Origin of the sequence: Methanobrevibacter ruminantium M1 (assembly GCF_000024185.1) — an archaeon.
Classification (GTDB): domain Archaea; phylum Methanobacteriota; class Methanobacteria; order Methanobacteriales; family Methanobacteriaceae; genus Methanobrevibacter; species Methanobrevibacter ruminantium.
Genome location: NC_013790.1, coordinates 1,228,872 through 1,286,542 on the forward strand (window position 1 = coordinate 1,228,872; position 57,671 = coordinate 1,286,542).

Below are 57,671 nucleotides of genomic sequence, written 5' to 3' on the forward strand. Positions count from 1 at the left end.
TTTATCACATTTTATTATTTTGTTGAATTAAAATTTTATTAATTAAATTTTTATTAAAGGAGGGTAAGTAAATGAATAATAAGACATTATTTATCATTGGTTTATTCATATGTCTTTTATTTACCATACCTATGGTATCAGCTGCAGATGCTGATTCCAATTTAATTGATAATTCAGTAATTGGAACAAATATCAATTCACAAGCAATTACAACATCTGATGCAAGTATTGATCACAGTTCAAATGCAAATGCAATCAATACTAATATTAATTCTGATGATATTGTTTCTAATAACAATAACAATAATTCCATAATTGATATTAATGATTCCGATATTGAATCTCAAAAGGATGGTTCAAGTAAGAATATTATCAAGTCTACCAATAAAAATACAAATGATTCCAATAATGAAACTGAAGATAATATTCTAGTAACTGATATCAATTTAGGTAAAAATAATAAAAATTCAAATGATAAAAATATTTTAAGTGCAAATGCACTAACTGCTGATGGAACTGGTACAACTTTCGGTGACTTGCAATATATCATTGACCAAGATACAACCGGTACCATTACTTTAGATAAAAATTATAAATTCGAATCTGGCACTGATGATGCTTATCTCGATGGTATAACTATAAATAAGGCCATTACTATAAATGGTGGAAATCATACTATCGATGGAGACCACTTGGCTAGAATATTTAATATTAATACTGGATCTGCTTCCGATATTGTTGTTTTAAATAGCATCCATTTCATTAATGGTATGGCAGATGGCAGTGGCGATAATGCCAATGGTGGTGCTATTTATATTGGTTCTCCAACTACCTTAAATTATATTACTGCAATCAATTGTACAGCTACTGGTAATGGTGGTGCCATATATGCACATGCAGATGGTACCAATATTGCAGCTAATTACCTATACCTATATAACAACACTGCAGTGAATGGTGGTGCATTATATGTTTATGGTAATGATTATACAGTCACAGTAGTGGATGCCCGATACAATTCTGCAAGTGGAAATGGTGGTGCAATGTATGCATACGGAAACAGTTTCCACCTTAACAAGGTTAACTTCATTAACAATACGGCATACGGTGAAGATTCAGAAGGTGGTGCAATATTCTTTGCCCATAATTCTGATGATAGTATTGTTAACAATTCCTACTTTGCAAACAACTCTGCAAATAGAGATGGTGGTGCAATAGTTTGGGATCAAGGTGCACACTTCGGTGAACTTTATAATTCCAAGTTCTACAACAATACTGCTAACCATAGTTCAGGTGCTGTTCGTTGGAGTGGTGAAAATGGTACCATTGACAATTGTAGTTTTATTGACAACAAGGCTTATGGAACCAATTTAGAACCTGGTGATTTTGATCAAGGCGGTGACCAGATTCTTGGTGGTAATGGTGGTGCTATTACTTGGTTAGGTTCTGTGGGTATTATTAGGAATTCAAACTTCACTGATAACTATGCAGAGGCAAATGGTGGAGGTATGTTCCTTATAGCTTTCGATATTAATGACCCTAATTCCATATGTAACGATACCCATATTATCAACTGTAACTTCATTAGTAATGATGCTGGACTTAATGGTGGTGCATTAGATTGGGACGGTAAGGCTTACAATGGTTCTGTATCTGGTTCCAAATTTTATAACAATACCGCTGCACGTAGTGGAGGTGCTATCTTCTGGAAAGGTAATGGAGGTATCATAACACAATCTGACTTTAAGTATAACTCTGCAAATGGTACTCATTTAGTTCAGCCTGAAGGATTCCTTACCCCTGGTGGTAATGGTGGTGCGGTAATCATCACAGGTAGTGATGTTAATATTACATATTCCAATTTCACTAACAATAGTGCTAGAGCTCGTGGTGGAGCGGTTTACTTGCAGCTCAATAACAATACCATGGTTTTGAATTCCTCATTTGAAAATAATAGTGCAGGTACTAATGGTGGAGCACTTGACTTTTATACTGGTGCTGAAAATGGTAAGGTAATTAACTCCACATTTTTGAATAATACTGCTAATCGTAGTGGTGGTGGTATATACTGGAATGGTGAAAAAGGTGTAATTAATGGTAGTATTTTCTATGATAATAAGGCTTTAAATCAAGGTACATACGTAAATGGAAGCCAAATTACCGATGGTGGTGACGGTGGTGCTATCATTTGGACAGGTTCACATGGTACTTTAGAAAATTCAACCTTTAAAAACAACAATGCTACTAACCGTGGTGGAGCTATTTTCCTTGAGAAACATAATCTGGAGGACCCTAATGATTATTGTAAAAATATTACAGTTTTGAATTGTACATTTGAAAAGAATTCTGCAGGTACCAATGGTGGTGCTATTGATTGGTTTGAAGGTGCAGAAAATGGAAGAATTATTAATTCAACATTCACTGAAAACTATGCACGTAGATCTGGTGGTGCTGTATTCTGGAATGGTGTTAATGGTACTATATCCAATTCAACATTTACATTAAACGAAGTAGGTCTTGAAGGTGCAGATACTGGAACTGGTGAGACAATTCCAACTGGAGATGATGATGGTGGAGCTATCAAATGGACAGGTGCAAATGGTTTAATTGAAAATTCCATATTTAGAGAAAATAAGGCTTTAGAAGGTCGTGGTGGAGCAATTTATCTTGAAAACAATGAGAATGGTACTGTTAACAATTGTACTTTCGAATTGAATAGTGCATTTACAAATGGTGGTGCTATAGACTGGCACGAAGGTGCAAAGAATGGTCAGCTTATCAATTCCACCTTAACAAACAACACTGCTGGACGTAGTGGTGGTGCAGTATATTGGAATGGACACAATGGTACAATCAATGGAACTAATTTTACAGATAACAAGGCATTAGGAACTCATCACACTGAAGGTCAGACTGAAGGTGGAGATGGTGGTGCAATCATTTGGACAGGTTCCTATGGTACTATTGAGCTTTCTAACTTCCATAATAACAGTGCACGTTGGAGAGGTGGAGCAATCTTCCTTCAGAAAAACGTGCATGAAGGGGAAGAGCATTGTTATAATACAACCGTTAAGAATTCCTACTTTGAAGAGAACTTTGCAGGCAGTAACGGTGGTGCTATCGATTGGTCTGCAGGTGCTATGTATGGTAAATTGATTAATTCAACATTCATAAACAACACTGCGGAACGTAGTGCAGGTGCTGTTTACTGGAATGGTCTATATGGTGAAATATTAAATTCCACATTTGAAAACAATACTGCTATAGGTAACTTCACTCATGACGTTCGTCCTGAAGTGGATGAAACCTATACTGTTATTGGAGGTAACGGTGGTGCTGTTGTAATTACTGGAAGCCATGCAAAAATCGATGGATCCAACTTTACATTCAACACTGCAACAAGACTTGGTGGTGCAATCTTCTTCCACGACAATACAAACGGTACTATAAACAATTCCATCTTTACTAATAACACTGCAGGTCTCAATGGTGGAGCCCTTGACTTCTATGAAGGTGCGAGAGATGGTCAGGTACTTAATTCCACCTTTATCAATAACACTGCAAAGGATGGAAAAGGTGGTGCAATCAACTGGATAGGTACAAATGGTACTGTAGATGGCTGTGACTTTATAAACAACACTGCAAATGGATCTGATGATGAGTCTGGTGCAGGTGGTGCAATAAATGTAGATGGTATTAACACCTATATTGCAAATTCAACATTTACAAACAACAGCTGTTGGGACGATGGTGGTGCTATCTGTTGGAATGGTGACTTAGGTAAAATCTATAATATTACCTGTTTTAACAATAGCGCTATAGGAAAAGACCACAAATCTTCAGGCGGTACCATAAGTATTTATGGTTCAAACCTCACAATGGACAAGGTTAACATAACATTAGGTACAGTGTCCTCAGTAAATGATGACAAGGTATCCAAAGGTGGAGGTATATTTGTTACAGGTAATTATGTAAACATTACCAATGCCGAATTTACAAACTGTTCTGCATTGGCTCCTATTGACGATTCCTCTGCAGGAGCATTGTACATTATCGGTAACAATACCAATGTAGTGAATGCAACATTCAAAAACAACACTGCTTATGAAGACGGTGGTGCAGTATATATTTTAGGTGAAAATTGTACCTTGAACAATACATTATTCCTCAATAACGTTGCCCACAACGATGGTGGAGCAATCCAATGGGATGGTAACAATGGTAGAATCTACAATCTCACTGCTGATGGAAACTATGCAGACAGTGCAAGTGGTTCCTCTAAAGGAGGTACCCTCACTATTGAAGGTAATAATACAGTTATACAAAAAATCAATATTTCCAATTCCTATGTTGATAGCGACCATGATTTAGGAGCAGGTAAGTCTACCCAAGGTGGAGCTATATTCCTAACTGGTAATGACTGTAACATTACAGATGCTGTATTTGACAATTGTTCTGTAAAATATGTTGCAGATGAATCATCTGGTGGAGCAATGTACATTATCGGTAACAATACCAATGTAGTCAATGCTAACTTCACAAATAACTCTGCTGTTGAAGACGGTGGTGCAATATATATTGATGGTGACTATTGTACCTTGAACAATACTGTTTTCATCAATAACACTGCTCATAATGACGGTGGTGCTGTTGACTGGGAAGGTAATTATGGTCATGTTTACAATTTAACTGCTATTGATAACCATGCAGATAGTGCACATGGTAGTTCTAAAGGTGGTACTATCCTGCTTGAAGGTGGTCATTGTACATTTGACCAGCTTAACATTTCAAACAGTTATGTAAGCGGTGAAACCTACACAGGTACAAAACCTGTTCAAGGTGGAGGTATAGCTATCTCCGGTAATGACTGTAACATTTCCAATTCCGTATTTGACAATTGTTCTGTAAGATATGAAGGAACCAATTCCTCTGGTGGTGCATTATACATTTGGGGTAACGATACTCATATAGCGAACTGTAATTTCACAAACAACTCTGTTCCTTCCGATGGTGGTGCAATCTATGTTGGAGGTTCTGACGTAACTGTAGTCGATTCAAATTTCATCGATAACAATGCTTCCCAATCTGGTGGTGCAATCTTCTTGACTGACAATAAGAATTCACAAATTAATGGTTCAACCTTCAAGAACAATTCTGCGAAAGTGAATGGTGGAGCTATTGACTTCTATGCAGGTGCAGAAGACGGTCTAGTATCTGCTTGTGAATTTGTTAACAACACTGCTGGTGCTTCCGGTGGTTCCATTTACTGGGAAGGTACCAGAGGTGTAATCGAATACTCTAGCTTTGATGGAAGCAGAGCTTTAGGTAATCAAACAAGTGATGCAAACAATGGTAGAGGAGGATCTATCATTTGGCTCGGAGACCACGGTACAATTCGTGGTTGTGACTTTAATGACAGTCAATCCGCTAAAGAAGGTGCTACATTATATGTTGTAGGTGACCTTATTAAGGTTCAACAATCTAACTTTACCAATTCTCAAACCAATACTAGTGGTGGTATTTACATCCAAGGTTCAGAAGGTACTATAAGTAATTGTCATATGGAAAACACTACTGCTAAGGAAAGTGGTGGAGCACTTTATGTAAAAGGTAATTATATCTATTTATTAGATTCTGATATAAATAATGCTACTTCCGTTAATAATGGTTCTGCAATTTATATTACTGGTAACACTACCCATATAGAGAATTCAAATGTAACCAATTGTAGTTCAAGTTCTGGAAATGGAACCATAATGATTGCAGGTTATAAGACAGTAATGGATGGTGTAAATGTAGATAACAACAAAGCTGTTTCTGCTGGTGCAGTTCTAATTAGTGGAAGTCAAACCAAAATATCTAACTCTAACTTCACCCATAACAATGCATCCAAGGATGCAGGGGGTATAATGATTAATGGTACTGACAATACCATTACAACTTCAAATATCTCTGATAACTATGCTAAAGAAAATGGTGGAGGTATTTACTATACAGGTGATAGAAATACAGTAAGTTATTCTAATATTGACCATAACAGTGCTAATAATGGTGCAAATGTATATATGGCTATAAAAGCTAAAGATTGTAAGCTTATAGGTTCCAATATTACAAATGCCAAGGCTAGAAACTTTGGTGGTGGAGTAGAATGGTGTGAAAATTCTGAAAATGGATTGATTCAAGATTGTTACTTCTATAACTGTACTTCAACTGCCCACGGAGGTGCTATTCACTGGTACCCAGGTAAATATGGTGTTATAGATAATTGTACTTTTGTTGAATGTCATGTAGCTGGTACCAAAAACGGTGGTGCAATATATGCAGGTGCAAACACTAATGTTAAACCAGTTGGAACAGTTTTATCAAACAGTACATTCATTAACTGTACAACAGGTACCAGAGGTGCTGTAAACTGGAATTCACAAGGTGGTTTGATTTATAATAACACCTTTATTAATTGTGGTGTAGCTAACACATCTGTTACTACATCTTGGGGTGGTGCCCAAGCTTTACAAATTGAAAAAGGTAACAACACTCAAATTATTGCTTGTGAATTTTATAACTGTTCCGGTATCGGTGGAGGAGGAGCATTAAGAGTACAAGGTGATGGCCATAGTGGTTATAATATTACAATTGCGAACTGTACATTTGACAATTGTAATAATACCGGTTTAGCTGGTGGTGTATATTTAAGTGATATGGCTAGAAATATAACTTTTGAAAACAATACCTTTACCAATAACAGTGCTCCTAATGTAGGTGCATTCTTTATGGACCCTAAAACTGTCATTGTTTCATTTGTAAATAACACATTTATTAATAACTCTGCTACTGGCAGTTCTGGTTATGCGGGTGCCGCTCAATTAACTGGAAATCTTGAAGTAATCAATTCTACATTCATAGAAAATTCAGCTGTTAGTAAAGCAGGTGCTATTAATGCTGTTGAAGATTATGATGGAAATAACAATTTAGCTATTATTGGATCCACTTTCCAATACAATAAAGCTAAAGAAGGTTCTGCCATCAATGCTATTAATTTGGATATGACTGACACAGTTTTACTTGAAAACCAAGCAGCATTTGATAAATGGACAAACCAAAGAAATTCAAGAGCTAATGGTCATGTATCTATAAATGGTACTTTTGTAGGTAAAGATAACTACTTGAATGGTATTAAGGCTAATGGAGCTACTTTCGATAATGTAACATATTGTGGTGTAAATGGTGGAGGTTTATATGAAGATACTGTCACCAATACCGATGATGTAACTTCAGCTAAATCCACAAATGAGGTTCATCAGTTAATAGTCTTAGAGATTTATGATTATAATAATAATTTAGTGGATACTAAAACCACATTTACTGATGAAAATGGTAAATTCAATTTCGAATTTGACATGGAAAATCCTCAAGATTACTCATACAAGGTTATTCACCCTGAAGATAATTATTACACTGGTGCAGAATATTCTATTGGAAAAGCTATATCTAATATAACAATCAAATCTCAGAATATTACTCACCCAGAAGATGAGAATATAACATTTAAGGTAACTGGAGGAAGTGGAACACCTACTGGTAATATTACTGTATTTATCAATGATACTGAAGGTAATGTGATATTTAATGATACAATTATTCTTAACAGTACCGGTGAAGCAAAATTATTCTTCCCAAGATTAAATGCAAGCGAATATTACATAGAAGCCAAGTATAATGGTGATAACAACTACTTGCCTGACAATGACACTTCCATATTCCATGTAAATATGGCAGAATCATTCATCAAAATTGGAATTGAAAACTACACTTATAATGAAACTAGAAATATCACAATCACAGTGCCATATATAGAATCAGGTAGGATATCCGTTATCGTAACTAATGAAAACTTCACTCAATTATACACAGTCTATGTTAATGAAGGAACTGAAGAAGTGCAAATTCAACTTCCTATATTGGATGCAGGTGTTTATGATATTGAAGCAATATTCCATGGAAACAACAATTACTATCCAAGCCAAAATACAACTAATTTCACTGTATTTAAAGCTGCTTCAATAATTAACATTACAGCAGACAATGTAAGTGGTGGAGTGAGAGAAACTGTTGATATTCATATCGATCCTGAAGTTGCAACTCAAAATATAAATCTTACAGTTTATGATGCTCAAGGTAATATTGTTGATCAATATTATGACCTTGGTTTACACGATTCCAGAATTACTCAAATTCTTACATTGTTACCTAAAGGTAAATACAATGTTACTGTAACTTATCCTGGAGATAAGAATCATAATGCATCTTCAAATTCAACAATCTTCTATGTAACTAATGATTTATTCCCAATTGAAATCAATGCAACTAATATGACCTATGGTGATGATCAAATCATCAACATTACAGTTCCTGCCAATGCAGACCCAGATAAATTATACATTAACATAAATTGTAGTGATTGGCCTGGAAATAAAACTGTAACTGAATTAGGATTGACTATTGATGAAAATGGTTTAATACAAATAGATACTACTAACACTAATTTATTTGCAAATAAAATAGATGCAGGTAATTACACTATTAATGTTTATTATCCTGGTGATGATGACTTCTTATCCAACAGTAGTAGTGTTGACTTTGAAGTAGCAAAAGCTATTCCTGAAATGAATGTTACTCCAACTAACATTACATATGGAAATCTTGAGGATATTTTAGTCGAAATTGCCCAAAATGGTAACGTTACCCTATATGTAACTAGTGAAAATGACCCAACTTTAAACATTACTAAGATTGAAGTTGAAATTATTGAAGGTAAAGTCTACTGGAATGTAAATGATACATACTTGCCAGCAGGCGAATATATGGTTGAGGCAATATTCAATGGAAACAGAAATTATGAATCTGTAAACAAAACAGAAAAATTCAATGTTACCAAAGCCATTCCTAACATTGTCATTGATGTCGATGATATACATGTTGGTGACAGTGAATACATTAATGTTACTGTCGAAGGTGTCGAACATGGTACCACCCCACAAGGTAACATTAAGATCATTGTCAGAACAATCGATCAAATTGTTGAACTTAATGCCACTGGCCAATACAACTTAACATTAGATGATGAAGTTCAAGGCAATGGCATAAGTGTAACCGTAATTTATTATGGTGATGATAATTATAATTACACAGAAAAATCTGTATACTATGATGTAACTAAAAAAGAAACTTCCATTAATGTAACAGGAGCTACTCCTATTTCATATGGAACTATAGAAAATCTTCTAGCTGAAGTAAATGAAACTGGCGTTACAGGAACCATTACCATTTATGTAAACAGTACTGTAGATGGATTTATCAATCAAACTCATGTAGCTACAATCACTGTTGATGATGCAGGTAAAGCTACTTGGGATATAGATCAAATCATATTACCTGTCGGTTCATATGATGTTACTGCAGTTTACTCTGGTGATGACAAATTTGAAGGTAGTGTATCTACTGTCAAAGTAATCGTTGTAGAAAAGGCTACTGATTATGACATCAGTGTAGAAGCCAATAACACTGTTTATGGAACTGATCAAGTCATCATTGTAACTGTTCCTGATAATGCAAATGGTACTGTAACCATAACCATAGAAGGTACTGAAATCAGCTTAACCTCACAAGTGGAAAACGGTAAAGCAGTATTTACTATTCCAAATGACCTAGTTGACTTCTTAGAAGTACATGATAATTATAATGTAACTGCAACCTATAATGGAGATGATAAATACGCAGCAGGAGTCAAAGCAAGTGACTTATTCAATGTAACCAAAGCTGAATCTCACATTAAAGTTGTTGCAGAAGATATTGATTACACTCAAATTGAAAACATTACTGTAATCCTTCCAGATTTCAATGCTACCGGTAAAATAGTGATTACAATTGTTAATAAATCTGACACCACTCAAATAGTCAGAACTTTAGAAGTTGACCCCTTCACTAATACTACTGGTGTTATCTATCCATTTGAAGGATTATTAGTAGGTAATTACACAGTTAAAGTCGAATACAGTGGAGACCATAACTATAATAACAGTGAAAACACTACTGACTTTGAAGTACGTAAGGTAGATCCTACCCTAACTGAAAACTCACCGGATATCATTTACGGTGCAGATGAAAACATAACTGTTACCATCACCGGTGCTACAGGAGGTGTGGATCCTACCGGAACCATACAAGTTATTGTTGATGGTGTAACCATTGATACCATTACTATTGGTGATAAAGACTTAGAATTCATTGTAACCAAACCTGGAGTTGATCCACAACACAATATAACTGTTATTTACAGTGGAGACAGCAACTATAACCCAGTAACCATTACCGGTGAATTTGCTGTAACTCAAAATAACACTATTGAAATGGAAGAAGTCAGTCCTAACATTGTTTATGGTAATAATGAAATAATTACAATCACTCTTCCTAATGATGCAACAGGTACTGTCTATCTTGTAGTCAATGGAACTTATTACACTCCTATTGGTATTGATGAAAACCATCAAGCTGTATTTACCATTGTAGCTCCAATCGTAGGAGAATACAACTTCACAGCTTACTACAGTGGAGATGAAAACTACACAGCTAATAATATAAGTGGTGCATTCAATGTAACCAAAGCGGATGTAAGTTTATCAGAATCTCACACTGCCACAATTACTTATGGTGCTAATGATACAATTACTGTAACAATTACTGGTGTTGAAGGTCCTGAAGGAGTATTAGCTCCAACTGGAACCATTAAGGTATTGGTTGATGGAGAAGAAATTGGCAATGTCACCATTGGTGATGATTTAGTATTTAACTCCATTAGGCCATTTGTAGACCCACAACACAACATAACAATTATTTACAGTGGAGATAATAACTATAATTCCAAAGTCATAGACAATACCGTATTGGATACCCTTGTATTCGAAGTTATTAAAAACAATACTCTTGAAATCAGTGAAGATTCTCCAGATATTTTCTATACTGAAAATGAAACCATAACTGTAACCATTGCTGGTGATGCAACAGGTACCATTACTGTAACAGTTGGTGGAGAACAAGTAGGAGAAGTAGTCACTATTACTGAAATAACAGAAGATGACAAAGTATTCACCTTCAACATTACAAAACCTGAAGGTGGAGTATATGATGACTTAACCGTTGTATACAGTGGAGATTCCAATTATGATTCCGCTACCATCAATGGTGAATTCACTGTAAGTCCTATTGATCCTAATATCACTGAAGACAGTCCTGATATTGTTTACACAAATAATGAAGTTATTACAATAACTGTTCCTGAAGGTGCTACCGGTAATCTAACTGTTACTGTCAAAAACAGCAAAGGTGATACAGTAGAGACCAAAAAATTGGTTATAGGTACTGATGATTTGGTTGTAACTATTGAAAAACCTGCTGTAGATAACTACACTTTCACTGTTGATTACACTGGCTGTACTAATTATACTGAAAAAACCATTACAGGTGAATTTAAAGTAACAAAAGCATCAAATGAGATTACAGTCGTATCTACCAATATAACCTATGGACAAACTGAAACAATAACCGTAACAGTTCCAGAAGGTGCAACAGGTAATGTAACAATTACCGTTGGTACATACACTGATATGTTAGAAATTCCAGAAGGCAGCACTGAAGTAGTATTCACTATTCCAAAAACAGCTGCAGATGAATTGTTAAGTGTAAGTGATAACTATATTGTATTCGCTAACTACTCCGGTGACAGCAATTATGAATCCGTGGTTGCAAATGCTCCTTTCCATGTAGATCCTGCTAACACTACACTCACTATAGAAGTTGCTGATATTACTTATGGTGAAGATGAAATAATCAATGTAACCGTTAATGGAGTAACTGGTGGAGATATTCCAACTGGATTTGTAACAATCAAACTCAATGGTACAGACATTGAATTAACCAAACCTGTAGATAGTGAAGGAAAAGTACAATTCAACGTATCAGGATTAGTTGTAGGAGAATACACTGTAAATGCTACATTTGTATCAAGTTCAATCAATTATAATGATAGCAATAACACTGCTAAGTTCAATGTAACTAAAGCAGATGTTAAAGAAGCTAATATGAACATTACAGCTATTAACATCACTTACGGTGATGATGAAACCATAACTGTAATCCTTAATGAAACTAACATAACCGGAAACGTTACCATTACAATCAATGGTACTGAAATCGAAACCAAAGAATTAGTGGATGGTAAGGTTGTATTCACCGTTCCTGATTTAGAGGTAAACGGATACAATGTAGTGGCTAACTACTCCGGTGATCATAATTATAATGCAATACCTATTGGAGCTAATTTCAACACAGACTTTAAAGTTGATAAGGCTAATGTAACTGTTGTTGTTACTCCAGTAGATATAATTTACAAAGAAACAGAAGAAATTAACGTTACTGTTACTGGTGTTTTCATTAACGATAATGTTAACGACAATTTAACCGGTAAAGTAACCATATACATAGATGGTGTTGAAAATCAAACTAAGGATATTAGTGCTGTTGATGAATACGGTATCTTACACTTCAGTGTAGAAGGATTGGCTGTAGGTACTCATAATGTTACTGCAGTTTATCATGATGATAGAAACTACAATGATAACAATGCAACTGAAGACTTTGAAGTAATCAATGCTCTTCCAGAAGATATGAAAGTAATTCCACAAAACATCACTTACCATATCCAAACAGAAACCATTACTGTTGATTTAGGAGAAGTATTAAACGGAACTGTCCAATTGTACATAAACGACACATTAGTCGCTACATTTGAGGTAATAGACCAAAGAACAGTAAGCTACACCAATAATAGTTTAGCTGTAGGAAACTACACCGCTAAGGCAGTTTTCACTGCAAATGGTGATTTCGTTAACGCTAGTGCAAACTTCACTGTATCTAAAGCCCCTGTAACTGTTGATGTAGTGGCAGAGGACAGTGTTTATGGTGAAACTCAAACCATTACCGTAAATGTTGATAATACTGTTCCAGATAAATACAACCTAACAGGTAATGTAAGCATTACAATTAATGGTGTGGATTATGGCAATAAGACTGTTGATGCTAACGGACAAGCAGTATTTGAAATAACTGGATTGGAAGCTAATGATAACTATCAAGTAATCGCTACATATTACAACGATCCTAACTATCTAGACAATACTGGTCAAGATACCTTTAAAGTAAGCAAAGCTGATGTAAAAGATGTAAATAAAAACATTACAGCTATTAACATTACTTATGGTGAAGATGAGACCATTACAGTAACCTTAAATGAAGATAACATTACTGGAAAGATTACCATTACAATCAATGGCACTGAAATTGAAACTAAGGAATTAGAAGATGGTAAAGTTGTCTTTACAGTAAAAGACTTAGAAGTGAATGGATACAATGTTGTAGCTAATTACTCTGGTGATACTAACTATAATGCTTTCACAATAGCTGATAACCTAAATACTGACTTTACTGTAGGAAAAGCTAATTCAACTGTTGAAGTTGAAGCTATTCCAAGCATTGTTTATGGCAACAATGAAACCATTACTGTAAGTGTTCCAATTAGAAACCACACAGGTACAATTACCCTTACAATAAATGGCAGTGACTATGTATTTGTAAAACATCTAACTGCTGAAGATGGAGATACAATTGTACTAACTAATGTAAGCGGTCTTGCTGTTGGAAATTACAATGTAACTGTAAAATATAGTGATGATAGAAACTACAACGATAGTGAAGCTTCTGCATTATTCGAAGTAACTAAAGCAACTCCAAGTCAAATTACTGTTGAAGCTCAAAATATCACTTACACTGAAGATGAAATAATTCTAGTTACCGTTGCTGATGAAAACGCTACAGGCAGTGTGACCATTACAATTGATTTAGGAGATTCCACTTACACAAACACTACCAATCTGGATGAAAATGGACAAGCTAAATTCAATGTAACTGGTCTTGTAGTAAACCACTACACAGTTGTAGCCAATTACTCTGGAGATGCAAATTACACTGGTCAAACTGCATCTGCTCCATTTAGAGTGGATAAGGCTGCTTCAAATGTAACCATAGATGTGGCTAACATTACTTATGGTGAAATAGAATATGCAAATATAACTATACCTAACTATAACGCTTCAGGTAGAGTAATTATCAAAGTGGATGATAAAGCTTATGATATTTTACCAATCAACAACAATACTCCTGTAAAACTTGAATTAGATGGTTTAGCTGTTGGAACTCACACTATTGATGTAGAATACTTCGATGATGATAATTACAATAAATCTGTAGCACATGTAGAATTTAATGTAACTAAAGCCATTATCCCAGTTGATCCTGCTAATGCCTCTTCATTAATAGTTCTACCAACTAATATTACTTATCTTAACAATGAAACCATTGTTGTAAGCGTTGGAGCAAACAATGCTACAGGTAAGGTAACTATAACTATCAAAGATAAGGATGGCAATCCTGTTGATATCGATCCATCTGTTGTAACAAGCAAAAACATCACAGAAGAAGGTTCACAATCTGTAACTTTCACTGTTCCAGGTCTTGCAGTAGGAAATTACACTGTAGAAGTTGATTATACAGATGATGCAAACTATGAAAACGCTCAAACCAGCGCTAAATTTATTGTTGACCCAGCTAATTCAACTGTAACTGTTGAAGCGGTTAATATCACTTATCTTGATAATGAGACTATCACTGTCACTGTTCCTATCACTAATGCTAGCGGTACAGTTGTAATTAAGATAAATGGCACTCAAAAAGACGAAAGAACTGTAAGCTGAGATAATCCTACCTATAACATTACAGTGGAAGGATTAGCTGTTGGCGAATATAATGTGACTGTAGAATACAGCAATGACCCTAACTACAACAACAGCAATGCATCTACCTTATTCCATGTGGATAAGGCTAATATTCCTGATGTTCCAAATACTGAAGGTCTTGTTGTAATTCCAACAAATATCACATATCTTGAAGATGAATCCATTACAGTTACTTTAGATGTTCCTAATGCAACTGGCAAAGTCACTATCAACATTAATGGAACCGACATTGAAACTAAGGAGATTGGCGGTGGCACTGTAACATTCACTGTTTCAGGCCTTGCAGTTGGCGAGTATAATGTAACTGCCAAATACACTGATGATCCAAATTACAATGATGTCAATGCTTCTGCATTGTTTAATGTTAGTCCAGCTGCTTCCAATGTGACTGTAGTTCCTACAAATATCACATATCTTGAAAATGAGACCATTACAATTAGCGTTAACGTAACTAATGCTACAGGTACTCTTGTAGTCAAGATAAACGGCACAGAAGTGAACACAACTACATTTACAGGTGAAGATAAGCCAACTATTGTAGTAACTGTTCCAGACCTTGCAGTAGGCGAATACAATGTAACTGTGGAATACATAGATGATCCAAATTACAACAATAGCGATGCATCTGCCTTATTCCATGTAGATAAGGCTAATATTCCTGATGTCAACCCAGATACAGGCATCGTTGTTGTTCCTACAAATATAACATACAATGATGATGAAACTATTACCGTAACTGTTAATGTAAGCAATGCTACCGGTAAGGTTACCATTAAGATTAACGACACTGATATCGTATTAAGCAAGAACATTACTGAAGACGGCTCACAGACTGTAACATTCAATGTTCCAGGCCTTGTTGTAGGCGACTATAACGTAACTGCAGAATACACAGATGACGCTAACTATAATGATGTCAATGCTTCTGCATTGTTCAAGGTTGAACCAGCTGCTTCCAATGTGACTGTTGTGCCAGTAAACATTACTTATGGTGAAAATGAGACTATCACAGTCAGCGTTGATATCAATAACGCTACAGGTAATGTAACCATTAAGATTAACGGCACTGCTGTTGAATTGACTAAGAACATTACTGAAGAAGGTTCACAGACTGTTACTTTCAATGTTCCAGGTCTTGCAGTGGGCGAATATAATGTAACTGCTGTTTACCATGATGATGTTAACTATAATGAAAGCAATGCTAGTGCATTGTTCAATGTAAAGAAATCAGCTCCAGTCAATCTGACTGTAACTGCTACTAATGTGACTTATGGCGAAAACGTAACCGTTACCGTCACTGTTCCAGATGACGCTACTGGCAATGTAACCATTACTATCGGAGATTACACAGACAAGAAGGAAATCACTCCTGGATCAAACACTGTCGAATTCACAGTACCAAATCTTGAAGTGAATAACTATGTTGTCTATGCTAACTACTCTGGTGACAGCAACTATGAAAGCGGCATCGTAAATGCTCCATTCCATGTTGATAAAGCTAATTCAACCGTAATAGTTGAAGCAACTAACATAACCTATGGAGAAGATGAGACAATCACTGTAACTGTCCCTAACAATAATGCTACTGGATGGGTAACTGTCAGCGTAAACGGTAGTGAAATCGGCTCTAAAAAGATTGGCACAGATGGAAAAGCAACATTCACAGTCAAAGACTTAGAAGCAGGCGAATATGAAGTAACCGTAACATATGATGGAGATAGAAACTACAATGGAAACAACAACCTTACAAGATTCACAGTAGATAAGGCTAACATTACTGAAGATAATATAACTGTAGTTCCAACAAATATCACATATCTTGATAATGAAACAATCGCTGTAACTATCGGCGTAAACAACGCTACAGGCATAGTAACCATCAAGATAAACGGAACTAATATCGAATTAAGCAAGAATATTACTGAAGATGGTTCACAGACTGTAACATTCAATGTTCCAGGCCTTGTTGTAGGCGACTATAATGTAACTGCAGAATACACAGCTGATCATAACTATAATGACGTCAACGCTTCTGCATTGTTCAAGGTTGAACCAGCCTCATCAAATGTGACTGTCGAAGCGGTAAATATCACTTATCTTGATAATGAGACTATCACTGTCACTGTTCCAATCACTAATGCAAGCGGTACAGTTGTAATTAAGATAAATGGAACTCAAAAAGACGAAAGAACCGTAAGCGGAGACAATCCAACCTACAATATTACAGTAGGGGGATTAGCTGTTGGCGAATATAATGTGACTGTAGAATACAGCAACGACCCTAACTACAACAGCAGCAATGCAAGTACCTTATTCCATGTAGATAAGGCTAATATTCCTGATGTCAACCCAGATACAGGCATAGTTGTTGTTCCAACAAATATCACATATAATGATGATGAAACTATCACTGTAACCGTTGATGTTCCTAATGCTACTGGAAATGTAACTATCAGAATCAACGGAACTGATGTTGAATTGACTAAGAACATTACTGAAGATGGCTCACAATCTGTAACATTCAATGTTCCTGGCCTTGTTGTAGGTGACTATAATGTTACTGTAGAGTACACAGATGATGCTAACTATAATGACGTCAATGCTTCTGCATTGTTCAAGGTTGAACCAGCTGCTTCCAATGTGACTGTAGTTCCTACAAATATCACATATCTTGATAATGAGACCATTACAATTAGCGTTAACGTAACTAATGCTACAGGTACTGTTGTAGTCAAGATAAATGGCACAGAAGTGAACACAACTACATTTACAGGTGAAGACAAGCCAACTATTGTAGTAACTGTTCCAGACCTTGCAGTAGGCGAATATAATGTAACTGTGGAATACACTGATGATCCTAATTACAACAATAGCGATGCATCTGCCTTATTCCATGTGGATAAGGCTAATATTCCTGATGTCAACCCAGATACAGGCATCGTTGTTGTTCCAACAAATATCACATACAATGAAGATGAAACTATCACTGTAACCGTTGATGTTCCTAATGCTACAGGTAATGTAACCATTAAGATTAACGGAACTGATGTTGAATTGACTAAGAACATTACTGAAGATGGCTCACAATCTGTAACATTCAATGTTCCAGGCCTTGTTGTAGGTGACTATAATGTTACTGTAGAGTACACAGATGACGCTAACTATAATGACGTCAACGCTTCTGCATTGTTCAAGGTTGAACCAGCTGCTTCCAATGTGGCTGTAGTTCCTACAAATATCACATATCTTGATAATGAAACTATCACTGTAACCGTTGATGTTCCTAATGCTACTGGTATGGTTACCATTAAGATTAACGGCACTGGCGTTGAATTGACTAAGAACATTACTGAAGATGGCTCACAGACTGTCACTTTCAATGTTCCAGGCCTTACAGCCGGCGAATATAATGTAACTGCGGTTTACCATGATGATGTTAACTATAATGAAAGCAATGCCAGCGCATTGTTCAATGTAAAGAAATCAGCTCCAGTCAATCTGACTGTAACTGCTACTAATGTGACTTATGGAGATAACGTAACCGTTACCGCCACTGTTCCAAATGACGCTACAGGCAATGTAACAATTACAATCGGAGATTACACAGAGAAGAAGGAAATCACTCCTGGATCAAACACTGTCGAATTCACAGTACCTGACCTTGAAGTGAATAACTATGTTGTCTATGCTAACTATTCTAGTGACAGCAACTATGAAAGCGGCATTGTAAATGCTCCATTCCATGTAGATAAAGCACCTTCACATGTTGAGGTAGATGGAATAGACATTAATTACACTGATTTGGAAACCATTACAGTTACTGTAAGCGATAATAATGCCACTGGATTTGTAACCATTACAATCAACGGCACTGATATTGAATTAACTAAAGAAGTTTCTGCAGGTCAAGCTGTATTTGATGTAAAAGACTTGGTTGTTGGAGAATACAATGTAACTGCTGTATATCACAGCGATAGAAACTACTTGAACAGCACTGCTTCCGATACATTCAAAGTAGATAAGTCAGATGTCAAGAACATGACCATAAGTCCTGTAAACATTACTTATGGTGAAAACGAAACAATTACTGTAAGAATCACTGATAATAATATCACAGGCAATATAACCATTTCTGTAAATGGCACTGAATATGGTCCTGTTGAACTTGACAATGGTGTTGCAGTCTTTAATGTTCCTGGATTGATTGTAGGTGATTATGAAGTAACTGCTAGCTATAGCGGCGATTCCAACTATAATCCTGCAAGCTCAACCGAGACATTTACTGTGGATAAGGAGAAACCAAATGTTCATGTGGTCTCTGAAAACATTGACTATGGAAAGAATGAGACAATTACTGTTATTGTAGATGGATTTAATGTAACCGGCAATGTTACCATTAAGATTAATGGCACAGAGATAGCAACTAAAGAAATTAATGATAAAGGCCGTGCAGTATTTGTTGTACCTGGCCTTCAAGCCGGTGAATATGAAGTAGTTGCCATATATAACGGTGATGATAATCATGAATCTTCCGAAGGCAGTGATACATTTACAGTAGCTACCGTCACTCCAAACATGGATGTGGAAACTGAGGACATCGATTATGGCGACAATGAGACTATAACAGTAACCCTTCCTAAAGATGCGAAAGGTAGTGTAAACATAACCATTACCGATGAGAATGGCACTGTTGTTTATGAAGGTGAAGCTCAGCTTGAAGATGGCAAGGCTACTGTTGACGTTCCAGGCATCACACCGGGTCCATACAATGTAACTGTCAAGTATCCTGGAGACAGAAACTATAATCCAACCAATAAGACAGTCAGATTCAATGTAGATAAGGTAGTTCCTGATGTCGATGTCGATACTGTTAATATTGATTATGGCGACAATGAGACTGTAACTGTTACAGTTAACCCTGTTGATGGTGGCGTCACTCCTACAGGTAGTGTAAATGTCACTGTCAGAGATTCTGATGGTAAAGTTGTTTATGAAGGCAATGTAGATCTTGTTGCAGGCAAGGCTACCCTTGATGTTCCTGATTTAGGTGCAGGAGATTACACTGTTGATGTACGCTATGGCGGTGATTCCAACTACGATGATTCAACTGGAGGCTCAAGCTTCAATGTAGCTAAAGTCTCTCCTGATATGGATGTGCAAACTGAAGACATTGATTATGGCGACAATGAGACTGTTACTGTAACCCTTCCTAAAGATGCGACAGGCACTGTAAATGTAACCATTAAGGATAATGACGGCAATGTCTTTTATGAAGGTGAAGCTGAGCTTAAAGAGGGCAAGGTTACTGTTGATGTTCCTGGTTTGCCTGCTGGCGATTACACTGTTGATGTAGCCTATGGCGGTGATGATAATTACAACCCAGTCAATAGTTCCGATAGCTTCAGCATAGATAAGGTAAGTCCTGAAGTCGATGTTGGTACTGAAAACATTGATTATGGTGACAATGAGACTGTAACTGTCACAGTTAACCCTGTTGAAGGAGGATCTGCTCCTACAGGCACTGTAAATCTAACCGTTAAGGATAGTGACGGCAAAGTTGTTTATGAATGCCAAGCAGACCTTGTTGAAGGCAAGGCTACTGTTGATGTTCCTGGTTTGCCTGCTGGCGATTACACTGTTGAAGTTGCTTATGGCGGTGATGAGAATTACACTGCTACAAACTCCAACGGAAACTTTGCTGTAGGTAAAGTTAACCCTGATATGGAAGTTGATGGTGAAGACATTGACTATGGTGACAATGAGACTGTTACTGTAACCCTTCCTAAAGATGCGACAGGCACTGTAAATGTAACCGTTAAGGATAGTGACGGCAATGTTGTTTATGAAGGTGAAGCTAAGCTTGATGATGGCAAGGCTACTGTTGATGTTCCTGGTTTGCCTGCTGGCGATTACACTGTTGAAGTTGCTTATGGCGGTGATGATAATTACAACCCAGTCAATAGTTCCGATAGCTTCAGCATAGATAAGGTAGCTCCTGAAGTCGATGCTGACACTGAAGACATTGATTATGGTGAGGATGAGCCTATAACCGTAACCATTGACCCTGTTGAAGGAGGTTCCACTCCTACTGGCACTGTAAACGTAACCGTTAAGGATAAGGATGGCAATGTCGTTTATGAAGACCAAGTAGATCTTGTTGATGGCAAAGTCACCCTAGACATTCCAGATTTAGATGCCGGCGACTACACTGTTGATGTGGCATACAGCGGTGATGAGAATTACACTGCTAGAAACTCCAGCGGAAGCTTTACTGTAAACAAGGCAAAACCAGAATTGAATGTAGATTCAGAAGACATTGATTATGGTGATGATGAAACCATTACTGTAAGCCTTCCAGAGGATGCAACAGGCACTGTAAACATAACCATTACAGATAAGGACGGTAAAACCAAGGTATTCAATGATGTTCCTATTGAAAACGGCAAGGCTACAATTAGCGTTCCTGATTTGGATGCTGGAGACTATAATGTAACAGTAGACTATCCGGGAGATGATAATTACCTTGGCTCTAAAGCTACTTCAAGCTTTAAAGTTGTCAGATCAAACAGCAATATCACTCTTGAGACTGAGAACATCACATATGGTGACGAAGAGCCTATAACTGTTGATGTAAATCCAGTGGAAGGAGGAGTCACTCCTACCGGTACTGTAAACATAACTATTACAGATAAGGATGGAAATACTAAAGTATTCAATGATGTTCCTCTTGAAAACGGCAAGGCTACTGTAGATGTTCCTGACTTGGCCGCTGGAAACTACATAGTTGATGTAAAATACTCCGGTGATGGCAATTACGATCCAGATAGCACTGAAGGAGCATTTGAAGTTGCAAAAGCAGTTCCTCACATTGAAATTCATGTATATGACATTTACTATGGCGATGTAGAAGTGCTCACTGTCACATGCGATGCTCCAGGCACTGTGGACATCACTGTAAATGGAGTCACTGTAACAGTACCTCTTGATGACGGATATGATAAGCGTGTATTCAGTTCAATTGTTAGAGCATACAGCGGCAAGGCAACTCTTGACCTTGTAAACTTGGCTGTTGGCACATACCCTGCTAAGGCAGTCTATAACGGAAATGAAAACTACACTTCCGTCAGCGACAATGACACTTTCCATGTATACAAGGAGAATACCACTACCAAGATATCTGTAGATGATATCAAGCTAGGTGAAGATGCAGTGATTGATATTGAAGTTACCCATGAAGACGGCTCTGAAAAGATCAATACTAACATAACTGTAACTGTCGATGGAAAAGATTATACTGTTGAGCTCATTGATGGAAAAGGCACTTTAACCATTCCTGATTTGGATCTTGGAAAACATACTGTCAAAGCGGTATATCCTGGAAGCCACAACTACACAAACAGTTCAAACGCTACCAGCTTTAAAGTGACAAAAGTTACTCCAAGCTTCGATATTTCAACTGAAAACATCCAAGTCGGAGATGATGAAACCGTTACTGTAACTCTTCCAGATGATGCAACAGGAACCGTAACCCTTACCATTGACGGCAAAGAATATACTGCTACAGTTGAAAACGGCAAAGCTACATTTGTTATTCCTGGCATTAAGGCAGGCGAACATAAGGTCAATGTTGCATATAGCGGTGATGACAAGTACGCCCCTGCTAAAAGAAGCGACAGCTTTACAGTAAGCAAGGTTAAACCTGATATGGGCATGGACGCTCCTGAAATCAAAGTAGGCCAAGACGGCGTTATAACCGTAACTGTTCCAGAAGATGCAACAGGTACAATAAGCATTACCGTAGATGGCAAGACTTACACTGCAAGCATTAAGGATGGCAAAGCGGTATTCCATATCTCTGGATTAGGTCCAGGCACACATATTGTCAAAGCCTACTACTCTGGTGACGGCAAGTACTTGGCTGGCTCTGTTGATGGAACCATTGTTGTAGAGCCTAAGAACGGTACAAGCCCACAAGATAAGGGCAAAGCTCATGGTGGTATTGATTTAGAAAGCAAAAAGACCGGTAATCCAATATTAGTATTGTTCATGGTATTGTTCAGCTTAATTTTAATACCTATAAAAAGAAGAAGAGATGATGATGAAGAAGAGGAAAATGAAGATCAAATTAATCGTATAGATTAATTTATCTTTCTATCTTTTTTATTCATTTTTTATTCATTTTTTATTCATTTTTTATTCATTTTTTTATTTTTTCAGTTTTTCATTTATTTTTTCTTTTTCTTTTCTAAATTCATTTAAAATTTTTATTTTTTATCTTCTATTTTTTTATTATCTATTTTTTTCATAATTTTTTATCATCTTATTTTTTATCATAATTTTTAGTCTTAAAGTCCATATTTTTCATTAAGATTTTTTCAAGAAAGTTTTATTTTCATAATTTTTATCATCTTATTTTTTCAAAATTTTTATTTTCATATTTTTAATTTTTAAGATCAATCAAATTTTTTTTATTCTATCATAATTTTTTACTCAAAAAGTCCATATTTTTCATCCAGATTTTTTCAAGAAATTTTACTATGAAAATAATCAAAATAAGGTTTAATTATTTTATGGTTATTTTAATTCTTTTAATTTTAATTAACTATTTCTATAATTAAATTAATAGCACTATAAAAAATATTTCATTGCTTTTTAGATAGTAAACATCAATTTATTAATATTTCTAATTTTATTCAATTTTTAAAATTTTCTTTTATAGGATTATTGGTTTTATATTTTGAAAAGTTATCAGATTAGTCAAGTTTTTTTAAAATTTTATAAAAAGTTTATTTAATAAAAGAAATATAAAATAATTTAATTAAGATTTGAAAATCTTTATTTAAAGATGATTGTGGTGTTTAAGATGTCAAGTTTAATTTCAATTCCTACTTTGCCTTTAATTGTTATCGCATTGATATGTGGGATTCTTTCATTTATAAGTACTCGTTTGGTTATGCCTTGGCTTATTGGTAAGCTTGAGCAGGCGGAAATTATTGGAAAGGACATTCATAAGTCCTCCCGTCCCATTGTAGCTGAAATGGGTGGTATTGGTATAATATTCGGATTCATCATAGGGATCTTTGCCGGAATAATTCTCTTTCCAGTATTGACCTTCCAGCTTGTGGTTGTCCTTCTGGTTGTTCTTCTTGTTGGAATCATCGGCATGGTTGATGACCTTATTGTATTGTCCTCAAAGGAGAAGCTATTCCTTCTCTTTTTGGCAGGCATACCATTATGGTGGGTTGCCCCTCCTAATGTAGGCCTTCTATATATGATCATGATTCCGATAGCAGTATCAATCACCTCAAACCTTACCAACATGCTTGCAGGATTGAATGGAATAGAATCAGGCCTTGGGGTTATTTCAATGACCTCACTTACAATAAGCTGTATCATTCTTGGAAAGTATGACGTTGCGATTATAAGCATGACAATGCTTGGAACCCTTCTTGCATTCCTTTATTATAACAAGTATCCGGCCAAGGTTTTTCCAGGGGATACCGGTACCCTTATCATTGGGGCGACAATCGCTGCAATTGCGTTTATTGGAAGGGTAAAGCTCATAGCATTCATTGTCCTTCTACCGAACATTATAGATGCAGCGTTAAAGTTCTACAGTGCTGGAGTTATGGAAAGGCAGCAGCACAATCCGACTCAGCTTAATGAGGACGGCAAGCTTGTAAGGCCGGAGCAGGGATTCAAATCCCTTATCAGGCTTGTATTGAGAAAGCCGGTGGATGAAAAGACTGCTGTGATGATGATATGGGGAATAGGCATTATTTTTGGTATTCTTGGTATAATTGTTGCACTGCTGATGCCTGGGGTAACTCATGATCAGACATTTGCACAGTTTATACACTTGAAAGATTATTTCTATTATTTGGGCTAAATTTGCCTATTTTCTTTAAATTCATTTTTTATAATATTTTTTAGTTTTTTAATCTGTTTTTAATTTTTTACTTTTTTCCAGTTTTTTGTTCTATTTTTCTTGTTTTTTGTTTTCACTGTTTCGAACGTTTTATATATAGTTTTATATAGTTTACAAAAACGCTTCTGGTTTACTATTTATAACTATATTAAACCTATAGTTCTTTATTTTAAAAAATAATAAGTTTAAATAAAGAAATATATATATATATAAGATAAAATACAAACTATTTTATGTAAATATTTTATAAATAAATAAATTTTTAAGAAGCAGTGTCTCATAAATGACATTTTCAGTTGATTTTTTTTAAGAAATTAATTAGTATAAGAGGTGATAATATGGCTAGACCAATTAGCCCAACTCCTACTTTGTATGGTGAAGATGCTAGGAGGTTTTTAAAGAAAATGAATGAACCTCCAACAGAAAAAGAAAAGAAATTTTGGAAAGAAGTAGAATCACAAAGGTTTGTTCCTTTTTAAACAACTAAGTCAATATATAAGTAGAATGTTTGTTTAGGATTCTGCTTAATAATTTTTTCTAATTTTTCATTAATTTTTTTCTCATCTTTTTTTAAACAAGTAAATTGATTTTTTTCAACATAAAAATCATATGCTTTTGCATAAGCGTTTACAACTATGAATCTTACACCAACATAATTTTCAGATATTATTTTAATATTTTTTATAATATTTCTTAGTATGTGAGTACCTAATCCTTTATTGGAATATTTTTCATCAATTGCAAATCTACCTATTTTTATTGCAGGAATTCTTTTTTTATTAGTGCTGTCTAATTTTCCTTGTATTATGGTTCTTACTCCTTCATCTTTAATATCTTTTATTCTTATTCCATCTGAGTAAACTTACAAAACCAATTATTTCGTCATCACATATAATCAATTTTGTTAAATTTAGTTTCTGTTTTTGTTGTTTTAATGCGTCTTCCTTTAAAAATTCATTCAATTCTTCATCTTCACAATAAAAATTATTTAAATTGTGGCTTTCGTTTAAAGTTTCAAAATAATAATTATCTTTAATGTACTGACTATCCATATTACCATCTTCTAGAAATAAACTTTTTTAATTAAAATTCAATTCATTATTATTTTTTCAAACCCATTCCACATTTGCAGTTGTAAAACTATAGCTGTCTGAAAAGGCAGGATTAAATAGTCTATTGCTTATATTTTCCGTCTTAAATGAATTGGTGATTGCTCTTCTCATATTGTAATTTATACGATCTCCTGCAGACTCCTTCTCTTCCTTTGTTTTTATGATCTTTGATGAGGCATAGACCTTTAGCTGTATCCTCGTTTTATTGAAGTTGTCCTTTCCCTTAAAGGTCTGTGCAATCTTTATTATCTTAATGTTTTTCATATTGAATAGGCCTTCCTTTCTCTTGTCCTTTGAATAGTTGTCAAAGGTGTCCTTTGGATAGATTGCCAGTCCGTTTGAGGAAGCTCCTTCGAATGCTCCGTTTCTTGCTGCAGCCATGGCTATGTTTACCTCATTTGCATCGCTTATGATGTTTGTAAGGGCTATGATGCTTATGAATGTAAAGCTTAAAAGAAGGAGCAGTTCGACTGTTATCTGTCCTTTATTGTCTGTTTTTATCATTTTATCATCGATTTTTTTTAGTTTACTTTCTTTTCATTTCTAATTCTTCTTGCCTTTATTAATTGCAGTTTCCTATATTTGCCTTATCCTTCTACTTGCATGATTATTATAGAACTTTGATTATAGATGTGGCTCTCATTATTGTTTGTTAGGGTCTTTTTAATTATGTAGCTTCCTCCATTGTATAATTGCGCCTTGCTTAATGTTCGGTTCTTTGAATCAACTAGATTTATGGGCTGGATTTTAGCTTTTCCCTTCTTGTTGTTGAATTCCAATATTATTTCATTGCTGCTTACAAGTATTGTATAATAGTTTCCGTCAACAGATTGGGGAAGTTTTATTTTCTTTGAAAATCCTTCATTATTGCTATTTACTTGATCTATGCTAGTTGATATCGAATTAAGTAAAAATCGGCCTTGGGAGTTTTCATCCATATCATTTGCAGAATCTATGCTATGCTCTAGGATAGGAAAGTTCACTATCAGAATCATGACTATGATGATTGTGCAAAATAAAAGTTCTATGTTGATTAATCCTTTTGAATCCATGTAATTTTATTTTATTGTTCTATTATTTAAATATTTGCTAATATTTTGGGTAAATATTGATTTAATAGTGTTAAATTGACTTGATAGTAGTAAATTGTTTTGATTTCGTAATAATATTGACTTTAAAGTGTTAAATTGACTTGATAGTAGTAAATTGTTTTGATTTCGTAACAATATTGTTTTAGTTTCGTAACAATTTTTACTTGAATGTGTTTATCCGTTTTCTTTTGTGGAAGTCCAGAAAAAAGGCTTAAAATTGACTTTTAATAAATCAGATTTATCATAAATTTGCTCATTATTTGATTTTTAATTAATCAGAGTTATCATAAAAAGATTATTTAAATAGAATGAATAAAATATTTAATAATAAATATCAAATATTTTTAAAAAAAACTATATTCTATCATTAAACTTATTGTCTTTTAACAGAATCGGGAGAGAAAAGCATGGTGATTGTTTCTTATTTAAATCCACTGTCTTCAGAGGGCCAAAACATAGTCAGAGGACTCTCTAGTCTTGACGACATATTCGCCCCTAATGATGACCTTATTGACATAGTCATTCATAGCCCTCGTCAGACCATTTCAAATCAGGAATATGTGCCAGAGACTCTTGCCGACTTGGCCATCAACAGAATCAAATGGTATATCGACAAAAAGAACAATAAGGATTTCAATCCAAGCAATTACGCCTATTTTTTTAATGAAGAGATTGCTGAATATGACACTATCGCATTCCACATACTTGCCCAGGCTGTTGCAAGCCAATTTAGGGCGGGGTCTCGTGAGATAAAGCTTTTTGTCGAATCCTATGGACTTCTTGTTGAGGACAGATTGATAAGATTACTTGAAACAGAAAAAAGAGAGCTTGTTGAAGAGATATTAGGGGACTTTCTTGTTCAGGACGGCATAGAATGGGCCTTCCTGAAGGACTTAGTTGCAAGCAAAAGAATCTCCCTTACAGACCTTGTATTGGATAATGGTAAGATAGTCCTTGACAGGGAAGAGTTTGTCTATACATTCGGCGATGAGTTCACTGACCGCTCTCCAGAGAGAATCTATGACATCCTAATTGGAGACGGCCTTAAGGAAATGATCGTATCCAAGCTTCTCATTCAAAAGTCAGAGGAATATGTTGCACATATTCAGGATATGCTTAGAACAATTGAGCCACACCCTGCCATTGTAAGGCTTGGTGAGATGCTTGGCGAGACAATTACAGAGCTTATGACAAAGTACAGCAGCTTCTATGCAGCTGGAGGAGCCTATGGTAATATGGAAATAGGCAAGCTAGTGAGGGAAGCATTCCCTCCATGCATTGCAAACACCGTCGAAGGGGTCTCTTCAGGGGGAAGAAACGATGCTATAGTCCTTCTTCTTACTTCATTTGTTTCATATGCAAGGCTTTATCCTGGAATATTCGGTGCAGATGCCAGCGTAAAGGTTTCAGACATTGACTCAAACCTTAACATCACAATGAATGAGATACTTCCTTTGATATATGAGGCAGCGGATAACTGTACTCCTCCCTTGTTTGAGGACCAGCCACAGGAGAAGATAAACATTACTTCAAAATTAGGCTTTGGGATGCATGAGACTCCAGAGCTGGAGCATGAAGGTGAGACAAAGTGGTACACTCCTATGAGCTGTGAAAAGATTAAGATGCATCTTCCTCAGCTGTGCAAGGAGAATAAGGATTGCGCTAAGATAAACAATCCATTAAGCTATTATTCTAGGATGAGGTGGATTCTAAGCAAGAAAGGTGGAGAATCTAAATCTGAGGAAGAATAGTTGATTATGGTTTTTTTATAGGAATAATCTTTCCTAATTTCACTGGTTTTCTTCTTCTTTTTTTGTACTGCTTTTTTTTTCAGTTTTAAATTTTATTTTATTTAACTTTCAATTTTTCACAATTTTTCTATCATTTTAATTTAGTAAGTTTTATATAGTTATTATTAAATAGATATGCATATAAAAAAAATCTAAATTTGCTTTTATTTTAATTAAATTAATTCTTTTTTAAAAAAATCATTTTTAGATTTTAATAACTTAAAACAATTGAATATGATGCTTGTTTTATTATTTTTTTCTTAATCTTGAGGTGAATTGATGTTAAATAGAAAGGCTTTGATTTTTTCATTGATTGTTTTATTTATGCTATCCATTTCTGCTGTTTCAGCTTCAGATAATACCTTTAATGAGGGCACTGGTTTAAATGAAGATATTGCTGATTTAAATGATTTCAGTGATTTAAATAGCAATTTTAATAATGGACTTAGTTCTAATGCTGTTCATGGTCTAGATGATGATTCTAATAATAATTTATCATCTGAAAATATGATTTCTTCATCTGATGATGAAAAACAAGATGATTTAGAGGGTTCTGATTCAGATTCAATTAAAGACAATCTCAATTCAAATTCTATCAAAGACCAAAACAATTCTAATTCTAGTACTGCAGACAAGTCCAATACAAAAATCCAAACTAAGATCTCTGCAAAGGACATCAATACATACTATAAGGAAAAATCAAGCCTAGTATTATATTTAAAGGATAATAAAAATCAGGCCCTTTCAAACAAGACAATCAAACTAAGCCTCAACGGTAAAACATATGCTCAATTGACAGATAAACTGGGAAAGGCCTCATTCTCTCTTTATGGCCTTAAACCTAATTCATATGATGCGAAGATAGAATTTTATGGGGATGATGATTATAAGAAGTCTGTTAGGACTGTTAAAGTCAATGTAAAGAAGGTAGATATATCAATCAATACAAAGGACTTCTCCACATATCTCAATTCAAACATCTTCTTTTCTGTAAAGGTCTTAAACAAGCTTACTAAAAGTCCTGTTGAAGGCATACGGATTCAGTTCAATGTTTATTCATCACAGAAAAACTATAAGAACTACTATGCCCTAAGCGATAAGGATGGAATCGCCACCTTAAAGAAGAACCTAAAACTAGGCTCATATGATGTTTACACATATGTAAAGGATGATGGCCAAAAGGACTATATAAATTATAGAAACACAAAAAATAAGGTCTCAATTAAGATATCCGCTCCTGGAGAGATGGGATGCTCATCAATCTATATCCATGTAAATGAGAATGAAAGCGCTGTCGCCTTTAGAAGGGATTCCACATATGCAGCTGACTTGTATATAGTCGCTCAAAAGTGGCATGGAAGAAATGCAGTGAAGCAGTATAAGCTTACTGGAACCTACTTTTTCCATGCTATCGTCACTTCAGACGGATGGCTGGTAGGAACTGGAGGTGCAGACAATCCTACAATCAATAAGAAGATAGAAAGCCTTGCAGGTCAGATGGTCTCATCCAATAACATTCAAAATTCCAAGCTTAATACAATTAGAAAATATGAAAGGTCATTAGGCATAGGACACTTTGCAATAGTGGATCCTAAAGGAAACTATGCCATTGTTTGGAAAAGCGGATATGTGAAGGGAAAGCTGAAGAATGGCCAATATATTGATGTTCCTAATTCAAGAGGCATGTTTAGAAAGGGAAGCTATAAGAGCTTTTCAAAGGACACTGCAACTGCAGCATTAAGGATTGCAGCTACAGACAGATTTGGAGTAAACAGAAGGGACATCACTGTTTTCCATTATAAGAGAAGCACTAAGAACTACCAGACAAGCGCACAGGTGAAAGCCTATGCTGCAAACGATAAGGGAAACCTTGCAGGAAGACGCACTGGAGGAAAAAGCGATAACATTCATTATAAGAAAACCTATATCAGCAGGTCCAAGCTTCCGGGAACTCCTAATAAAAAGCTCCTTGGAACCCACAGCTTTGGAAAGATCGACACCCTTATAAAGACCCAAACTAAGGTTTCAGCTCCTGCCCTAACTGCAAATCAGAATCAGACCAAATACTTTAAGGTGACTGTAAGGAATAAGAAGACAAATAAGACCTTAAGAGGAGTTAAAATTAGTCTTAAGGTTTATACAGGCAGTAAGTTTAAGAGCTATGCTGTGACTACCAATAAGAGTGGAGTTGCTAATTTCAATACAAAGGCTTTAAGTGCAGGAACTCATAATGTGACCATAAGCCAGGCCAATCATAAGTACATAGTTTCTGGAAGTTCTAAGATAGTTATTAAGACGGTTAAAAAGAATAATACTGTTAATTCTACTAATTCTAGTGTTGTTAATGGTTCTGGAGTAAATGGTAGTTCCAGTTCTAATGCTAGTGTTAACAATGCTTCTGAGCCTATTAATAATTCCACAACAGACAATTCTAGTGAGAATAATGGTTCTGCAGGTAATAGTTCTAGTTCTGATAGTTCTGTAGGTAATGGTACTGCTTCAGATGGTTATGTAGGTAATGGTTCTAGTTCTGATAGTTCTGTAGGTAATGGTACTGCTTCAGATGGTTCTATGGGTAATAGTTCTACTTCAGATGGTTCTGCAGGTAATGGTTCTAATTTTGCTTCTGTTTTAGATGTTTCTGCAGCTATCAATTCTGATTCTAATGTTGGAAATGACAGTCAAAGCAATTCTAAAACTGAAACAAAACTTAGTTCAATGAAAACAGATATTTTAACAAGTTTTATAAAATTAATTAACTAACTAAGTATATTTAATCATTTTAATAAAACTTAGTTAAATATCCTTATTTTTTCATTTTATTTATAATAATATGCTTTTAATGGTATTCATTGCTTCTTCGTCTTCATTTTCACAGAAGTCTTTAAATAATTTTCTTATTTTATTGATTTTTTCCTCTTTTGCTTGTATTTCTTCCTCTTTTGTTTGTATTTTTTCGTCTATTGCTTGTATTTCTTCCTCTTTTGCTTGTATTTTTTCGTCTATTGCTTGTATTTCTTCCTCTTTTGCTTTGATCTCTTTTTTCAAATATTTATTTCTCTCTTCAATGTGGTGATTTATTGCCATTACTGCATATTCCTCAAATGACATGTTCATTTAATCTCCTCCCTGAATCTATATAGTGATTTTCCTTCAAATTAGGGGCTGCTAAAGGTATGTTATTAGTTCAATCCAATTTTCTTTCTTTGATAGTTTTTATCTTTTTTTAGGAATTTTTCTTTAAAATTAGATAATGCGTACTCTAATAGGTTCTGTTTTTATTATTTTGTTACATGTTTAGTGTAAATTCTAGTGTAATGTTTCTAAGGGAGAATTGCTTTAACATTATAGTCTGTATGACTAAATTTAAAGGAATGCTTGCGTTCAATTATTAGAATTTTTTATTTTATTCTATAATAATATGGTTTTAAGGGTATTCATTGCTTTTTTGTCTCCGCTTTCAGAGAAATCTTTAAATAATTTTCTTATTTTATTGATTTCTTCATCTTTTGCTTGGATCTCTTTTTTATGCTCTTTGTCTTTTGCTTGGATCTCTTCGTCTTTTTCTTCGAGTTCTTTTTTATGCTCTTTGTCTTTTTCTTCGAGTTCTTTTTTCAAATGTTTATTTCTCTCTTCAATGTGGTGGTTTATTCCCATTACTGCATATTCCTCTATTGACATGTTCATTTTAAGTTCCTCCTTGAATCTTTCTAGTTCTTCTTCTTCAAAATTATGGACTGCTAAAGCCATGTATATCAGTGTCAATCCAACTTTTCTGTCTGTTGATAGGTTTTTTATCTTGTTTTTTATTTCAACTCCTTTTTTCAATAGTTTTTTTCGTTCATCACCATTGCTTTCCATATAATATAGTAGCTGCAGTTTGACATATGCCTCATCATCAAAGCAATCGTTCTCAGCCTTAAACTCCAACTCCTTAATCACCTTCTCTGTGTTAAAGCAGGTTGTGCTTCTCTTGTTTATCCTGTAGCGATACTCCTTATCATATCCATATGGTTCATCATTATCGGGATCATCATTTATGGTTATCATTATAACTATGACTTTCTGCCCCTTCTTTTTTCTGTGCAGGGTCGTCTGATAGTCTCCAAATCTTATCTTATCCTTTTTTGCAGGGCCTGAGCTTTGAAATTCGATAATGTAGATTTTTCCGTCTTCAGCTTCTATTACCAAGTCGCAATAGCTTTGGTTCAATGTCTGATCTAAGATTTCAACATTTAAGAATTGCTTGAATATTATATGCTTTAATCCAAAGACATTCAAAAATGCCTGTATATTGTTCTCTGCAATGAACTTGAAGATTCTGTCATGTACTTTATTAATTTTCTCCTTTTTAAATTGCTTTGCAGGCTCAAAAGGAAATTCTTCACAGGCAATCTTTTTTAATTCTCCATTTTCATCTACTAATACTTTATATACTTTGCCTTCTTCTGTTTCGTAGTATGATACTGTATTGTTATTTTCGGTTGAGATTTGATTTAACTTTTTTAAATTCACCATATGAACAATCCTTTATTTTTTTCTTTTGGTGAATAAAGTATTTAAATCTTTTCTTTTTTGAATTCAAGTAATTTTAACACTCTAAAGTCAAAATTGTTACGATATCGTAACAATTTGCTATTTTCAAGTAAAAATTGATGTGAAAGTGTGAAATTGCTTTGTTCGTATGAAAATAAACAAAATTCCCCTTCCATTTTCATCTTCTTTTATTGAAATAAAATGGATTTTTCCTTATTTTTCATGATGATATATTCGTGGGTTTGTGTTTTATCTTATATAAACTTATGGTGGTTTTTTAGCAGTTTTACTATTTATAATGTATAGTAAACCAGAATTAGGTGGTTTTATTTCTTTGAGGGGGTTTTAAGACTTGTTCGATAGCTATTTTAACGATTTTTTTCTGTTATTTTTTAAGCTTTTTTAGCAATTTTTCCATAATTTTTCGATTGATCTTTCTAATCTATCAAATTTTTTGCAATTTTTTTTGCAAATTTTTATGAATTTTTTTCTCGACTTTTTTTATTTTTTCTCAATTTTTTCCAAAATCAAATAAATTCTTTTATCAATATTTTTCCCCTATTTTTTCCAAAATCAAATAAATTCTTTTATCAATATTTTTCCCTTTATAAATCGATCTTTTGTTTAATAGGTATAGTCATCCTCATCATAATAGTTTAGGATAATGGAATGCTCAAAGTCCTGATAGTTATTGAAATGATACTCCTGGTAGTCTTCAATCAGGATGGAAATGATTCTTTCCTTCTCATCTATTGATTCCATCATGCAGAATTCGCTTAAAAGCTCTGGATCATAGTCATCAAAGTCCTCATCCTCAAGCTCCTTTCTATCCTTGAACTCTTGAAACCTATTGTATTCGTCCTCGCTTAGAAGGTCCTCCTCATCAAATAGGTCCTCATGGCTTTCTATCTTATAGAGCTCTATGTGATTGTTGTCATGGTCCAGCTCCAACAGCTCATTTGATTTTAGTGAAATTCCATAGACCCTTCCGCTTTTAAGGTCAATGACGGTCTTTCCGGTTGATTCGTACCTGGTCCAATTGTCCAATGCAGGCTCTATAATCTCCCTTATTGTAAGGCTTTCTATAAGTCGCCTGAGCTCTTCTTCACTTAGCATTTAAATCATCCTTAACTTGTTTTTGCTTATTTTGAATCTGTTTAAATCAATTATTTTCTTTTAATTTGTTTTTGCTTATTTTGAATCTGGTTTAATCAATTATTTTCTTTTAATTTGTTTTTGCTTATTTTCAATCTAATTAAATATGATTAAATCAATCTTTTTTACATGAAAAACTTAGTTTTTCTTGTTTTATAATAAGTTTTAAGTATTATATAAATCATAAATATTTTTAAGTTTTTAAGGAAAAAATCTGTTTTTTTAAAATGAATTAAATTATTAAAGAGTGATTTCATGTATGGTCCGTCAAGCTTGGCAGAAAGAAGAATATATTACAGAGAGGAATGGTCGGATAAGGACCTTCCAGACTTCATAGCCCAAGGAATCACCAAAAGGGAATTCGGTTTCGACCATCTTGGAAACGGTCCTAACGACAGATATAAGGTCTTCAAGGGAACAGACACCCTAAGAAGATTCTTAAGATACAAGACACCATTTGCAGCATACATTTCAGTGGCCTTCTATCAGAACCCTAGAAAGAGGGGAGGCTGGGAAAAGGCAGAATACATCTTTGACATAGACGCCAAGGACCTTCCAATCAGATCATGCAACTGCGACGGAGTATGCGAGATATGTCTTGGAGAGGCCTTGGAAAGGGTCAACATAATGCTTGACACATTGAAGGGAGACCTGGGATTGAAGAACATACATCTCATCTATTCAGGCAGGGGATTTCATATAAGGATATTGGATCCCGATATGATGGAGGCCGACAGCGACCTGAGGGCTGAGGTATTGAAGTATGTTGCTGGAGCTGAGGTTCCAAGGGCACAGTATCCTAACATAGTCCCTGGAGCCAAGCCATTGAACTTCGAGCACTTCTCCATCCCTATAGCATATCCTGCAGTCTTTACAAACAAGGTTAAATATAATATATTCCACCTTAGGGGAGATGAGACAATAGATGGAATAAACAATAGGCTCCTTAAGGACATAATAAAAAACAGGGAATTTCTTATTGACGACAAGTGGGGACTCTTTAAGGAAAGGATAGGTCCAAGGAGATATAAGGATATGGTGAATGCGATGGCAAGGGTGAACCTTGCCACTATAGATGCAAAGGTTACAATAGACCTTAAGAGAATTTTGAGGCTGCCGTCATCCCTCCACTCAAAGGTAAGCATGAAGTGTGTGGAGGTAAAGAATCCTGAGACCTTCGATCCATTCAAGCATGCAGTTCCTAAGTTTGTATATGAGAGAAAGGATGAGGAGATTGCTCAAAACTAGCTTTTGATAATTTTCATTATTATTTTTATTATTTTTATTTATTTTCAGTCTCAATTTTATTATTTTTATTTATTTTTCAATCTTAATTTTATTATTTTTATTATTTTTTTCATTCTCAATTTTATTATTTTTATTATTTTTTTCATTCTCAATTTTATTTTTTATTTATTTTCCAATCTCAATTTTATTATTTTTATTAAATTTTTATTTATTTTCCAATCTGATTTCCCATAATCCTGATTTGGATTTAAGATTATGGAAAATTATATTAAATCTTAAATACTTGTTTTGTTATAAATTATAAATAATGAACATTAACTAAGGAGGTTAATCATGGATAATAAAGCGATAATTGGAATTGTAATTGCATTGATTGTAATTGTCCTTGCATGCTTTGCTTATGTGACATTTAACGGAAATGCTCCAATTTCATTGAATGTAACTGAAAATATAACAAACAATACAGATACAAGCGTAGACACTACAGACAATGCCACCCTCGTATCACAAGACCCAAATAATGATTCTGAAGTTAAGGACATTGCTAAGAATGTCTCTGAAAGTATATCAGAGCAAAATAAGGCAGTTGCCGATTCTGGAGACACCTTGCATAAACAGACTTTCACAGTTTCAGAAAACGAAACCGGTCAAAATGAGGGCATGGAACCTGGAACCTATGTGATGTATTATACTGAAAATGATGGTCCTATAAAAGTTCAAAAGATAGATTAGTCTCTTTTTAATCTTTTAACCCATCTTTTTATTTTTTTTTAAACTTTTATTCTTATTTTATTTTTTATTCAAGCTCTTTTTCATTTAGAATTTTTTAGACATTTAAAACTTTATCTGCTTTTTTTTAAGATTTTTAGTTTTTTTTTAAACAATTTTTTTCACTCATTTCTCAATTTATCCTATTTTTAATATTTGAATTTTGACTTTTTCATTTTTTAAATTATATTTTTTAAGCTTGTTTTATTGACTAATTTTAGTAATGTATATATAGTGTTATGAATATAGTATAATCAAGTCAGTTTTATAATTTTTAAAATAGTATTTATGGTGTTTATTCGAATATTCCATATCAAACATGATTTAATTTTTATAAAATAGATTTGATATGACTTATTTAATAGTTTTAAGGGTGAATTTATGTCTAAAAGAGTTCTAGTCAGTTTTGCATTAATTTTCATTTGCTTATTTTCTATAAGCGCAGCCTGGGCTTTAGATATGGATTCGAGCGATTTAAATAAGAATATAGGCACTAATTTAGAAAATAACTTTAACACAGATTCAAACAACAATTTAGACAGTAATTTAAACTCTAATTTTAACAGCAATTTAAACAGCAATATAGATAATTCCACCCAAGAATTAGACTTAAGCACTAAAAATTTCAAAGCCCTAAGCTCTAATTCATCAATTGGGGGGGGGCAAATAGCTCTGTTAATTTAAGCAGCAATCAAAACTCCCAAGACAATTCTATAATTATTGATGACACAAATTATAACACTTTTTTTGATAATCAAGGCTTTTTAAGCAGTGATATTGAAGCCAACTCTCTCATTTACTTTGGAAATCTATCAAACAGATACATAAAAATAGACATTCCACTTACACTCTCCTCCTTAAATGAGACTACTATTTTTAATTCCACTATAGAGGTTTTAATGGATGGATCTTATTCCAATCTAACAAATCTAAACTTTTATACAAATGCAACAAGTGAGAATTCCAATTATCTTACACCAATCTACATCAACGAGGCATCAGATTTGGTCATTGAAAACAACCCAATTTATATAGACTATTCTGATGGATGTAACTACAATCTAGCGGGAATCTATGCATTTGGTGCATCCAATAATAATATAATAGGAAATAACAGAATATCCATCTATTCAAGGTCTCTAAGCAATACATCAAAACATTACATTTATGGGATAGACTTCTCTTCATATTCCTCAAATGCCTATTCTAAAGATAATGCGAAGGGAAATGACATATCATCAAATACAATAGATATCATTTCTGACTATTATGCAAATGCAATTACATTGTCCTGTGCAGTTGACACCACTCTTGAATCAAACAGCCTCCATTTAAAATCAGATTCATTTGTTTATGGTATGGTTGCAGAGTATTTTGACTTTGGAAATGGTTTGAATCCATCAAATAACTTTAATTTTACAAAAAACACTATTGAAGCTAGCTCAAATATGGTATATGCCATTCAATTCTTTAATGTATTTGATGTTAATATTAAGGAAAATACAATCAAAACCAATTCCAACGGTAGTTATGGGATAAGTGCATATGAGTCTTATAATCATGATATAGGATATAACAATCTTTTTGTAAATGGAAATGACGTTTCAATGATTGGAACTAATTTTGATGCCATAGGAACTGGCCATAGTGGAATATACTATATGAGGGATTCACATGATTTAAGCATTCATGACAATAATGTTTTATCCAATTACTCTCTTGGGGGAGATTATGCAATCAGGTTCGATGCAAGCTCCAGCGAGAATATAAATGTTTTTAAAAATAATTTAAGTTCTAATAATGGAAAGTATCTAGGAAATGATGCAGTTAACGGTAATGTGACTGTTTCTGAAAACAATCATTATTATGGAGATAATGATCTTGGCACTAATGATTTACGTATTTTTGACATCTATGTTGATTTGAATGGAAATGACAATAAGGGAGACGGCTCTATAGGAAAGCCATTCAAATCCATTAGCAAAGCTTTGTCCTATTTAAAGAATTTAACTAACATTTATGGTTCTAGTGCTTCATCTAGTTCCACCACTAAAGTAAAAGGCATAATTCATCTAGGTGAAGGTAAATATAATGGCTATGGAACTAATTTGAGAATATATATAACAGGTTTGGATGTGGAAATATTTGGATCTGGCTATAATAAGACCATTATTGATGGAGTGTCTTCACACTGGTTCTTTGATATTTCAGAAGATTCTTCAGTTTCTATAAAAAATTTAAGTCTTGCAAATGGAGTTTATCGTTATAATGATGGAGGATTGATTCACAATAAAGGTAATCTATATCTTGAGAATTGTATTTTTGATAATGCAAAGATGTCTCCTAGTTCTGCAATCATTTATAATGATGGCATTTTAAATTTAAAGAACAATTTGATGAATATGACTGCAAATGGCTATCATATATATAACAATGGATTTATTGATGGTTTGTATTTGAATTTTATTGGAGACAGCCTTAGTGAAGATGAAAGATTATTGAATACAGATTCCCTTAGCTTCATATTAACCGCATATGTTCATGATGACAATGGAAACCCTATAACTGGAGGCTATATAAGATTCTTTATCGAAGGCAAGGAAATATTGGTAAATTCTAGCCTCATTGAAGGTTTGGCTAAATTATACACATTCTCTTCCTTAAATGGAATCATCAAGATATCAGGATACTATTCAAATGCATATACCAATCTTTTTGTCAATATTGGGAAAGTAAACAGTAGCATCATCAGCGATACAATAAAAGTTTATGTTAATTACAGTGCTAATGAATCAAAATCAGACGGTTCCTTTGAAAAGCCGTTCAAGAGTATAAATGATGCATTGGATGCTCTCAACACATGTATAGAACCGGTTACTATCACTGTTCTTGATGATGAAACTACAGAACAGATTGACGATTCAAGATTGAATAGGAATAATGTCATTACAATAGAATCCATTAATAAGACAAACATTTCAACTAATTGGACATTTAAATCAGATGCAAATATCCGATTGAAAGGTCTTATTTTTGATGGCTATGGATTAGTTAAGGACAACACTTATTTGACAATAGATAATTGTTTGTTTAATAATACTCCTGCAAGTGCTATAGTGTCTACAAATGGTAGTTTGACTCTTTTAAATTCTAATTTTACAAATAACAATGTAAAGGACAATCACACATTCTACACAGGCTTTAGCACCCCTGTAATAACTACTTCTCTTTGGGACATTCAGTATGATTATGATAAGGGAGGGGCTGTGGATAATTCCTTTTCCAATCTAACTATTTTAAATTGTAATTTCGCTTTTAATGAGGCTTATAATGGAGGAGCAATCTTTAACAATCAAAGCGATCTTCATATTTCAAATTCAAGTTTCACATCTAATCTTGCATTCAGCGGATTTTATGAAAATCCTCGTGCAATAGACTTTTCAAATGCAATGGATAAGGATCAGGACCGTAATGTCGCAAGCAAGGGTGGAGCAATCTTCCAGTATCTTGGCGAAGAAGTTGTAGTAACCGACACTGGCTTTTTAAATAATACTGCGGGGGGCTATGGGGGAGCATTTTATTCTTCTGGCATCTATCCTTATAGGAATGACAGTTCCAGCATCATTGAAGGAATTCCATTCATTGTTTATGAAACAGAAGATGGATTGATGGATAATTTTGGAAATTATGCTGATAATCTTTTATCTCCACAAGACATATACTTTATAAACTGTAATTTTGATTCTAATGTGGCTCCAATAAGGGGAGGGGCAGTTTACTGCATTAATAATTCCCAAACCCAATATATTTCCTGTAATTTTGGCAATAATCTTGTTTATACTTATAATATGTCCCAACTGTTTGGAGGATTAAATAAGAATTCCCATAGGAAATGGATTTTTGAAGATGAATTGGACCAAGTCTACAGCATCTTCTTCACCGCCGTAAACAATGGTGGAGCGATTCATGATGAAAATTTAAAAATTATTGACAGCACATTCACTGCAAACACATTGCAATCTGGAGGTTCAATTCTTCTCCCTTCAGTAATCCGCTATTCCGCTGATGTCTATACTTTGCCTAAAAACACTGCAGGCGCAATCATCACTAATTCAGGCAAAGGGGGAGAATCAGTCTATGTGGCAGACTCTTCATTGCTCACATCTGAAGATTCAAAATATATTGGAATAAATGGATGGACAGGCACTAGCACAGGAGGTTCAATCAGAAGAATCATCCATGAAAACGGCCAAGAAACTGGCACTGGCGGAAACGGTAGCGGAACAGGAGGTTCTGGAAATGGTTCAGGAACAGGAAAGGGGGCTTATGGAAATTCATTGTCTTGGAGCGATATATTGTCTGCATTGGGCGGTGACGCTCGAGGCATTGCAATTAATGGCGAAGGATCCAGCTTTTCTGATTTCATTAGTGGTTTGATAAATGGAAAATCCTCTTCAAATTCAAGTTCTGATAGTCAGGATAATGGTTCTGGCTCTTCCAATTCTTCTTCTCAAAATCCTGTTAATGGAACAATCCCTTCTAATTCAAGTTCTGATAGTCAGGATAATGGTTCTGGCTCTTCCAATTCTTCTTCTCAAAATCCTGTTAATGGAACAATCCCTTCTAATTCAAGTTCTGATAGTCAGGATAATGTTTCCAGCTCTTCTAATTCCAGTTCAACAAAACCTATGGATGATTCAAACAAGACTAATTCCACTTCTGATGTTCCGGCTAATGATACAGTAAATGCCACTGACGGTAGTTCTGACTCTTCAATTTCTGAAAATCCTGTAAATGGGACTGCTTCTAATGATAATAATTCCTCTGATGTCAATGGCGGAGCTTCTGATATGGATGATGATAATATTTCTAATTTAACAAATAGCAGTTCTGAGATTCCAGTTGATACTAATATTAATGATACTAACAATTCATCTTCAGAAAATTCTAATTCAACAACTGACTTGGATGATTCTGAAGATAAATCTGATGTGGATAAGGATGATAAGAGCGAATCTGATGATGTCGGACTTAGCGATAATCCTTTAAATGGAGATGTTTCAGAAAGTTCTGATAGTCCAGATAGTCCAGATAGTCCTGATAGTTCAGAAAGTTCTGACAGTCCTTCAAGTCCAGATAGTAGTTCAAGTGATTATCAATCAAGTTCTTCAGCGGCATCTCCTGGAGATAGTTCAAATAGTCCTTCATCATCATCTTCTTCAAGTGCATATAAGATTTATGAAGAGGAGATTGATGATAATATTTTGGAAAAGAATGTTGACCTTGAAAATCTTTTAATAATTATTGTCCTGTTTTTAGGATTGATAATTTTAGGATATTATAAAAAATCAAAAGAAGATGAGGATAATTAATAAAAGGAGTAGAGATTATGAGTTATTTTAATAAAGGACATATATGGAATATTTTATTAATTTGTCTTCTCATCGGAACTTTGGCTATGATGGGTTCAGCAAGTGCCAGTTCTGCTAATTTAGATGATTTTAGCAATCTTGCATGTGACTCTAATTCATATAATGATTTAAGTGTTGGCTTTGAATCTGATGCTAATTCATATAATGATTTAAGTGTTGGCTTTGAATCTGATGCTAATTCATATAATGATTTAAGTGTTGGCTTTGAATCTGATGCTAATTCATATAATGATTTCAGCACCTATTTTGAATCTGATTCTAATTCATATGATATTTCTGATAGTTTGGTTAATTCTAATTCTGATCGTTTGGTTAATTCTAATGGCTTAATTGAGTTCAATATTTCTGCTCCTAATGACATTCAATTAAATGACAAAGCACCTATAAAAAACTCTTTAAAAGAATATGATGAAAGGGTATTTTATGTTTCTTTAGATGGTAATGATTTCAATAATGGATTAAGTCAAGAAAATTCATTTAAATCCCTAAATAAGGCTTTAGAAAATCTTCATGATGCTAATAAAACAACAATATATGTTTTTGAAGGAACTTTTCTAAGTGAAAATAGCTACGATCTATTCTTTGAAGGGGTTGGAAATAGTCAGATGATTTCCATTATAGGTTCTGGGGTAAATAAGACAATATTGGATGGTGAAGGTTTGCATAGGCTATTTAATGTGGATAATTCTATCAATTTGACATTAAGGGATTTGACCTTTGTCAATGGTTTTGACTTTTCATCTGGCGGAGCCATTTATAATAAGGGCAATCTGACTTTAGTCAACACTTGCTTTTATAATAATAATGTCTATTCTGAAGATGCATATCAGCATGTGTCTCTGCTTAGCGGCGGAGCTATAGAAAATGAGGGATTCCTGACAATTGAAAACTCTTCATTCATTAAAAATAGTGTGGGTTCTGTTTTTAATCAATATGCCTATGGAGGAGCCATTTGCAATCATGGAAACTTAACTATAAACAATTCCATTTTCAATAACAACAGCCTTGAGACATATATTGATTTGAATGAGAATTCCTATTTCCGTAAGTGGAACGCTCTTCAAACTGGGGGAGCGATAGCAAGTTTTTCAGATGGTGCTCTTATCTCAAATACAGAGTTTTCTAATCATTCAATTTCCATATTGAACAAGTATCCTTTCGTTCAAAAGACATTCATGACATTCTCAGCTGGGGGAGCTGTTTATATTGAAGGCAATAATCATAATTTCATCAATTGTTCATTCTTAAGCAATGATGCAGATAATGGTGGGGCTGTTTACTTTAAGGGTAACAATACATGCTTTGACTATTGTGATTTTGACAATAACTCCGCTTTTATGGGTGGAGCAATTATGACAATCGATTATAATTTAAATGAGGCTTGGATGCCTACTTTAAAGAATCTGACTTCCAACAAATATTCTAATCTGAACATTTCAAATTCCAATTTCAGTAATAATCATTTTATATGCACTGATTTTGGTATAGGATACCGTATTTCTCCTGGTGGAGCTGCAGGATACTTTAAAATAGATAATATTACTATCGACAATTCTAGTTTCACAAACAATGGGGTGCTGGAAAATTGCACCATATTCGTTTCATCTAGGTGTGGGGGAGCAGTATTCCTTTATGGTCAAGATTCAAAAGTAAACAATTCTAGTTTTGTTCACAATAATGTTGAAGTAGGCGGAGCCATAATGAATTATGGATTTGATACAAATGTATCAAACTCTAAATTTATCAATAATTCTGCTTGTTATTCTGATGGAGGAGCCATTTTCCATTCTATTGGTGATCTTTTGATTGATAATTGTGATTTTGACTACAATAGGGCTGTAAAGAATGGGGGAAGCATTCAAGCAAGTTATGATTATACAAATAACTATCTCTTTGAGCAAAAATCACTCTATAACAATTCCAGATTTAAAAATTCTGCTGCAGAATATGGCGGTGCAATATTTGACATGGGAAATGCGGTTTTATACAATGATTTGGAATTCATTAACAATTCAGCATCCTATGGTGGAGCTATCTATAATCAAGGATTCTCCAATACCTTCAGAAACTCCACTTTCGTCAATAATTCTGCATTTAGCGAGGATTATTCCAATGGAGGAGCCATCTATAATTATGGTTCAAATGCATTATATGAGTCATCAATCTTCATAAACAACAGCGCAGATATGGAAGGTGGAGCCATTTCCAATTTTGGTGAAAGCTGTGTTGTTCAAAACAATACCTTCAATCTGAATAAGGCATTTAAAGGAGGATCTGTTTATTTGAGTGGACAAGGGGGCAGATTCCAAGACAATAATGTCTTTTCATCATTTGCAATATATGGAGGTGGATTATATAACTCAAACATAAATCTCATTTGCCTAAGCAACTCTTTCAACAATTGCAGTGCCAATGTTTCAGGGGGAGCTATCTATAACCTTGTTTCCACACTTGAATTATATTCTAATTCAATGAATGACTGTAAAGCTAAACTTTCTGGACTTGGCAGTGGAAATTATGTATTCACCTGTGCCAATATCTCTTATTTGGTCATTTCATTTGCAAATAATGGAAGCTTTAATATTGTTGACAATAAGGGTGTTTTGCTAGTTGCTAACATAAGCGACAATATGGGCAATCCTATTACTGGAGGTAATTTTACTTTTATCTTGTTTAATCAAACCAATCAGGATATTGATCTAATAGGTAGTTCTGGTTCTTCCAGTTCTAATTCTTCAAATCCAAGCAATCTAGAATCAAGCATCATAGGTGTATGTGATGTGGTAGAAGGACAAGCATTCTTAAGATATGATACTTATTTGGAATTAGGCTCCAGATATACAATTTCAGGAACCTATTCATATGCAGCCGAACCTGTCTTGACACAAGTGGCTAATTTAAATTCAGTTCTATCCACAAGGATGTACTTCTCATCAAACATTACAGATGATATGGTTAATTTTGGAGAGGGCTTCAATTATGAAATCATTCTTTTGGATTCTAATGACAATTATATTCCTAATGCTGAAATCTTATTGTATGTTGATGCAGTCTATTCCAAGTCTGTATTTACCAATGAATTTGGCTATTTGAAGGGTAGTGTCAATAATTTAACTTCAAGCGGAAAGCATTTCTATAGCTTCATTTATAGCGGAGATATTTTCCATAATAGGGCAAGCTATGATTTAAACTTTACTGTATTCTACAATAACTCCTACTATTATGATGATGTTTCCATCAGCTTTAGAGATTTGATCTATTCATTTGTCTATACAAGTCCTAACAGTGAAATTCCTTTTGAATTTTTGATTTCTCATAATGATGGCGTTCCATTGGGAAATGTATCAACGCCTCGTTATTTTGTCGCTTATGAAAATGGCATTCCACTTGCCAGTTTCTCTTGCACAGATTATTTGGGTGTTTGTAAAGGTCAGGAAGTCTTATATTCAATTATAGAGCTTAACGGAAAATTAGCTAAAATCTTTAGAACTTCACCTGAAGGTATTTTCCAAATGTTAATAAAGCACTCAGAAAGAGGACTCTATGAGTATAGGATTGCATTTCTTGGAGATTTGGTAAAGCACTACGATTCTAGCACCCATAATGGCATAAGCAATGAAGACACTTTTTACAATCCTTGCAATATTTCATTTTTAATGCTTGTTGATGATGAGCAATCCACTATTCCAACTAGTTTGAATTATAATGGTCCTAATAAGATTACAGAAGTGGATTTTGCTTATTATAACTTTAGCTTAAGTGAAAACAGTAAGAATCCATTGGCCAATAAAGAAATCAGAGTTTATGATGATGGAAATTACTTAGGTTCAAGTTATACAAACAGCAAAGGCTTTGCAGAATTCAATTTCCCGCAGATGCTTGATAAGGGCAAGCACATAATCAGTTTTGTCTATGTCGCAGATGGGGATTATAAAAGTGCATACTCCATCTTTGAATTGAATGTATTGGAAAACCCTTCTAAAGACAATGTATCATTTTTCAATAAAAGTTCTTTAAACATTACTGGAGCTAATAATAATTTTACAGCTCAGATTAAGGATTCACATAATAATAATCTATCTGAAATGGTAATAAGGCTATCTATTCTGTTTAATGGTTCTGACAATAAGCCATATATTAAGAATTACACTGCAGTAAGCGATAAAAATGGTGTGTTTTCTATTCCTCTTGAATTAGGGGCAGGTAGCTATCTGATTAAATGTTCATTTGCTGGAAACAAGCATTATTGGAAATCCAGCAAGACATTCAATCTTACTCTTAATAAGGTTCCTACATTATTATTTGGCCAGTCCAGTGTTGAAGTATTGAAAAATGACACTTATCTAACTGTTATATTATCTACAAATGATTTGAAAAGTTTATCCGATTCAAAAATCAAGTATTTGGTATTTGATTCAAATATCACTGGCTTGAACTTATCCTATAATGATTCAAGTGAATTAATAAGGGACATTTCAAACTATGCATACACATTCTATGCATTTACAAATGAGTCAGGCATCTCCAAGCTTAAGATAAATCTTCCAGTGGGCAGTTATTATCTGGTAAGTTTATTTGAAGGGGATAAATGGTATGATGAATCTAGCCTTATCACCAATCTTACAATCTATGGAAGTTCATCAAGATTGATTGCAAATGAAAATGTCATAGTTAAAAAATCAGGATATTACACTGTTAAGCTCGTAGATGGCAATGGCAATCCTATCCAGGGTCAGACAATAGAGATTACAGTTTGCAATAAGACATACACTAGATTCTCTGATTCCAATGGGGAGGCTCGATTGGCCATTAATCTAAATTATGGAAATTATTCCATCCAATCTAAGTTTAATGGAACTCTTAATTATTCATCTTCCATTGTTGCCTCAAGGCTATATGTGGTTGATGAGGATTATAAGTATCCTTCCATATTGACTGTCAATTCATCTGATATCTATAGGGCCTTTGGCTATTATGATGTGGTATTGTCTGATGTAAATGGAAATCCTTTGCCAGAGAAGAGCATTATTGTTGAAGTGAATGGCACAGGATTTAATATTAAGACAGATAATAATGGATTGGCTCATTTGGATTATAATTTCACTGTAGGCAGATACAATATAGTTTCCCACTTTGTGGGAGATGGGGATTATCAATATAGCAATGTCGGTTCCATCTTGAATGTCGTTAATGAAAATGCGGCTAACACTCTGCTAAATTCATCAATTTATTGGGTATTGAAAGGAAAAGGCAATAATTATACTGTCACTTTGACTGATAAGATTCAAAATCCGATTGAAGGCCAGATAATTGTATTTTCCATTAATGGCAGGGAATATTCAAGAACTACAGATAAGTATGGAAACGCAAATCTGGCCATAAACCTCAATCCAGGATCTTATGACATTTATGCATTCTACAGGGGCACTGATGTATATTATTCAAGTGAAACCTATAGTAAGTTGGTTGTTTTAGCTTTGGAAAATGAAAATGAAGGGTCTAATTCAAGTTCAGCCATTGGCTCTTCCAATTCCAGTTCCAATAATGATTCTGATGTAGATTCTACTAATACTTCTAATTCAGGTAATTCTGAGACTAATTTAACTAATGGTTCAAGTTCTGGAGATTCTGGAATTGATAATATTAATGGTTCAAGTTCTGGAGATTCTGGAATTGATAATATTAATGGTTCAAACGCCAGTACAAATATTTCTAATTCTACTGGCGCAGGTAATGATTCTTCCAGTTCTGGGCTTGATAATATTAATGGCTCCAGTTCAAATATTTCTAATTCCACTGGATCTGATAATAACTCATCTAGTTCGGGTATTGGTGGCAATTTGACTAATGCTACTGTTAATGATGGAACTTCTATTTCAGGTAATTCCTCTGTTACTAATGGTTCTTCTAATCTTTCAAATAATGACACTATAAATAAAAGCGACAAACCGGTGATTATTCCTAAAAGAACTGTAACAAAGATTATTTGCCATAATATGACCACCACTGCAGTTTCTAAAGCAGATGGGAGGGTAGGAAAATACTTTGAAGTAAGTCTTATAGATGCAAATGGCAAACCATTAGCCAATAAAAGAATCCTAATTGGATTCAATGGAAGAAAATATAACCGTACAACAAATGCTACAGGAGGTGCAAGGCTTCAAATCAACCTAGCATACGAAGGAAAATACACCTTTGCAATCGCGTTCCTTGGAGATGATTATTATAGCGGTTCTTTTGAAGTGGCTCTCATTACAGTAAACAAGCACAGTCCAAAGCTCGATGCATCTTCAAGAGCATATAAGTATAGTGATAAGACTAAATCATTAACTGCTAAATTGCTATCTGCCAATGGAAATCCAATCAGTGGCAAAAATATAATCTTTACCGTCAATGGCAAGAATTATGCTGCAAAAACAGACTCAAAAGGACTTGCAAGGGTAAATGTTTCCTTAAATAAAAAAGGAACTTATACAGTAAAAATTAAATTTATGGGGGACAGTTCATATAAATCCGCTTCCAAGAAAATAAGCCTTAGAATAATCTCCCCTAGCGAAAGATAAAACAGTCAGGAGCTAAATAAACTGAAATCTAAAAATCATTAAAGAAAACATATTCGGAATTCTCATAATCATGTTTCATAAAAGGAAACATATTTGGAATTTCATTAACATGTTTTCAATCGATTTTAAACTTCTATTATTTTATTTATTATTTTTATAAACAAGTTTTTGGTAATTTAAGCTTGTTTATAAAACTAATGATAAAAAAAGCAATTTTTTTTGAAGTTTTAAAAAATTCAACTTTGTTTTATTATATATAAAATAAATTTAATGATTTAATTTTATTAAATAATGGAATAAGGCAGTTTAAGACTATTTTATTAATTATTTGATTTGATTGAATAGAAAATAAAGTAGTTTAAGACTATTTTGTTCTTTTTTGATTTAATTAAATCATCATTTTAAAAAATTGTAAGACCTTTAAAAAAGCTATTTAAGCATTGTTAATCTAGCTTTTAGAGTTATTCGTAAAAAATAATCTCTTTTATTAAAATTATTTAATTAACATCATATATGGATAAAAAAATGAAAGTATTAGATTACTCAATAGTTCATCTTTGTTTAATTTAAAAAAACTTTCATAAATCTTTATCTCACTTATTTGGTTAATTATTAGTTTGAATATTCATAAACCTCGTAACTTTAATAAATGATGTTTAAATGCTTTTTAATGATTTTTCAATTATTAGAAATATTTAAACTATTTAATTAATTGAGGTGAAAATATTTTAATGAAAAACAAGGCAATGTTTTTAATATCTGCATTATTGATAGCAGTTATTCTATCTCTCAGTGCTGTAAGTGCTGCAGATGATGCTATTGCTGCAGATATTGATGACATTGACGATTCAATCGAAGTATCTTCTGTAGATCTCTCTGCAGACACAGAGGATATAAGCTATACGGACGTCTCTTTTAATACAAGCAAGGATAAGAATACATTATCCTCAAATATTGTAGAGGAGGGAGATGGTTCATGGTATGTAGACAGTAAGGTTGAAACCACTGGTGATGGTAGTCAATCAAGCCCATATAAGACCATAAAAGAAGCATTTGATGCGTCTGGTGGTAATGGTACTATCTATTTGGCAAGCGGTGTATATAACACCACCAATGATAGGAGTTTTTCATTGGCTTTGGATTCAGGTAATAATCTGTCCATTATTGGTGCTGGCAGCGATGAGACATTAATTGATTTATTATCTCTTTCAAATAATTTTATAAACGTTAGAAATGGAAATAACTTCTATTTGTCTAATGTGAAGCTTATACGTTCTGGAACTACTGCAATTAGTGGAGCCAACATAACTATAGAGGACTCCGTATTTGCCAATTCTTATTATTACGGCGGAGCACCGATTTTGTCTTTAGGTGGCGGTGACAACACTATAAGAAATTGTGTGTTTGTTAACAATTCCGCTGGAAGCTGGTATGGGTCAGGTGTTGCAATTTTAAATGGAAATGCAAATGTATTATTTGACAATTGTCTATTTAAGAATAATACCAACACTAACGGAGGTTCAGTATTCTATACCACTTCATCTAATATCAAGTTGACTTTAAACAATTGTAATGTTACAGAATGTCCTGTAGCTTTCTATGCTTCCTATTTTGGAAATGTGGTATTTAACAATTCATATTTCTATAATAATGATGTGACACGTTTAAACAATAGGTATTGTGCCGTTTTCTATTCAACCGATCCAGGTAATCTAACTATAGATTACTGTAAATTTGAAAACAATACAGGAGTCGATAGTGCTTCTATCATTAGCGCTTATAGCAGTAACCGACCTTTAAATTTAACCGTCACTAATTCTGAGTTCATTGACAATAAGATGGGTAAGAATAGTTATGGCTATTATACTGTCTTCAATAATATCTATATGGGTTCTTGGGGAGGTAATTTATATTTAAAAAACAACACTGGTTCATTTGGAAATTTATCATTTGTTTCAATTAGCTCTGCAAACATTAATTCAGAGATTAATTTGATTGTTCTAGATAATACAACATATGACATTAATGCAATTGAAATAAATGTTATCGGAACTTTAACTGATGATATGGGAAACCCTATTAATATGAGCGGTTTCGATTTATACTTTAACGACACTTTAGTTGGTTCTCAATTAACTTTTGACTCTGGTGTGAATAATTACACATTCAAGGAAGCATTAAGCGGTTCCTATCTTGTGAAATATGTCTATAACTCCACAGCTAATTTCACTAACTTCAATCAAAAGACTTCAGTTATGAACATATCTCCATTGGAAAACATTGATGTATATGTTGCAACTGACGGATCTGATGAAACAGGTGATGGAACAGAGGCAAATCCATATGCGACAGTTGAAAAGGCATTGGATGTTGCTTCAACTGCATTGAATGCAAATGTCTATATTAAAGCTGGAACATACAAATACTATAGATACAGAGCAATAGACACTGCAAATGGTATTTTAAACATTATTGGCTATGACGGTGACGTGACTATTGATATGAATAATGAAACCGCATTTTGTAATGTTTCAAACAGGTCTAATGTATTTATTTCCAATGTAGACTTTGTAAATGGATATTCCCAATATCTTGTAGATAATTATGGAATTATCAACTCCTTTGGTAATTTAATTCTTAGTGAATGTAAATTTAGTGATAATAATGGTTATTATTATATAATTTCTGGTCAATCAACAATTGATTCATGTACATTTGAAAATAATAAGTTCCAACAACAAAATTCTGCTAGGATTTTATTCAATCCAGCATATGTTAACAATGTAACTTTCTATAACATCACTGCCATCGGATTCAGTGCCAATAGCTTGAATCAAAAATATGACTTGACTATAGAAAATTGTAAGTTCTATGATAATGCCAGGATATTAATTTCAAACGGTAATGTGACTATAAGATCTTCTGAATTTGCAAATCTTTCTAATCAGAGAGCATTGGAAACTCAAGGTGTAGTTGTCTTGTCAATAGATGATTGTACCTTTAAAGATTCAGATCAATCAGTAATTTACTTATATGATTATGCCTCCACTACTATTGCAAACATAAGCAATTCCAAATTTATCAATATCACTCACGAAAATCCTGTTTATGTGGGCAATGGTCAGGAAATATATTTAGAGAATAATGAGGTTTCAGATTTGGCTGCTCCTTATGTTTATATAAGAAGCGGTTATGTTGCAAGCCCTATAACCATTTTGGTTTTAAATAATGAAACCATTGAACAGGAAAGCTATGGTGCTACTTTAAAGGCAAAAGTATTGGATGATAGCGAAAATGCAATTTCATTAAATAGTTTCGTATTTGATTTCAATGACGAACAAATCAACGGAAAATTGGTATATGATGAAATGGTAGCTAAATCCATGGGCATTTATGATGGCACTTATTTGGTTAGTGCAAGTTCCACAAATCTTTTAAACCCAATTCTTAAAACAGGTGTTTTAATCATCACTCCATTAATGAATAAAGAGTTATATGTTTCAACTGGAGGATCAGATGAAACAGGTGATGGAACCGAGGTAAATCCATATGCTACACTTAAAAAAGCAATGGATGAAGCTGTCGCATTTAATAACACTATCCATGTAGCAGAAGGAGTATATGCTATTGACACTGCATTGGAAATCGACACCAACACTGCAATTGTAAATATTGTGGGAAGTGGTGAAAATACAGTATTTGACATGAATAATGAAATTAACTTTATAAATACCATTTCTGCAAATTCCATCATTGAATTAAAAGATTTAACACTTGCAAACGCTAAGTCCCCTGCAAATGCAAAAGGAGGATTTATAACCAACTTAGGTAATTTAACTGTAAACAACGTTAATTTCATCAATTCCACTGCTAATAATGGTGCTGCCATTAGAAGCAGCGGTAATTTATCTGTAACTGATTCATACTTCGAAAATACTGTTGCATCAAGTAATGGTGGTGCCATTTGGAGTAATGGCGGAAATAATTATGTATTGAATTCTATTTTTAATAAGACAAGCGCATCAAATTATGGAGGTGCCCTTTATAGCAGAAATTATCTTTACATTAAAGATAACACTTTCATAGATACAAGTGCAAGTGCAGCGAAAAATATATATGTTCAATCTAAAGTTGAGGGAGGAGTTGTTTTAACAGTTATGGATAATTCTACTTGGACTATAAGTACCAGTTCAGTAACTTTCAATGCAACTTTAACTGATGAAAATAATGACCCTATTTATGCATCAAACATTCCAGTATCATTCTATTTGGATGGAATTAAAGTCGCTTCCTCCAGTATTAATGGCGAAAAGGTTACTGCAAACGCCAATTTAAAGATGAATGGTGAACATATTGCATCTGCTAGCTTAGGAACTGCAGAAGACATAACTGTAAAAACAGCAACAGTGAGCTTTGTAAATGATGCAGTCGCACATGACGTATATGTCTCCGCAAACGGGGATGATGAAACCGGTAACGGTACTCAAGAGAACCCATATGCACATATCTCCAAAGCTTTAACTGTAGTTGAGTCCTTAAATGGTGTAATTCATATAATGACCAATCTCACTAATGTACCGGTCAATTCCATTGACGGTTTCTACAATTTAACCATTATGGGTGAAAATAATGAGATATTCATTAAGAACAGTACATCAGGATTTGTTATGCTTAATTCAGGTTCCTTAAACTTGCTTAACTTGAGATTCACTGAAGCAAATTATCCTACTTACTTTATTTTCACCAGAGCAGGATCCAGCTTGTCTTTAGAAAACTGTAGCTATGAAAATGTATATTATCCAAAAGACGGATATTATCCAGTATTCATTGACAGCTCAAGCGATTTCTTAAGCTTGAAAAATTGTAAAGTAATTAATAATGTATTTAATCTTTCAGATTTATCAAGTGGTGTCATACGTTCAAAATCAAACACCACCTTTGAAGACTGTGTTTTCGCAAATAACTCTTACACAAATAGGAATGGTGCTTTAGGCGGAAACTTCCTCTTATTCTCTAATAATCAGAAGGTCTTCTTGAAAAACTGTATTTTTGATAACAACACTGCAAGATTATTGAATTTCCAATCAACATCTGTAGTGGATAATTGTTCATTCACTGAAAACAATGGAACTTTGATTACTGCAAGTTATCCAATTAATATAACTAATAATAACTTTACTTCAAATGATTTGGTAAGTAGTTTGATTGGTGTTTCAGGCAATGCAGAAATTACAAACAACATAGTTAAAGAAAACACTGCAAGTGCATTTGTATTTGCATCTGGAAGTGCTATAGTCAATATTCATGACAATACTCTCAATTTGGGAGACATGCCATATGTAAACTTAACTGGTAACACTAAAATCACAGGTTCCACATTTACATTGACTGTAAACGATAATGACACTTATGAGATTGAAGGTCTTAACCTTGCGTTCAATGCAAGCTTGGTGGATGCTGATGGCAATATAATTTACGGACCATTGGTATACTTCACCTTAAACGGCAGTGACATAATCTCTGCTAATTTAGTCCCTATTGCAATTGCAAACACTAAATTTGGTGGAGAAGGCGAATTCATTGCATCTGCACGTACTGATGCAATGTATGACTCAAGCGAATGGACTATAAAGACTTCAGTATTCAACATCAAGCAAATCGCTGAGAAAATCATATATGTGGACATTTTAGGAAGCGATGAAACCGGTGACGGTTCTGAAGAAAACCCATATGCAAGCTTGGAAAGAGCAGTTCAAGATGCAGGTGGTCTTAATAATATCATATACATCCAACCTGGCGAATATGATAATATGACTTTAGGCAGCCAATATGTATTAATCGACGATCAGACATTATCCATCATTGGTCTATCCAACGAAGTTGATAAGGTCATTATTAAAAACCTTGATAATACATTTGCAGACATTGCTTATGAATATGGAAAATATTCTAATGACCAATTCACATTGGCAAACATTGAATTTGTTGACTCAAGCTTAAGCACTGATTTAATCAGAACCAATTATGTAAATGCTGTTTTAGTTGAAAATGTTGTCTTTGACAATATAACTGTCTCTAATTTAATAAGAGGGGATTCAACTAATCTTGTATTAATCAATTCAACCATTAATGCAATATCCAGCAGTTGCGTACTCAATACAGAAAACATCACTGTTTTGGATTCAGTAATTAGCAATGCATACGGATACAGAATTTTCACTATAGGTGCTCGTCATGCTGCAGATTTAACAATTTATAACTCTGCATTAATCAATAACTCTTACATAGGTGCCTTGATCTATGAGCAATGGACTTCCACCAAAACTCTTGAAAACAACTGGTGGGGCTATAACACCACTGAAGATGATTTAATGGCTTTCACCAATGTGGAAATTACTAACTGGATCGTAGCAGAAGTAACTCCAAGCAGTGACAGCATCAACATCGGAGACAATGTCCAATTCGACATCCTATTAAAACTCAATGATGGCTCTGAATTAACAGATGTTCTCCCAACCCGTATTGTAACTGCTATTGCAGAAAATACCGAGTTTGATGAGGATGAAGTAGAAATAATAGACAACCAAGCTACTATCACTGGAACCGTAACCGGAACTGGTGACATTACAATAACCATAGACGAACAGGACTTTGTATTCCCTGTCAACGGATATGTTGCATACCTTACTGTAGACAATCTTGCAGTAAATGTGGGAGATCCTATAAACGTATGTGTCCTATTGCAGGATGAGTTCGGACCTCTTGCAGGTGAGCTTGTAACAATATGGGTCAATGAAGTTGAGTATAACGATACCACCAATGATGACGGTATGGCTATCTTTGAAATCGATGGACTTGAAAAAGGAAACTACATTGTTACCGCTTCCTTTGCAGGAGATGAGCTCTATGACGGAACAAGCGCTGTCGGATTGATCATGGTATCAGATGCAATCCTATCCATAGACATTCCAGCTGTTGACTATGGCAGCCCTATCACTATCTATGCAACTGTGGAAGACAGCGAAGGAAACCCATTATCCGGTTTGGTCATTGCCACCCTTGACGGTGTCGACTGCAACATCTATGTGGATGCTGGAGAAGGATCCATCACAATCCCTAACGAGCTCTTTGCTGGCGAATACTTGGTAACCGCTAAGCTCTTAGGTGAAAACAATGCTATGGACACTGCATTGCTTGTTGTAAACCCAATTGAAGCTGAACTTATTGTAAGCATAGACAACATTACCTACAATAATCCTGTTGAAGTAGAATTGTCCTCTGAATATGCACTTGACGGAATTGTCATCCTCACAATCGATGGCGTAGACTATGCAATCGAAATCGAAGATGGCGAAGCCATCGCTCTATTGCCTATCCTGCTTGACTCAAAGGATTATGAAGTGACTGCAAAATTCATTGGCGAAAACTTTGACGTTGAAGACGCTACCACAAGCTTTACAGTTGAAGCGATCGAAACTGCATTGACTCTTGAACTTGAAAACAGCACAATCACCTATGGCGACTTTGCCATAGTCAAGGTCTCACTTGTTGATGAGTTAGGAAATCCTATGGACGGTATTGTCACCCTCACTGTAGGAGATCAAACAGGCTCCCTTGCTGTAGTTAATGGAGAAGGCACTGTTTCTGTTCCATATCTTGCTGCAGGCAACTACACTGTAACAGCCAAATTCGAAGGCTCTGCAAACTTCATTTATGATGAAGACAGCGCAAGCCTTGAAGTCACTGCAGACGACAATGTCCAATTTGATATGGACGTAATCGGAAACAGCCTTGTAATAAGCCTCGTTGATGGCAACGACAACCCAATGGATGCAACCGTAACCGTCACAATCGACGGCGAAAGCCAAGATGTCACTGTTGAAAACGGAATAGGATTTGTCTATGACCTTGAAGCTGGAGACCACACAGTAAGCCTAGACTATGATGGAGATGCAGACCACGCCTCTGCAAGCATGGAAGATGAAGTTACAATACTTCCAGACCCTGTAGTTCCTGTATCTGCAAACGCAACCATCGAATTGGCTGTTGTGGGAGACTATGTTGAAGTCACCTTAAAGGACCTTGACGGCAATCCAATTGCTGGCGCTGATCTTGAAGCTGACTTAAATAACTTCTTACTATCCACAGTCACAACAGACGATGACGGTAAGGCTCTTGTAGACTTGTATGGAGAACCTAACTTCAACTTCACAGTTACTGTAGTCTACACAGATGACTTAGGCTCCAGCGTAAGCGCAAGCCTCAACAACATCTATGTTGAAAACGAAACAACAGTCATCATCTATGAGAATGTCACAGTTCCTGTAACCGCTAACGGATCAATGTCTGTAGAAGCAAGCGAAGATGCAATAACCGCAACACTCACTGACAGCGACGGAAAACCATTAGCAAACGCTACAGTCACCGCTGTAATAGACGGAGTCGAAACCAACTTCACAACCGATGAAAGCGGCAAATTGACTGTACCTATAGATGAAAACTCCACTGTAGAGCTAAGCTACACCGACGACAACGGCGCATCAGTGACCTATACAACCAAAGTGGTCACCAACGAAGTGCCAGTCCCAGTCCCTGTACCTGTCCCTGTAACCGTTAACGGAACCATCGCACTTGCAACCGAAGATGGCAAGTCAATCGTTGCAACACTCACAGACAGCGACGGAAAAGCAATAGCAGACGCAGAACTAACCATCAGCGTAAACGGACAAGAATCCACAGTAAAAACCGACGCAAACGGTAAGGCAACAGTAGACGTAGAAGGCAACACAACAGTTGTAGCCACCTACAAGGATGCAAACAACCTCACCGCAACCGGATACATGAACCTAGTGGTCATAGTAAACGAAACAATAATCAACGAAACCATAATAGTAATCCCTAACAGAACAGAAACTGTAATCGATTACCAAAACATGACCACAACCGTAGTCGCAAGCGCTGACGGAAGAATAGGCGAATACTTCACAGTAGTCTTAAGAGACGACAAAGGAAACGCATTAGCAGACAAGCCAATCAAGATAGGATTCAACGGAAGAGTATACGACCGTGTAACAGATGAAAACGGTAGCGCAAAACTCCAAATCAACCTAGGATACAAAGGAACATACACCTTTGCAATAGGATT

General features: G+C 34.6%; 18 protein-coding genes (1 of these 18 only partly in view). 12 read left to right on the plus strand and 6 right to left on the minus strand.

The annotated features are described in order from the left end of the window. Positions 1–71 precede the first annotated feature (71 nt). The 4 genes from MRU_RS04850 to MRU_RS11925 all read left to right on the plus strand — a co-directional run bounded on the left by MRU_RS04850 (position 72) and on the right by MRU_RS11925 (position 25,310). The gene (locus MRU_RS04850; RefSeq protein ID WP_012955764.1) at positions 72–14,861 is read left to right on the plus strand and encodes an Ig-like domain repeat protein; all 14,790 of its coding nucleotides are present in this window, start codon (positions 72–74) and stop codon (positions 14,859–14,861) included. Positions 14,862–14,885: 24 nt separating this feature from the next. After that, positions 14,886–23,045 (plus strand): Ig-like domain-containing protein, encoded by an 8,160-nt coding sequence (locus MRU_RS11700; RefSeq protein WP_012955765.1) that lies wholly within the window; start codon positions 14,886–14,888, stop codon positions 23,043–23,045. A 721-nt stretch (positions 23,046–23,766) separates the two neighbouring features. Further along, positions 23,767–24,792, plus strand: coding sequence for a multidrug transporter (locus MRU_RS04860; protein WP_012955766.1), 1,026 nt, complete (start codon positions 23,767–23,769; stop codon positions 24,790–24,792). A 377-nt stretch (positions 24,793–25,169) separates the two neighbouring features. Next, on the plus strand, positions 25,170–25,310 hold the full coding sequence (locus MRU_RS11925) for a hypothetical protein (protein WP_012955767.1): 141 nt from the start codon (positions 25,170–25,172) through the stop codon (positions 25,308–25,310). Positions 25,311–25,658: 348 nt separating this feature from the next. Here the strand turns inward: MRU_RS11925 and MRU_RS11390 are convergent, their stop codons facing one another. The 3 genes from MRU_RS11390 to MRU_RS04875 all read right to left on the minus strand — a co-directional run bounded on the left by MRU_RS11390 (position 25,659) and on the right by MRU_RS04875 (position 26,995). Continuing rightward, on the minus strand, positions 25,659–25,883 hold the full coding sequence (locus MRU_RS11390; RefSeq protein WP_012955768.1) for a hypothetical protein: 225 nt from the start codon (positions 25,881–25,883) through the stop codon (positions 25,659–25,661). Between the two features lie 57 nt (positions 25,884–25,940). Then, positions 25,941–26,447 (minus strand): hypothetical protein, encoded by a 507-nt coding sequence (locus MRU_RS04870; RefSeq protein WP_012955769.1) that lies wholly within the window; start codon positions 26,445–26,447, stop codon positions 25,941–25,943. An 83-nt stretch (positions 26,448–26,530) separates the two neighbouring features. Then, on the minus strand, positions 26,531–26,995 hold the full coding sequence (locus tag MRU_RS04875) for a hypothetical protein (protein ID WP_012955770.1): 465 nt from the start codon (positions 26,993–26,995) through the stop codon (positions 26,531–26,533). Between the two features lie 446 nt (positions 26,996–27,441). Between MRU_RS04875 and priL the strand changes: the two genes are divergently transcribed. Continuing rightward, on the plus strand, positions 27,442–28,785 hold the full coding sequence (priL, locus tag MRU_RS04880; RefSeq protein WP_012955771.1) for a DNA primase large subunit PriL: 1,344 nt from the start codon (positions 27,442–27,444) through the stop codon (positions 28,783–28,785). 318 nt (positions 28,786–29,103) lie between these two features. After that, a complete protein-coding gene (locus MRU_RS04885) occupies positions 29,104–31,587 on the plus strand; it encodes an adhesin-like protein (RefSeq protein ID WP_012955772.1) in 2,484 nt (827 codons plus the stop codon). 60 nt (positions 31,588–31,647) lie between these two features. On the opposite strand, the gene MRU_RS04890 is transcribed toward MRU_RS04885, so the two are convergent. The 3 genes from MRU_RS04890 to MRU_RS04900 all read right to left on the minus strand — a co-directional run bounded on the left by MRU_RS04890 (position 31,648) and on the right by MRU_RS04900 (position 34,476). Next, positions 31,648–31,941 carry a hypothetical protein gene (locus MRU_RS04890; RefSeq protein WP_012955773.1) on the minus strand — a complete coding sequence of 98 codons (294 nt, stop codon included), beginning with the start codon at positions 31,939–31,941 and terminating at the stop codon, positions 31,648–31,650. A gap of 294 nt (positions 31,942–32,235) precedes the next feature. Continuing rightward, positions 32,236–33,105, minus strand: a complete 870-nt coding sequence (locus MRU_RS04895) for a hypothetical protein (RefSeq protein ID WP_143714307.1) — start codon at positions 33,103–33,105, stop codon at positions 32,236–32,238. A gap of 879 nt (positions 33,106–33,984) precedes the next feature. Next, positions 33,985–34,476, minus strand: coding sequence for a hypothetical protein (locus MRU_RS04900; RefSeq protein ID WP_012955775.1), 492 nt, complete (start codon positions 34,474–34,476; stop codon positions 33,985–33,987). 294 nt (positions 34,477–34,770) lie between these two features. Here MRU_RS04900 and priS point away from each other — a divergent pair, with 294 nt between their 5' ends. From priS to MRU_RS04930, 6 genes are all read left to right on the plus strand, one after another. Beyond that, the gene (gene priS / locus MRU_RS04905) at positions 34,771–35,763 is read left to right on the plus strand and encodes a DNA primase catalytic subunit PriS (RefSeq protein WP_012955776.1); all 993 of its coding nucleotides are present in this window, start codon (positions 34,771–34,773) and stop codon (positions 35,761–35,763) included. Positions 35,764–36,096: 333 nt separating this feature from the next. Further along, positions 36,097–36,495 (plus strand): hypothetical protein, encoded by a 399-nt coding sequence (locus tag MRU_RS04910; RefSeq protein ID WP_012955777.1) that lies wholly within the window; start codon positions 36,097–36,099, stop codon positions 36,493–36,495. A gap of 417 nt (positions 36,496–36,912) precedes the next feature. Beyond that, entirely contained in the window at positions 36,913–37,215 is a 303-nt protein-coding gene (locus MRU_RS04915; RefSeq protein WP_012955778.1) for a hypothetical protein, read from the plus strand. 215 nt (positions 37,216–37,430) lie between these two features. Beyond that, positions 37,431–41,903 (plus strand): hypothetical protein, encoded by a 4,473-nt coding sequence (locus tag MRU_RS04920; protein WP_012955779.1) that lies wholly within the window; start codon positions 37,431–37,433, stop codon positions 41,901–41,903. A 17-nt stretch (positions 41,904–41,920) separates the two neighbouring features. Beyond that, positions 41,921–48,526 carry an Ig-like domain-containing protein gene (locus MRU_RS12060; protein WP_012955780.1) on the plus strand — a complete coding sequence of 2,202 codons (6,606 nt, stop codon included), beginning with the start codon at positions 41,921–41,923 and terminating at the stop codon, positions 48,524–48,526. Positions 48,527–49,257: 731 nt separating this feature from the next. Beyond that, positions 49,258–57,671, plus strand: the 5' portion of a protein-coding gene (locus MRU_RS04930) for an Ig-like domain repeat protein (RefSeq protein WP_012955781.1). The gene runs 340 nt beyond the window's last position; the window shows 8,414 of its 8,754 coding nt (coding positions 1–8,414); it begins with the start codon at positions 49,258–49,260; its stop codon lies off the right edge, out of view.

What these genes read in the sequence shown, in the direction of transcription:
- MRU_RS04910 (WP_012955777.1), top strand. Translation starts at nt 36,097, where the DNA reads ATGGATAATAAAGCGATAATTGGAATTGTAATTGCATTGATTGTAATT.
- MRU_RS11390 (WP_012955768.1), bottom strand. Translation starts at nt 25,883, where the DNA reads ATGGATAGTCAGTACATTAAAGATAATTATTATTTTGAAACTTTAAAC.
- MRU_RS04870 (WP_012955769.1), bottom strand. Translation starts at nt 26,447, where the DNA reads ATGATAAAAACAGACAATAAAGGACAGATAACAGTCGAACTGCTCCTT.
- MRU_RS04890 (WP_012955773.1), bottom strand. Translation starts at nt 31,941, where the DNA reads ATGAACATGTCATTTGAGGAATATGCAGTAATGGCAATAAATCACCAC.
- priS (WP_012955776.1), top strand. Translation starts at nt 34,771, where the DNA reads ATGTATGGTCCGTCAAGCTTGGCAGAAAGAAGAATATATTACAGAGAG.
- MRU_RS04875 (WP_012955770.1), bottom strand. Translation starts at nt 26,995, where the DNA reads ATGGATTCAAAAGGATTAATCAACATAGAACTTTTATTTTGCACAATC.
- MRU_RS04915 (WP_012955778.1), top strand. Translation starts at nt 36,913, where the DNA reads ATGTCTAAAAGAGTTCTAGTCAGTTTTGCATTAATTTTCATTTGCTTA.
- MRU_RS11925 (WP_012955767.1), top strand. Translation starts at nt 25,170, where the DNA reads ATGGCTAGACCAATTAGCCCAACTCCTACTTTGTATGGTGAAGATGCT.
- MRU_RS04900 (WP_012955775.1), bottom strand. Translation starts at nt 34,476, where the DNA reads ATGCTAAGTGAAGAAGAGCTCAGGCGACTTATAGAAAGCCTTACAATA.
- MRU_RS04860 (WP_012955766.1), top strand. Translation starts at nt 23,767, where the DNA reads ATGTCAAGTTTAATTTCAATTCCTACTTTGCCTTTAATTGTTATCGCA.
- MRU_RS04885 (WP_012955772.1), top strand. Translation starts at nt 29,104, where the DNA reads ATGTTAAATAGAAAGGCTTTGATTTTTTCATTGATTGTTTTATTTATG.
- priL (WP_012955771.1), top strand. Translation starts at nt 27,442, where the DNA reads ATGGTGATTGTTTCTTATTTAAATCCACTGTCTTCAGAGGGCCAAAAC.
- MRU_RS04920 (WP_012955779.1), top strand. Translation starts at nt 37,431, where the DNA reads ATGGATGGATCTTATTCCAATCTAACAAATCTAAACTTTTATACAAAT.
- MRU_RS12060 (WP_012955780.1), top strand. Translation starts at nt 41,921, where the DNA reads ATGAGTTATTTTAATAAAGGACATATATGGAATATTTTATTAATTTGT.
- MRU_RS04850 (WP_012955764.1), top strand. Translation starts at nt 72, where the DNA reads ATGAATAATAAGACATTATTTATCATTGGTTTATTCATATGTCTTTTA.